Below are 56453 nucleotides of genomic sequence, written 5' to 3'. Positions count from 1 at the left end.
CTGGCGGATTCGCTGCTGACCCGCTACCACGCCGACCACGGCGAGTGGCCGCGGTCGGTGGGGCTCTCGGTGTGGGGCACGTCGGCGATGCGCACCTCCGGCGACGACATCGCCGAGGTGTTCGCGCTGCTGGGCGTCCGGCCGGTGTGGGACGACGCGTCGCGGCGCGTCGTCGACCTCGAGGCCATGTCGCTCGACGAACTCGGCAGGCCCCGCATCGACGTGACGGTGCGGATCTCCGGCTTCTTCCGCGACGCCTTCCCGCACGTCGTCGCGATGCTCGACGACGCGGTGCGCCTGGTGTCGCGGCTCGAGGAGGCCGACGAGGACAACTACGTGCGTGCGCACACCCGCGTCGACCTCGCCGAGCACGGTGACGAACGCCGCGCCACCACCCGCATCTTCGGGTCCAAGCCCGGCACGTACGGCGCCGGGCTACTGCAGCTGATCGACAGCCGCAACTGGCGCGACGACCAGGACCTCGCCGAGGTGTACACCGCGTGGGGCGGGTTCGCCTACGGCCGCGGCCTCGACGGCGCACCGGCGACCGCCGACATGAACACGGCCTACCGGCGGATCGCGGTGGCGGCCAAGAACACCGACACCCGCGAGCACGACATCGCCGACTCCGACGACTACTTCCAGTACCACGGCGGCATGATCGCGACCGTCCGCGCGCTCACCGGCCGCGACCCCGCCGCCTACATCGGCGACAACACCCGGCCGGAGTCGGTGCGCACCCGCTCGCTGTCCGAGGAGACCAACCGGGTGTTCCGCGCCCGCGTGGTCAACCCGCGGTGGATGAACGCGATGCGCAGGCACGGCTACAAGGGCGCGTTCGAGATGGCCGCGACCGTGGACTACCTGTTCGGCTACGACGCCACCGCGGGGGTCATGGCCGACTGGATGTACGAGCGGCTCGCCGGGGAGTACGTCCTCGACGAGGAGAACCGCAAGTTCATGAACGAGTCCAACCCGTGGGCGCTGCACGGGATGGCCGAGCGGCTGCTCGAGGCGGCCGGCCGCGGCATGTGGGATCAGCCGGAGCCCTCGACGCTGGCCGACCTGCGGCAGGTGCTGCTCGAGACAGAGGGTGACCTCGAGGGCTGAGCGGTTTCGTCGAGACTGCGCCGGCGGTCGTGATCTCTGCGGAAGCACGACCGTGGGCGCAGTCTCGGCGCCATTGAGTAGGTTGATCACATGCCCGTGACCTTCGCCGACGTCGCCAAGTCGGAGTACATCCTGCTCACCACGTTCACGAAGGACGGCAGGCCGAAGCCGACCGCCATCTGGGCCGCGCCGGCCGGCGACGCCCTGATCGCGATCACCCAGGAGAAGTCCTGGAAGGTCAAGCGCATCCGCAACACCTCGCGCGTGACCATCGCCGAGTGCGACCGCGGCGGCAAGCCGAAGGGTGAGGCCGTCGAGGCGTCGGCGACCATCCTGCCGAAGTCGGCGAACGCCAAGACCTACGACGCGATCGGCAAGCGGTACGGCGTGGTCGGCAAGGTGTTCAACGTCTTCTCGAAGCTGCGCGGCGGCATGACGAAGAACGTGACGATCGAGCTAACGCCGGCCCAGGCGGGTTGAGATGGCGCCGCAGTTCAAGGACGTCTACGGCGAGAAGTACCTGCTGCTGACCACGTTCACCAAGGACGGGCGGCCCAAGCCCACGCCGGTATGGGGGGTGCCCGACGGCGACCGGCTGGTGATCAGCACCGACGACGGGTCCTGGAAGACCAAGCGCATCAACAACACTCCGCGCGTCACCATCCAGAAGTGCGGCGTGCTCGGCAAGGTCAAGGGCGAGCCGGTCGAGGCGGTGGCCCGCAACCTGCCGAAGTCGGAGACCCGGCGGGTGTTCGACATGGTCACCAGGCGCTACTGGTGGCATGCCTGGTGGTGGATCCCGCAGGCGCGCCTGCGCGGCGGTGTCGACAAGGTGCACGCGGCGATCGAGGTGCGGGCGGCGGACCCGGCGGGCAGGAGCGAGGCGACCGGGGGATCGAACCCGGGCGATAAGCCGTCCGGAACCTGACCGGCCGTCGGAACGTTCTCACGACATGGCAATGCGGCTCTTTCTGGTCTACGTCCTCGCCGAACTGGCAGTGGTCGTCGGACTCGCGTCGACGATCGGCTTCGGCTGGACGTTCCTGATCCTGGTGGGCACGTTCGCCCTGGGGTTGGCCGTCGCCGGATCGCAGATCAAGCGGCAGGTCCGTCGGCTGCAGTCCGGTCTGACGTCTCCCCAGGGGGCCGTCACCGACGGAGCGCTGGTCGCGCTCGGCGTCGTCCTGACGGTGCTCCCCGGCCTCGTCACGTCCGTGCTCGGCCTGCTGCTGCTCGCCCCGCCCACCCGGGCGCTCGCGCGTCCGGCGGTGGCGGCGCTCGCGGCCCGCGGTCTGGGCCGGATGCCGCTGATCGTGACCACCGCCGGCACCGCACCGCGTGGGCCGCGGCGCGGGGAGTACATCGACGGCGAGGTCGTCGACGTCACGGACACCGAACAGCCCGGCCTGCCGCCGACCTTCGGTCGACCACCTGCGCCGTGACGTGACCACACTGCTGCTCAACGGGCGGATCCACAGTCCGGCGATGCCGGATGCGACGGCGATGGCCGTCGGCGACGGCCCGGACGCCACCGTGCGGTGGCTGGGTTCCGACGACGTGGGCCGGCTGCAGTTCCCCGACGCCGAGGTCGTCGACCTGGCCGGCGCCTTCGTGGCTCCGGCGTTCGTCGACGGTCACGTCCACCTGACCTCCACGGGACTCAACGTCGACGGCCTCGACCTGCACGAGGCGACGTCGCTCGAGCATCTGTTGCGTCTGGTCGGCGACCACGCGCGGCGCACCCCCGACGGCCCGATCTGGGGACACGGCTGGGACGAGTCGGCGTGGCCACGGCCCGTGGCCCCGACGACCGCCGACCTCGACGCGGCGGTAGGGGACCGACCGGCCTATCTCGCGCGCGTCGACGTGCACTCGGCGGTCGCGTCCACCGCGCTGCGCGCCCTGGTGCCCGAGGTCGTCGCGGCGCCGGGCTGGAGCCCGCAGGCGCCGCTGACCGCCGACGCCCATCACCTGGTCAGGGCCGCCGCGCGCGGCCTGCTGACGGGCGAGCAGCTGACGGCGGCGCGGATCGCCGCACTGGACCTCGCCGCGAGCCACGGCGTCGTCGCGGTCCACGAGTGCGCGGGACCGGCGATCGGCGGCCTGGAGGACTGGCTGGCCGTCCGCGACCTCGCCCACGGCGTCGACGTCGTCGGGTACTGGGGTGAGGCGGTCACCACCGCCGCCGACGCCCGTGACCTGATGGACGCCACCGGCGCGGCCGGCCTGGCGGGTGACCTGTTCGTCGACGGCGCCCTCGGCTCGCGCACCGCCTGGCTGCACGACCCCTACGCCGACGCCGACACCCGCGGCAACGCCTACCTCGACGTCGACGCCGTGGCGGCACACTTCCGCGCCTGCACCGAGGCGGGCATCACCGCCGGATTCCACGTCATCGGTGACGCGGCCACGGCGGCGGTGGTCGAGGCGTTCGGCCGCGTCGTCGACCAGTTCGGGGCACCCGCGGTGGCGCGCTGCGGCCACCGCCTCGAGCACCTCGAGATGGTGTCCGACGAGCAGGCCGCCCGGCTCGGCGCATGGGGCGTCATCGCCAGCGTGCAGCCGCACTTCGACGCCGTCTGGGGCGGCCCCGACGGAATGTACGCGTCCCGGCTCGGGCCCGATCGGGCCGCCGGGCTCAACCGGTTCGCACTGTTAGCATCCTCAGGCGTGCCACTCGCCTTCGGTTCCGATTCCCCCGTGACCAGCATCGATCCGTGGTCGACCGTGCGTGCCGCGGTCCACCACCGCACCCCGGGCAGCGGGGTGTCGGCGCGGGCGGCGTTCGCCGCGGCCACCCGCGGGGCGTGGCGGGCCGCCGGGGTCCGCGACGGCATCACCGGCACGCTGGTGCCTGGTGCGCCCGCGTCCTACGCCGTCTGGGAGCTGCCCGGCGGTTCGGAGTCGCTCCAGGTGACCGCGCCCGCCGATCAGGTGCAGCGGTGGTCCACCGAACCGAACTCGCGGGTGCCCGCACTGCCCGACCTCGACCCGGGACGTCCCCTGCCGCGGTGCCGCACGACCGTGCACCGGGGGGTCGTCCTCCATGGCTGAGCCCGAGTCGGCGACCTCGCCCGCCATCGACGCCGAGCCCACGGACGACGACAGCGCACCCGGGTTGGCGGCGCATCTGCGCACGCGGACCTGGCAGGTGCTGTCCCCGCGGCTGATCCGGCTGAGCGCGTCGATCGCCGGCGGCCTCGCGCTGTGCCTGGCGTTCCCGCCGTTCGGCTGGTGGTTCCTCGCGTTGCCCGCCGTGGCGCTGCTGGCCTGGGTGCTGCTGGAACCGGCGACGACCCTGCGCGGTGGCCTCGGCTACGGCGTCGTGTTCGGTCTGGCGTTCTACCTGCCGCTGCTGCCGTGGATCAGCGGCCTGGTGGGCGCCTTCCCCTGGGTGATGCTCTCGGCGCTGGAGGCGCTGTTCGTCGGCGTGTTCGGGTTCCTGGCGGTCGTGGTGCGCCGGCTGCCGGGGTGGCCGCTCTGGTTCGCCGGCGTGTGGATGGTGGCCGAGTGGCTGAAGTCGGTGGTCCCGTTCGGAGGCTTCCCCTGGGGTGCGGTGGCGTTCAGTCAGACCGACAGCCCGCTGCTGACCGTGGCCCGCCTCGGTGGAGCCCCGCTGGTGTCGTTCGTCACCGTGCTGGTCGCGTTCAGCCTCGTGGCGCTGGTGCTCGAGGCGGTGCGGTGGTGGCGGACCGACCATCACCTCGCGCGGATCTCGGTGCCCGCCGTCGTCGTACCGGGCGTCTGCCTGGTGGTGATCCTGCTGCTGATCGCGCTCGCGGGGCCCGCGGTCCGCAAGGCGGGCGTGGGAGCGGGTGACGACGAGTCGGTCGTCGTCGCGGCGATCCAGGGCAACGTGCCGCGTCTGGGCCTGGACTTCAACGCCCAGCGCCGGGCGGTGCTCGACAACCACGTCCGCGAGACCAAGCGGCTGGCCGAGGACGTCCGGGCCGGGCGGGCGCCGCAGCCGGCGATCGTCGTGTGGCCGGAGAACTCGTCGGACATCGACCCGATCGCCAACCCCGACGCCGCCGAGCAGATCACGGCCGCCGCCGACGCGATCCGCGCACCCATCCTGGTGGGCGCCGTCGTGAAGGCGCCCGGTTACAGCCCCGACAACCCCGTCGCCCACAACACGGTGATCGTCTGGAATGGCTCCGCGGGCGATGCGCCGGGTCCCGGCGAGCGGCACGACAAGAAGATCGTGCAGCCCTTCGGTGAGTACCTGCCGTGGCGGAGCTTCTTCAGCATGCTGTCGTCCTACGCCGACCGGGCGGGCTACTTCGTCCCCGGCGAGGGCAACGGCGTGGTGACCGCCGCCGGGATCCCGGTGGGCGTCACCACCTGCTGGGAGGTCATCTTCGACCGCGCGGCCCGGGAGTCGGTGCTCAGCGGCGCCCGGCTGCTGACCGTGCCGACCAACAATGCGACGTTCGACGAGTCGATGAGCGCCCAGCAGCTGGCGTTCGCGCGTCTGCGTGCCGTCGAGCACGACCGGTACGTCGTGGTCGCGGGCACCACCGGCATCAGCGCCACGATCGCACCCGACGGCCGCGAGCTGGCGCGCACCGCGTTCTTCGAGCCCGCCTACCTGGACATGCAGGTGCGGTTGAAGTCGGACCTCACGCCCGCGACGCGCTGGGGACCGATCGTGCAGGGGCTCCTGGTCATGATCGGGGTGTGTTCCGTGGTCGCCGCGATGCTGCACAATGGAGCTTTCGTGCGTCGCCGGAGGGCGTCCGCACCCGACGACGGAGGAGTGGCATGACCGACCAGCGAGGAGCCTTGCGGTCGCGCATGACGTCGGAGCTGGACCGCTCGTGAGCGACATCGGTGGCGATCGCCCCAGTCAGCGCACGCTGGTCATCATCCCGACCTACAACGAGCGCGAGAACCTGCCCCTGATCGCATCGCGCGTACACGCCGCGGTGCCGCACTGCCACGTCCTGATCGTTGACGACGGCAGCCCCGACGGCACCGGCGAGCTGGCCGACGAGCTGGCGCTGGCCGATCCGGACCGGGTGCACGTCATGCACCGGGTCAGCAAGGACGGCTTGGGCGCCGCCTACCTCGCAGGGTTCGCGTGGGGCCTGGGCCGCGGCTACTCGGTGCTGGTGGAGATGGACGCCGACGGGTCGCACGCGCCCGAGGAACTGCACCGCCTGCTCGACGCGGTGGACGCGGGCGCCGACCTCGCGATCGGCTCGCGCTACGTCGACGGGGGCGAGGTGCGGAACTGGCCGCGCCGGCGAATGATCTTGTCGCGCACGGCGAACGGCTACTCGCGGATCTCGCTCGGGGTCGACGTCAACGACATCACCGCGGGCTACCGGGCCTACCGGCGCGAGGTGCTCGAGAAGATCGACCTCGGGGCCGTCGACTCGAAGGGCTACTGCTTCCAGGTCGACCTGACGTGGCGCACGATCAGTGCGGGCTTCGTGGTGGTCGAGGTGCCGATCACGTTCACCGAACGCGAGCTGGGCAAGTCCAAGATGAGCGGCTCGAACATCCGCGAGGCGATCGTGCGGATCGCTCAGTGGGGAATCCGCGGGCGCATCGATCGCGCCCGCGGCGTCGTCCGCTAGGGGTCAGTTGCCGCGGCGGCGGGTCTTGATCAGGTCGAGGCGCTCCTTGAGCAGCTCGTCGAGTTCCTCCACCGAGCGGCGCTCGAGCAGCATGTCCCAGTGCGTGCGCGGCGGCTTGACCTTCTTCTGCTCCGGCGCCTCGCCGTCGATCAGCGTCCCCTCCATGCCGTTGCGGCACGGCCAGGTGCCGGGGATCTCGGCGTCGTCGGCGAACGGGACCTCGAACTCCTCGCCGTTGTCGGTGCGGTAGCGGGCCACCTGACGCGGCGCCAGGTCGTGATTGCGGTCGGTCTCGTAGCTCACGGCTCCGAGCCGGCTACCCCTCAACACACGGTCAGCCATGGTCACCACTCCTTCTGAAGATTTCGTCCGGGTACGTCAACGCGTTGCGGCGCCGAGAAGTTCCCGACCCAACGATCCATGATACCGGGATACCCACGATCGGCCGTTTAGAGTCTGATGTCGTGGAGACCGCGACCCGCAGACGCGCCAAGTCCCAGCCCTGCCGCTGGTGTGGCCGCGACGTCGCCGACGCGGGCATCGGCAGGCGCAGGCAGTACTGCAGGCAGTCGTGCCGGCAGCGCGCCTACGAGCAGCGGGCACAGGTGAAGGGGACGTCGGTGCCCGTCGACGCGGTGGTCCTGACCGCCGACGAGGCGGCGCAGCTCGCCGATCGCGTGTACCAGGTGCGGTGCGCCGCCGAGGACGTCGCGACCGCCGTCGACGAGGGTGCCGACGCCACCGAGCTGCGCGACCTGTGCGAGGCGCTGATGCAGGCGGCGAAGGCCGCGGACGGCTGGCGCTAGGTTTCTCCCTCCGCCCCGCGGGTAGCTGCACGCCCGTGGCCACGAACGACGGGCGCGCCGACCAGTTGCGCAGCGCCGCAAGGGAAGTGTTCGGCTTCGACGAGCTGCACCCGGAGCAGCTGGAGGCGATGACGGCGCTGATGGCGGGCCGCGACGTGCTCGCGGTGCTTCCGACCGGCTCGGGCAAGTCGGCCATCTATCAGGTGCCCGCGGTGCTCCTCGACGGCGTCACCCTGGTGGTGTCACCGCTGATCGCGTTGCAGCAGGACCAGATCGCCGGACTCGCCGACACGGGAGCGCGGAGGGCGGTGGCCATCCACTCCGGCCAGGGCGTCCACCAGACCGAGGACACCTGGTCGGCGGTTGATGGGCACGACGCCGAGTACGTCTTCCTCTCACCCGAGCAGCTGGCCAACGACGGCGTCGTGGCGCGCCTGGCCCGGACCGGGGTGTCGCTGATCGTCGTCGACGAGGCGCACTGCGTGTCGGCGTGGGGACACGACTTCCGCCCCGACTACCTGCGGCTGGCGGACGCCTTCGCGGTCGTCGCCCCGTCCGCGCCGCTGGTCGCCCTCACCGCGACCGCGTCGACGGTGGTGCGCGACGAGATCGTCGAGCGGTTGCGGCTGCAGGACCCGCGCATCGTGGTCGGCGGCTTCGACCGGCCCAACCTCCGGCTGGAGTCGCGGCAGTTCGTGCAGGACGCGGACAAGCGCGCTGCCGTCGTGGAGACCGTCGCCGGCCTGGTCGGCCCTGGTCTGCTGTACACCGCGACCCGCCGTGACGCCGAGCGCTACGCCGCCGACCTGACCGAGCGCAACATGCGTGCGGCGGTGTACCACGCGGGCCTGTCGGTGGGTGAGCGCAATGCCGTGCACGAGGGGTTCCGCGGCGGCCACCGCGCCGAGGAGTTCGACGTGGTGGTCGCCACGTCGGCGTTCGGGATGGGCATCGACAAGCCGAACGTCCGGTTCGTGGTGCACGCCTCGGTTCCCGACTCGCTCGACTCCTACTACCAGCAGATCGGCCGGGCGGGCCGCGACGGGGAGGATGCGCTCGCGCTGCTGTGCTACCGCGCCGAGGACCTCGGTCTCGCCACGTTCTTCACCGTGCACCGCCCCGACGAGGAGCTGCTGGCGGCGGTCTACGGCGCACTCGACGTCGAGCGGCCCACGCGGCTCAAGCAGCTGCGCGCCGACCTCGACGTACGCGGGCGCACGCTGACCAACGCCGTCAACCTGCTGGAGCAGGCCGGTGCTATCACCCAGACGCGCAAGGGCTTCGTCTCGAGCGGCCGGGGCGCCGACGACGCGGTGCGCGCGGCGGGCGAGGTGGTCCGGACGCGGGAGCGCATCGACCGCAGTCGCGTCGAGATGATGCGCGGGTACGCCGAGACGCGCGACTGCAGGCGGCAGTTCCTCCTCGGCTACTTCGGCGAGACGCTGCCCGGTCCGTGCGGCAACTGCGACCGGTGCGCGGAGCGGGCCGCCGCCGCCGGGGTGGCGCCGCCCGCGATCCCGGTCGACACCCCCGTGTCCCACCGGGAATGGGGACGCGGCGTGGTCATCGGGGGCGATCCGGAGCGCATCACCGTGCTGTTCGACGACTACGGCTACCGCACGCTCGCCATGGCGCTCGTCGAGGAACGGAACCTGCTGAGCGCCGGGTGACCTCGCGCGAGGCACCCCGTCGCAGGGTCCGGCGTCGTACGATGAGGCCTCCGACCGCCGAGATGGGTAGCCGTGTCCTCGTCCCCGCCCCCTGCCGCCCCGGCCACCCCGGGTGACGGCGTCCGACGCGTCTGGACGTTCGACGACTTCACCCTCGACGTCGCGCGCTACGAACTCCGGCAGCGCGGCACCGTGATCCGCGTGGAGCCGCAGGTGTTCGACGTGCTGGTGCTGCTGGTCCGCAACCACGACCGGTTCGTCGCCAAGGAGGAGCTGTTCGACTCCGTGTGGGGCGGGCGCTTCGTCGGTGAGGCCGCACTGACCAGTCGCATCAAGGCGGCCCGTCGGGCGCTCGGGGACGACGGCGAGTCGCAGCGCTTCATCCGGACGGTGCGCGGCCGGGGATACCAGTTCGTCGCCACCATCGATTCCGGCGCGGCCGCGGTCGCGCCCGCGCCGCGTCAGCACATCGCGTTCTGCCGCGCCTCGGACGGCGTCCGGTTGGCGTACGGCGTCGCGGGGGAGGGCCCTCCCCTGGTGCGGGCCGCGAACTGGATGACCCACCTGGGCTACGACATCGAGAGCCCGGTGTGGCGGCACTGGGTGCGCGATCTCGCCGCACACCACACGTTCATCAGGTACGACGAGCGCGGCTGCGGGCTGTCCGACTGGGAGGCGGCGGACTTCACCTTCGACGACTGGGTGGACGATCTGGAGACCGTGGTGGAAGCGCTTGGGCTGGAACGCTTCCCGCTGCTTGGCGTGTCGCAGGGCGGTGCGGTGGCCGTCGCCTACGCGGCACGGCATCCCGACCGCGTCACGCACCTCGTCCTGTGCGGCGCCTACGCGCGCGGACGAGCCGTGCGAGCCACCAGCGACGAGGAGAGTCGCGCCGCCGCACTCGATCTCGACCTCGCCCGCGTCGGCTGGGGCCGCGACGACCCCGCCTTCCGGCAGGTCTTCGCCGCGCAGTTCGTGCCCGACGGCACCCGCGCGGACTGGGAGGCGTTCGACCATCTGCAGCGCCGGACCACGTCGCCGGAGAACGCGGTCCGCTTCCTCGAGGAGTTCTCGCGCATCGACGTCCGCGACCACGCCCGGGCGGTGGCGTGCCCCACGCTGATCCTGCACTCGCGCGACGATCGCCGGGTGCCGATGCGCTACGGCGAGGAGCTGGCGGCCCTCATCCCCGACACCCGGCTGGTGGCGCTGGCCAGCAACAACCACCTGCTCGTGGAGACCGAGCCCGCGTGGCGGGTGTTCTGCGACGAGGTCGAGAGCTTCCTCGCGACCTGACCGCGGGGATCTCCACGCAATCTCCACGCAATCTTCATGTACCGCCTCGACCTGCGATCCATCATGATCACATGAGAAAACAACTCCGCACCCTGCTGGTGGGTCTCAGCGCGATGATCGCCCTGGGGACGCTGTCCGCCTGTTCCGGTGGGTCGTCGAGCGAGTCGTCGTCCACGGCGTCGCCGTCGACCACCTCCGCCTCGAGTCCCGCGCCGTTCCCCGCCTCGGCCCGCTACATGGCCGACGCGGAGGCCGACGGCAAGAAGATGACCATCGGCATCTCCGTCGACGGCGACAGCGTGACCGCCTACGCCTGCAACGGCGTCGACGACGAGGCCTGGTTCTTCGGCAACCAGACCGACGGGAACATCGACATCACATCGAAGTTGCGCGACACCCTCGACGCGTCGTTCGACGGCAGCGACCTCAAGGGCGACCTGACGATGAACGGCGTCACCTACGACTTCACCGCCGCCGCGGTGTCCGCACCCGCCGGCATGTACACCGCCGACCTCGACGGCGCCCGCGCCTCGTGGATCGTCCGACCCGACGGCTCGGTGATCGGCGTGCAGTTCAACGGCGGCATCACCGGCCGCGACTTCGAACAGGCCGAACTGCAACAGCTCAACGCCGCGCAGTTCCAGTCGCAGGTGCGCAACAAGCGGATCCTGCAGCAGGCCGACCAGACCGTGACGTTGCGGAACGGATCCCTGACGTCGAAGATCAACGGCCGCGACGTGACCGCCCAACTCGTCGTGGGCACCACCAGATTCGCCTGACCCAGCCCGTCACGGCCCCGACGGCGACCGGATACCCGGTCCCCGGCGGGGCCGTTCCCTTTTCGTCACGGGGAACGGAATCCTTCCGCCCACCGGCGGCTCCCTCGTAGCGTCACCGCATCGTGACCACCTCGTTCATCGACCCCGCCTCGACGTCGGCGCCGTCCCCCCGGAAGGCGCCGCGTCCCCACCGCCGGTGGGCCGTCATCCGGCTGGCCTCACCCGTGGCACTCCTCGCGCTGTGGCAGCTGGCCAGTGCGGTGGGCGTCCTGCCGCAGGACGTGCTGCCCGCCCCGTCGCTGATCCTCGAGGCCGGCATCGACCTGATCCGCAACGGTCAACTCGCCGACGCACTGCGGGTGTCGGGCGTCCGCGTCGTCGAGGGACTGGTCCTCGGCGGCGTGATCGGCGTCGCGCTCGGTACCGCGGTGGGACTGTCCCGGTGGGCCGAGGCGACAGTCGACCCGCCCATGCAGATGCTCCGGGCGCTGCCGCACCTCGGCCTCATCCCGCTGTTCATCCTGTGGTTCGGCATCGGCGAGCTGCCCAAGGTGCTGCTGGTGGCGCTGGGAGTGAGCTTCCCGCTGTACCTGAACACGTTCTCCGCGATCCGCCAGGTCGATCCCAAGCTCTTCGAAACCGCTGCCGTGCTGGGTTTCTCGTTCCGCAGGCGCTTCCTGGACATCATCGTCCCGAGCGCCGCGCCGCAGGTCCTCGTCGGCTTCCGGCAGTCGCTCGCGATCGCGTGGCTCACGCTGATCGTCGCCGAGCAGATCAACGCCGACAAGGGAATCGGCTTCCTGATCAACAACGCTCGCGATTTCCTGCGCATCGACGTCATCATCTTCGGCCTGATCGTCTACGCCCTACTGGGCATCGGCACCGATGCCGGAGTCCGCGCCCTCGAGCGCCGAGCACTGAGGTATCGCCAATGACCATCCTGTCCGAACCCCAGACCACCACCGCCGCAGCGGTCCTGCGCCACGTCGACAAGTGGTACGGGCAGCACCACGTGCTCGCCGACGTCTCCCTGCGCGTCGGCGTCGGCGAGATCGTCGCGCTGATCGGCCGCAGCGGGTCCGGGAAGTCGACGGTGCTGCGCGTGCTCGCCGGCCTGTCCGACGACCACACCGGCGAGCGCATCGTCGCCGGTGCACCCGCGTTCGCGTTCCAGGAGCCCCGCCTGTTCCCGTGGCGCGACGTGCGAACCAACGTGGCCTACGGCCTGACCCGCACCAGGGTGTCCACGAAGGAGGCGGCCGCCCGGGCGGAGGCCGCGCTCGCCGACGTGGGGCTCGCCGACCGCGCCGGCGCGTGGCCCCTCACGCTGTCCGGCGGTCAGGCGCAACGCGTCTCGCTGGCCCGCGCCCTCGTCGCGGAGCCGACGCTGCTGCTCCTCGACGAACCGTTCGGGGCCCTCGACGCCCTGACCCGCCTCACGATGCGCGCGCTGCTGCTCGACCTGTGGCGCGAACACCACTTCGGCGTCCTGCTCGTCACCCACGACGTCGACGAGGCCATCGCCCTCGCCGACCGCGTCGTCGTCCTCGACGAGGGTCGGGTCACCCACGTCCTCGAGGTGACCGCACCCCGTCGCCCGCCGGGCGACCCGGCACCGGACACCGAACGCCACCGCGCCGAGCTGCTCGACCAGCTCGGCGTCCACCTCTGACCATCCGCCACACCCGGAAAGGGGTCACCGTGCCCACGCCCCGACGCACCGTCGCGCTGCGACTCGTCGCAATCCTCGCCACCCTCGGACTCCTCACCGCCTGCGTGTCCCGCGAGGAGGGCACCCGCGCGGCCGCGGCGCCGGCGACGGTGCCCCTGTCCGACCTGTCCGGTCTGGTGCTGCAGGTCGGCGATCAGAAGGGCGGCACCGAGGCGCTGCTGCGATCGGCGGGCCAGCTCGAGGGCCTGCCGTACCGGATCGAGTTCTCGACGTTCACGTCCGGCCCGCCGCAGATCGAGGCGGCCACCGCGGGCCGGATCGACTTCGCGATCACCGGCAACACCCCGCCCATCTTCGGTGCAGCGTCCAACGCCAAGGTGAAGGTGGTCTCCACCTACGACGGTGGGGGAGCGGGCGATCAGATCCTGGTCCGCACCGACGCGCCCATCCGGTCCGTCGGCGATCTGCGCGGCAAGACCGTCGCACTCGCCAAGGGCAGCTCGGCACACGGCCACGTCCTCGCCCAGCTCGACCGCGCGGGGCTGACCCCGTCGGACGTCTCGCTGGTGTTCCTGCAGCCCGCCGACGCACTGACGGCGTTCACCCAGGGCCGCGTCGACGCATGGGCCACCTGGGACCCGTACACCGCCCAGGCCGAACGCCAACTGCCCGTGCGCAGCATCGCCACCGCCGACGGCGTCACCAACGGCGCCGGGTTCGGCATCGCCTCGGACGTCGCGCTCGCAGATCCCCTGCGCCACACCGCCCTGTCGGATCTGCTGGTGCGCTACGCCAAGGCCGTCCGCTGGGCCCGGGACAACCCCGACGAGTGGGCGGCGCGCTACTCGGCGGAGGTCGGCCTCGCCCCCGACGTCGCCGCCCTCGCCCAGGGCCGCAGCCTGCGCCTGCCCGCCGACCTGTCCGACGACCTGGTGGCCTCCGAACAGGAGATGACGGACCTGTTCGCCGAGTCGGGCCAGATCGCGTCCGCGCCGGTGTTCGCCGACTGGGTCGACGAGCGCTACGGCGACGTCCTCGCGCCCTTCTACCTCGATCGCGCCTAGGAGCCACGTGTCCTATCAGTCACCGGCGCCGGCCGCCCCGCCGGCCAAGTTCTTCTGGTTCCTGCCCACCAGCGGCGACAGCCGATCCATCGTCGCGTCGTCGCACGCGTCCTCGCAGCAGGTGGTCCCCGACGGCTACCGCCCGCCCACCCGTCGCTACCTCGCCGAGATCGCCCGGGCCGCCGACCGGCTCGGCTACGAGGGAGTGCTCACGCCCACCGGAACCTGGTGCGAGGACGCCTGGCTGACGACGGCGGCGCTGCTCGCCGAGACCGAGCGGCTCAAGTTCCTGGTCGCCTTCCGGCCCGGCCTGGTCCCGCCCACGCTGGCGGCGCAGCAGACCGCCACGCTGCAACGGTTCTCGGAGGGCCGGGTGCTGCTCAACATCGTCACCGGCGGCGACGACGTCGAGCAGCGCCGGTTCGGCGACTGGCTCGACCACGACCGGCGGTACGCCCGCACCGGGGAGTTCCTGCACGTCGTCAACTCGGTGTGGCGCCAGGAGTCCGTCGACTTCGAGGGCGAGTACTACACCGTCAAGGATGCGCGGGTCTCCGCGCCGCCGAACCCGTTGCCGCAGATCTACTTCGGCGGCTCGTCGCCGGCGGCCATGCCGATCGCCGCCGAGCACGTCGACGTCTACCTGACCTGGGGTGAGCCGCCCCGTGCGGCCGCCGAGAAGATCGCGAAGGTCCGCGAACTCGCCGGCCGGCGCGGCCGCAAGATCCGCTTCGGCATCCGGCTGCACACCATCAGCCGCGACACCTCGGCGGCCGCCTGGGCCGTGGCCGACGCCCTGGTCGCCGAACTGTCGCCCGAGCAGATCGCCAAAGCCACCGAACTGCACGCCAAGTCGGAGTCCGAGGGGCAGCGCCGCATGACCGCCCTGCACGGCGGCCGGCTCGACGGGCTCGAGATCTACCCCAACCTGTGGGCGGGCGTCGGGCTGGTCCGCGGCGGGGCGGGCACCGCGCTGGTCGGCAGCCACGACGAGGTGGCCACCCTCATCGCGGAGTACCACGCGGCGGGCTTCGACGAATTCATCCTCTCCGGGTATCCGCACCTGGAGGAGGCGTACTGGTTCGCCGAGGGCGTGCTGCCCAGACTGCGGCGGCTCGGCATCGCCTGAGGGCCGGTCGAACTCCGGGGTGCCGGCCTGCCTCGCTACGCTCCACCCGTGGACGACTGGTTCGAGCGCAGCCCGTTCGTGGGGTTCGCGCCCTGGATCATCTACTGGGTGGTGGCCGAAGGCCCCAGCACGTGGCTGTTCGGCGCGCTGTGCGCCGTGCTGTCGGCCGTCATCCTGGGCGTCTCCATGGGCTTCGGCGGTCCGCGCCTGCTGGAGATCGTCACCATCGTCTTCTTCTTCGGGGTGACGGCCGTCGCGATGGTGGTCGGCGCCGCGGACCGCGACTGGATGGACACCTACTCGACGACCCTGTCCAGCGGCGTCCTCGCGGTGATGGCCCTCGGGTCGCTCGCCTTCACCCCGTTCACCGAGCAGTACGCCAGGATCTCGCCGCCGCTGGAGGACTGGGAGAAGCCGGCCTTCCGGCAGACCAACCGGGTGCTCACGCTCATGTGGGCGCTGGTGTTCGCCCTGATCTCGGTGCTGGGCTTCTTCGCCACCCAGGTGCCGCAGACCCGCGACTGGACCAACTGGGTGATCCCGATCGTCGTGATCGTCGGCGCGATCGGGATGACGCAGACCTACCCGGCGCGGGTGCGGGAGAAGGCGCGCCCCGCCTGATCGGTCAGCAGGACAGGTGGTCGCCGATGCCCGCCGGCGGCGCGGTACGGCGCAGGCAGCCGAATCCCTCGATCCCGGTGGCGGCGAACTTCACCCCGGTCTGGTGGGCGTAGTCGACGCAGTAGACGTCGGACCGGTCGACGCGGCACCGGTAGTCGCCGAAGGCCAGGGACCGTCCTGCCGGCAGTTCGGCGCCGACGCCGCTGCCGAACCGGCCGGGATCGCCGTGCGACGACCCGATGTCGACGCCCGTGCCCGCGAAGTCCACCCAGCCGCCCTTCCACTGCCCGTAGGTGTCCGGGGCCTCTGCCGGGGGATCGGCGAGGTCGACCAGGCAGGCCAGCGCACCGTCGAACCGGCGGTCGGTCATGCAGTTGGGCGTCCCCGCCGGGCCGGTGAAGGCCACGTCGTCGCCCAGATCGGTGGCGGTGCCGCCGCGCGTCGCCGTGCGGTACGCCGCGGCCTCCGCGGGCGTGCCCGCCTCGATCCACCCGATCAGGTCGCCGATGGGTGCGCCCGCCGCCGGTGGCCGGGTCCCACCCGGAGGCGAGGCCGGTCGTCCCGTGCTGGTGGTCGCCGGGGTGGACGGTGCGGCCGACGGCGACGTCAGGGCGGTCATCGAGCGCGCGGCGGGCTCGTCGGACGCCGACGAACAGCCCGCCAGCAGCGCGGACGCCGCGATCACCATCGTGATCACCGAGGCCATCCGCATGGGGTCGAGGCTAGCGAACCGCCCCTCGGGCGTCCGGGGCACGTCGGTGCAGACCCGTGCGCCGTCGACGGCCATACGGTGACTTCGCTACCGTCTTGTCATGCACGAGAACACCGTCCGCGTCACGATCGACAGCGGCACCATCGAGGGCTTCACCCGCGACGGTGTGCACCGCTGGCGATCCGTCCCGTATGCCCGCCCGCCGATCGGGCCGCTGCGCTACCGCGCGCCGCAGCCCGTACAGCCGTGGCGCGGCGTCCGCTACTGCCACGGCTACGCCTACTGCGCGCCGCAGGACCGCAAGTACACGCTGCTCGGGGTGCGCCGGTACCAGCCGATGAGCGAGGACTGCCTGACGCTGAACGTGGTGGCACCCGAGACGCCCCCGCAGGACGGTCCGCTGCCGGTGATGTTCTTCGTGCACGGCGGCGGCTACATCCTGGGCAGCTCCGCGACCCCGATCTACGACGGCGCCGCGCTGGCGCGCCGCGGCTGCGTCTACGTGTCGGTCAACTACCGGCTCGGGCCGCTGGGATGCCTGGACCTGGCGTCGCTGTCCACCGACGAGAACCCCATCGACGACAACCTCTTCCTGCGCGACCTGCTGCTCGCGCTGCGCTGGGTGCGGGAGAACGCGTCGGTGTTCGGCGGCGATCCGGAGAACGTCACGATCTTCGGCGAGAGCGCCGGCGCGCACGCCGTCGCGACCCTGATGGCGGTGCCGGAGGCCGAGGGGCTCTTCCACCGCGTCATCTCGGAGAGCCCGGCGAGCGGCATGGCGGGCAGCCGGGAGATCGCCGCGGAGTTCGCGAACGACTTCGTGAACCTGCTCGGCGTCGCCCCCGAGGACGGTGCCGCCGCCGTGATGGCCGCGACCCCGCGCACGCTGGTGAAGGCGCTCGACCAGCTGATGATCGACGGCATGAAGGCCATGCGGGGCGCCTTCCCCGTCGGACCGACCTACGGCACCGAGTTGCTGCCCCGCGATCCGGTGGCGGCGATGCGCGACGGCGAGGCGCACCAGGTGCCGCTCATCGTCGGCACCAACGCCGACGAGGGCAGGCTGTTCACCCGGTTCCTGCAGCTGTTGCCGACCAACGAGCCGGCCATCGAGATGCTGCTCGCCGACAGCGACGTCGAGGTGCGCGACAAGATCACCAAGGCCTATCCCGGCTACCCGAGCGCGTCGGCATGCGTGCGGCTCGGCGGTGACTTCGCGTTCGGCACCGCGGCGTGGCAGATCGCGGAGGCGCACGGCAGGCATTCGCCGACCTACGTCTACCGCTATGACTACGCACCGCGGACGTTCCACTGGTCGGGCCTGGGCGCCACGCACGCCACCGAGCTGTTCGCGGTGTTCGACGTCTACCGGACACGCTTCGGCTCACTGATGACGGCCGCCGCCGACCGCCGGTCCGCGCGCCGGGTGAGCAACGAGGTGCAGAACCGCTGGCGCGCGTTCAGCCGCGACGGCGTGCCCGGCGACGGCTGGCCCACGTACTCCCGGGAGGAGCGCGCCGTGCTGGTGTTCGACCGCCACACGCGCCTCGAGCACGACCCGAACCCGGAGCGCCGGCAGGCGTGGGAGGGCTTCTCGCTCACCGGGAACTGACCGGTGACGGTGCGCCGGGAAAGCGCGCGCCGCCGGTCGGGATGTGGTTGCGTGGGCGGGTGAGCCATCCACTCGACCCCCTGTCCGCCGACGAGTTCCGCGCTGCCGCCCGGACGTTGAGCCGCGATCACGGCGTCGGACCGGGGTGGCGCTTCGCGTCGATCGAACTGCTCGAGCCGGGCAAGGCCGAGGTGGCCGCGTTCGAGGACGGCGCGCCCGCACCCGCGCGGCGGGCCGTCGTCGTGTGCTTCGACCGGGCCGCCAACGCGACCTACAAGGCCGTCGTCTCCGTTGCGGACGGCCGCACCGAGTCGTTCGATCACCTCCCCGGGGTGCAGCCCAACTTCACCGTCGACGAGTTCGAGGAGTGCGACCGCGTCCTGCGCAGGCACCCCGACGTCGTCGCGGCACTGGCGCGGCGCGGCATCACCGACCTCGACCTCGTCTTCATGGACACCTGGACCTACGGCGCCGCCGTCATCCCCGACGAGTACCGCGACCGCCGGCTCGGATGGTCCGACACCTGGTGCAAGGACGCGCCGGGGGCCAATCCGTACGCCCACCTCGTCAGCGGCCTGCACTGCGTCATCGATCTCAACAGCATGGAGGTGCTGCGCGTCGACGACGAGGGCCCCTTCGCCGACGGGGCCAACGACCTGCCCGCCGTCATGGGCGAGTACGTGCCCGACCACGTCCCGGAGGCGATCCGGTCGGCGTCGCGCCGGGAACCGCTGACGCCACTGCACATCACCCAACCCGAGGGCCCGTCGTTCACCCTCGACGGCAACCTGCTGCGCTGGCAGAACTGGTCGCTGCGCGTCGGGTTCAACTACCGCGAGGGCATGACGCTGCACACCGTGCGCTACCGCGACGGTGACCGGGACCGGTCGATCGCGCATCGAATGTCGTTCGCGGAGATGGTGGTTCCGTACCGCGATCGCTCCGTCGACCACTACCGCCGGACGGCGTTCGACATCGGCGAGTGGGGGCTTGGATTCATGACCCAGTCGCTCGAACTCGGCTGCGACTGTCTGGGCGAGATCCGCTACCTCGACGCCGTCCTGCACGACAGCACCGGCGAGCCGTACACGATCACGAACGCCATCTGCATCCACGAGGAGGACGACGCCATCCTGTGGAAGCACGTCGACCACGACGCCGGCGCCGAGGTGCGCCGCGCGCGTCGGCTCGTCGTGTCGTTCCACGTGACGGTCGCCAACTACGAGTATCTGGCGTATTGGCGGTTCTACCAGGACGGCAACATCGAGTGCGAGGTGCGTGCCACCGGCATCATGGTGACCACGCCGCTGGTCGCCGGGCATCCGCACCCGAACGGCACGCTCGTCGACGAGCGGACCTACGCACCGTTCCACCAGCACTTCCTGGTGGCGCGCCTCGACCTCGACGTCGACGGGTCCGACAACACCGTGTTCGCGAGCGAGTCCTACGCCGAGCCGATGGGTCCGGACAATCCCCAAGGTCTGTCGGTGGTGGTGCGCAACACGCCGCTGCGCACCGAGTCCGAGGGCAAGCAGGACGTCGACTTCGCGACGCAGCGCGCGTGGAAGGTGGTCAACACCAACGTCGTGAACGGGTTGGGCACCCACCCGTCGTACAAGCTGGTGCCCACCGGTGCGATCCCGCCGATGTTCGACCCGCAGTCGCCGGTGTTCAAGCGCGCCAACGTCATCGGGCACACGCTGTGGGTGACGCCCAACCGTCCCGACGAGCGGTGGCCGGCGGGGGAGTTCGTCAACCAGTCCGCCGAGGACAGCGGTCTGGCGGTGTGGACGGCGGCCGACCGGCCGATCGAGAACACCGACGTGGTGCTCTGGTACGTGTTCGGTCTGCATCACGTCACCCGGCCGGAGGACTGGCCCGTGATGCCGGTCGACGTGGTCTCGTTCTGGCTCAAGCCGTACGGCTTCTTCGACCGCAACCCGAGCCTGGACGTCGCGCCGTCGCCGTCAGACCACTGCGATCCCGCAGGTAGTTGACACCCGTCAAACAGTTGACCGGAAACGCCGTACGCGCCGCCGCGGGTGTCCTAGGTTGAAGCACGTGCAACCCGATACCGCCGCGCCCCTGATCGAACGCCCAGCCGACCTCACCGCCGAGTGGCTGACCGCCGCGCTCGGCCGGGGCACCGTCACCGACTTCACGGTGGACCGCATCGGCACGGGTCAGATGAGCGAGTGCTACCGGGTGGGCCTCACCTGGGCCGACGGGGACGACGGGCCCGCGTCGGTGGTGCTGAAGGTGGCCGCCGCCGACCCGAGCAGCCGCCAGACCGGCCTGGCCATGGGCCTCTACGAGCGCGAGGTGCGGTTCTACTCGGACATCGCGCCGGGGCTGGGAGGACCCGTCGCGCCGTGTCATCACACGGCCTACGACGAGTCGACGGGCGTGTTCGACCTGCTGCTCGACGACGCCGCACCCGCGACGGTCGGCAACGAGATCCGAGGCGCCACAACCGAACAGGCGGTCCTCGCGCTGACGCAGCTGGGTCTGGTGCACGGACCGCTGCTCGGCGACGAGGCGCTGGCGGGAGCGGAGTGGCTCAACCGCGAGTCACCGGTGAACCAGGGTCTGATGTCCGCGCTGTACGCCGGCTTCATCGACCGCTACAGCGACCAGATCGCGCCCGAGTACCGCGACGTCTGCGAGAGGTTCGTCGAGTCCTACGACGCGTACGCCGCCGCGGAGGCGGAGTCCGGCGCGCCGCACGGCCTGGTCCACGGCGACTACCGGCTCGACAACATGCTGTTCGGCGACGACGGCGCCGACCGCCCGCTGACCGTCGTGGACTGGCAGACCGTCACCTGGGGCCCGGCGTTCACGGACGTCGCCTACTTCCTCGGCTGCGCGCTGCCGACCGACCGGCGGCGCGAGCACTACGACGCGCTGCTGCGGGCGTACCACTCGGCGCTCGGGCCGGATGCCGGCGTGACGCTCGAGGAGGTGCGTGACGGCGTCCGCCACCAGACGTTCTTCGGCGTGCTGATGTCGATCGTCTCGCCGATGCTGGTCGCCCGCACCGAGCGCGGCGACGAGATGTTCATGGCGATGATCGAGCGCCACTGCCAGCACGTCATCGACACCGGCGCGCTGGACATCCTGCCCGCACCGTCGGCCCTAGAACCGTTGCAGCCCGGCGTCGAGGACGAGGGCGCGCATCCGCCGACCGACGAGCCGCTGTGGAGCGAGAGTTGGTACTTCGACTTCGTCGACGCGGCGCAGGACGTCGGCGGGTGGATCCGGCTCGGCCTGCTCCCCAACCAGGGGCACGCCTGGATCAACGGGCTGCTGTGCGGGCCCGGCATGCCGACGATCGCGGTACTCGACTTCGAGGCGGCGCTCCCCACCGAGGCCGGACACGTGCGCACCGACGACGTGGACCTCGTGCTCGACGCCGTCGAACCGCTGCGGAGCTACCGGGTGTCGCTGCGCGGGCGGGGTGAGGCGCACGACGATCCGGCGGCGCTGCTGCGCGGCGAGGCGGGTCGGCCGGTGGACGTGACACTCGAACTGGAGTGGACGACGGTCGGCACGCCGTACCAGTACCGGCTCTCGACGCGGTACGAGATCCCGTGCACGGTGTCGGGCAGGGTGGTCGCCGACGGCCGCACCTATGAGCTGGCCGACGTGCCGGGGCAGCGCGACCACTCCTGGGCGGCGCGCGACTGGTGGAGCATGGACTGGGTGTGGAGCGCGCTGCACCTCGACGACGGCACGCACGTGCACGGTCTCGACCTGCGGATCCCGGGTGCGCCGCCGCTGGCCGCCGGCTACGTGCAGCGGGCGGGGGAGCCGCTCGTCGAACTCGCGACCGTGACCGCCCGCGAGACGTTCGGCGCCGGCGACCTGCCGGTGTCGACGGTGCTCGAGTGCGGGCCGGGCGACCTCACGGCGACCGTCGAGGTCCGCGGCCACGCCCCGGTGCTGCTGACCTCACCCGACGGCCGGGTCAGCCGCTTCCCCCGCGCGTGGGCGACCGTCACCACCGCGGACGGCCGCACCGGCGTCGGCTGGCTGGAGTGGAACCGCAACCAGACCTGACGGCACCCGCCCGCGGTTGGCTCGCCGGGGTGCCGCCGGGGTGCCGTGTCTCCTCCTTCCGCGAGCGTGCGTGTCTGCGGGCGACACGCCGGTCGCTGACCCGAGTTCACGCACGCTCGCGGCAGGGTGTCGGGAATGGTGCTCAAGTCGATCGTCCTGTTCGTCGCGGCTGCTCTGCTCGAAATCGGCGGGGCATGGCTGGTGTGGCAGGGCGTTCGCGAGCATCGCGGCTGGCTCTGGATCGGTGCCGGCATCGTCGCGCTCGGCGCCTACGGGTTCGTCGCGGCGTTCCAGCCCGACGCGAACTTCGGCCGGGTGCTCGCGGCCTATGGCGGTGTGTTCATCGCGGGCTCGCTGCTGTGGGGGATGGTCGCGGACGGCTTCCGGCCCGACCGCTGGGACGTCACCGGAGCGGTCATCTGCATCGTCGGCGTCGGGCTGATCATGTACGGCCCGCGGTAGTTCGCCGGCGAGCGTGCGCGAAGTGGGGTTCTGAACCGGCGTGTCGCCCGCAGACACGCACGCTCGCCGAAGGAGGCTCAACCCTAGGACAGGTGGGGGTCGTCGTCGGCGAGGTCGTCGCGGGTGAGGCCCATCGGCGTGGCGGCGGGGATGTCGCCCGCGGCGATCACGGCGCGGGTGATCGGGCCCAGCGTCCGGAACAGCGCGGCGAGGTCGCCGTCGTCGAGCGCGTCGAACGCCGACAGGGCCAGCGCGTCGGTCGCGTCCTCGACACGCTGCTTCAGGGCACGACCGGCGTCACTCAGCGTGCCCGCGGCGTCGACCAGCCCGCGACTCACCAGGCGCGAGACGCACGCGTGCCACTCCGCGTCGTCGTATTGCCTGCTGACGGTGATGAACTCGCGCGGCACCCGGTCGGCCAGCGCGTGCAGCACGTTGCAGTCGCGGCCGCCGATCCCGTGGGCGACCAGCACCGCCACGTGCCCGTCGCCGCGGTGCTCGCGCAGCAGCGTGGCCGCGTGCCACAGCCGGGCCACCGGCTCGTCGGGCCAGGGCAGCGCGAGGTTCGCGGCGAACAGCGGGCGGCCGGTCCAGTCCGCGCCGCGGGCCGCCGCCTCGAGCAGCGCCGCCGCGGTCCGCACGGATTCGGTGTCGGTGACGCCGCACCGGCCCAGCGCCGCGACGGCCGACTCCCGTCGGGCCTGCAGCGCCGCCGGGGGCGGCGCGTAGGTCCACGCCGACGGCAGCGCGCGCGACACGTGGTCGGCGGCGAAGTTGTAGAACACCGCGGACACCACCTCGGGTGCCACCTCGCCGAGTGGCGCCGACCGGCCCGCGAAGTAGCCCATCCAGAAGCCGCGGTAGCCCGCTGCGTCGAAGGCGGCCTTGGCTTCCGGGGCGAAGTAGGTCAGGGCGTGGATCGGTTCGAAGCGGTCGAACAGCCTTCGGGCGGTCAGCGGCGATCTGGTCACTTCGGCAGTCAACCACCGCCGGCGGTTGTTAGGGTCCGGTCGACCCAGTGGAGGTGCCGTCGTGCGTCGTGTCGCCGCGATCATTGCGTTGGCGATGCTCGGCGCGGGCTGCGGCGCGAACACCGACGCGGACGCCGGCGGCGACGAGTCGCCCGCGGTGTCCAAGGAGTCGCTGCAGGCCGACATCGCCGACCGCCTGGCCGAGTCGGGTGAATCGGCGCGGTCGGTGACCTGCCGGAACGACCTGGTCGGCGAGATCGGCCGCACCGCGCGATGCGACGTGGTGATCAGCGATACCAACGGCTTTCAACCCATCGTCACGGTTACGAAGGTGGACGGTTCCGCGGTCGACTACGCGCTGACCCCCGCGCTGTCGCAGGCCCAGCTGGAGGACGCCGTCGCCCGCCTGGTCGCCGAGAACACCGGCGCACCCGCCGATTCGGTGGCGTGCGAGTCCGGCCTGGTGGGCGAGGTCGATGGGATCGCGCACTGCGACGTCGACGCCGGAGGCGAGCGCCACCGGCGGGGGGTTCAGGTCACCGACGTGACCGGGCTGACGATGACTTACGCGCTCACGTCGGGCTGACGCCGCTGACCGCCTCGTCGATGATCGCCCGCATCGCACGTTCCGCGGCGTCCTCATCTCGCAGCCGGATCGCCCGGGCCACCTCGTCGTGCAGTGCGATCGCGGCGGGTTCGGGGGTCTCGGGCATGAAGCCGTGCACGGTGCGCCCGGTGAGGACCTCGGCGACGACCCCGTTGAGCGCGCGGAACATCTCGTTGCCGCTGGCCTCCAGCAGGGTCTGGTGAAAGACCTTGTCGGCGAGCAGGTACGAGTCCAAGTCACCGGATCTGCCGTGCATCACCATGTCGGACACGGCGGCCGCCATGATGCGGCAATGGTGCGGGTTGGCGCGGCGAGCGGCGAGCGCCGCCGCGGCGGGCTCGAAGCCGCGCCGCAGTTCCGACAGCGACACCAGCTGGGCGGCCCGGTCGCCGGACACGATGCGCCATCGGATGACCCTGGGGTCGAACACGTTCCACTGTTCGGCGGGCTGGATGGTGATGCCCACCCGGCGCCGTGAGGCGACCATGCCCATGGACTCGAGGACGCGGACGGCTTCGCGGGCGACGCTGCGGGACACGCCGTGCTTGGCGCTCACGCCCTCCAGGGTGATCACCTGGCCGGCAGGGAGTTCGCCGGACACGATGTCCGACCCGATCGCGGTCAGCAAACTGTCGTGCAGGGCACTGACGTTTTGCACGACCACGTTTACATCGTGTCATAGTCGCAGCCAAGCAAACATAAAACCCATCTTTTCGTCACCTCCTTGCAATAATCAGATCATTGCGGCATTCTATGTGACGTGAGCCACGAAGAGGCAGGGGATGTGTCGTGAGCGGATCAATTCGACCGGTGGTTGTCATGGGGGTGTCGGGTTCGGGCAAGTCGACCGTCGGCGCGGCACTCGCGCAGCGACTTCGGGTGCCCTTCGCCGACGCCGACGACTTCCACCCCGACGCCAACATCGCGAAGATGTCGGCCGGGGAAGCCCTGAACGACGACGATCGCCTCCCGTGGCTGGACTCGATCGGCCGGTGGCTGGCCGACCACTCGAGCGGCGGCGTGATGAGCTGTTCGGCCCTCAAGCGCGCCTACCGCGACCAGCTGAGAGATCACTGCGCAGACGTCGAGTTCCTGCACCTTTCGGGGACTCCCGACGTGATCGGCCGTCGGCAGGCCAGCAGGCCCGGCCACTTCATGCCCGCCTCGCTGCTCAAGTCGCAGTTTGACACGCTCGAGCCGCTCGCAGCCGATGAACGCGGTGTCGCCATCGACGTCGCCCAGAACATCGATTCGATCATCGACAACTACGTATCGCAGACAGGACTGGAGAGCTGATGAACGTCGTCACGACATGGCTGGCCGACGCGCCGGAACTCGCCGAGCCGGTGGCCTCCACGGGTCGGCTCGGGCTGGCGTTCCTCGCCGGCATCGCGGTGATCGTGCTGCTGATCACCGTCGTCAAGCTGCACCCCTTCCTCGGCCTCATCTTCGGCGCCGTCACGGTCGGCGTGGTCGCGGGGGAGAACTTCACCACCGTCCTCGCCTCGTTCTCCGACGGTTTCGGCAAGACCGCCGCCAGCGTGGGCATCCTCATCGCCCTCGGCGCGATGTTCGCCAAACTGCTGGCCGACTCCGGCGGTGCGGACGAGATCGTCGACACCATCGTCGGGCACGCGTCGCCGCGCATGCTGCCGTGGGCGATGGCGCTGGTCGGCGCGATCATCGGTCTGCCGATGTTCTTCGAAATCGGCCTGGTGTTGCTCATGCCGGTCATCTACCTCGTCGCGCGTCGCTCGCAGCAGTCGCTGATCACGATCGGAATCCCGGCGCTGGCAGGCCTTTCGGCGATGCACGGCTTCGTCCCGCCGCACCCCGGCCCGCTCGCGGCCATCGGCTACCTCGGCGCGGACCTCGGTCTCACCCTCGCTCTCGGTGTCGCGGTCGCGATCCCGACGATCATCGTCGCGGGCCCGCTGTTCGGGAAGCTCGCCGGCAAGTGGGTCGTCGTGCCCGCACCCGACACGTTCGACGCGGACCCGGTCCCCGAGGGCGAGCAGCGGACGCGCCCCTCGTTCGGCATCACCCTGTTCTCGGTTCTGCTGCCGGTCGTCCTGATGCTGGGCAAGGCGCTCGTCGACATCTTCATCGCGGACGAGGAGCAGTGGTTCCGTCAGATCTTCGACACGCTCGGCACGCCGATGATCGCCCTGCTGATCGCCGTCATCGTCGGCATGGTCACCCTCGGCCGCGGTGCGGGCATGGGGCGCAACGAGATCACCAAGACCGTCGAGTCGGGACTACCCCCGGTGGCCGGCATCATCCTGATCGTCGCCGCGGGCGGCGGTTTCAAGGAGGTGCTCGTCGACACTGGCATCGGCACGGCGCTGAAGAACCTCGCCGAGGGCGCGAACGTCTCGGTGCTGCTGCTCGCCTGGGGTCTTGCGGTCGCGATCCGCCTGGCGACCGGTTCGGCCACCGTCGCCACCATCACCGCGTCGTCGCTGATGATCGGATTGATCGAGGGCATGAGTTCGGGCGAGGTCTCGCTGGTCGTGCTCGCCGTGGGTGCGGGTTCGCTGTTCTTCTCCCACGTCAACGACGCCGGCTTCTGGCTGGTGAAGGAGTTCTTCCGACTCTCGGTCGGTCAGACCATCAAGACGTGGTCGATCATGGAGACGGTGCTCTCGGTCAGCGGCCTGATCGTGGTCCTGCTGCTGGACCTGGTCATCTGACCGGACGTCCGTTGAGGTAGACGCAGGTCCTCAGTTCTCGAGGACCTGCGTGCCCTCTGCGAGTTCGTCGTGCTTGCCCTGCTTGGTGGCGCTCCCGCTGATGGTCACGGCGATCGCGACGATGGCGACGAACCCCAGCAGACCACCCACGTACGGCACGACCGGCAGCAGCGTGAACGCGTTGCGGATCGCCGACTCCTTGAGGTCCGGCTTCGGCATCCCGCGGCCACCCCGAACGTGCAGGCCCAACACCTTCTTGCCCGGCGTCCACCCCTGCGTCACCTCGAACAGCACGAAGTAGCCGAACATCAGGACGCCGGTGAACAATCCGGTCACCAGGATGTTGGACAGGGTGTCCGTGGTGAAGGCGAGGAAGAACCCGACGACGCCCACGACCATCCCGTCGATCACCCGGGCGAAGAATCGCCGCAGGAGACCGCCGGGTCGCGCGCCGTAACCGGGTGTCTGGCCGCCGTGGGGGGCCGAGTACGGATCGGGGTGGGGCTCGCCATACGTCATGCGGGCCAATCTACGCCGGGAGGGCTCAGACGAGACCCTGCTTCTTCGCCTGCTTCTTGGCCTGCTTGAGCTGCTTGCGGGTCAGGTCGGCGTACTCCGAGCCGCGGTCGCTCGCCAGCTCGGCGAGTTCGGCGCTGCGCTCGCGGGCCCGCTCGGCGAACTCGGCGCTGCGGTCGCGGGCGAGGGCGGCGAGTTCCGGTCCGCGCTTCTGCGCCTTCGCGGCCAGCTTTTCGCTGCGCTTCTGCGCCTTGGCAGCGAGCTTCTCGCCACGCTTGGAGGCGACCTCGGCGAACTCACCGCTGCGCTTCTGTGCGACGTCCGCGAACTCCGAGCCACGCTTGGACGCGACCTCGGCGAGTTCGGCGCCGCGCTTCTGGGCGACCTCGGCCAGCTCGGCGCCACGCTTCTGCGCGACCTCGGCCAGCGGCGCGACGCGCTTGGAGGCGACGTCGGCGAATTCGGCGCCACGCTCGCGCGCGACGTGCAGACCGCTCTGGACGTTGTGGCCGACCCGGTCGACGAGTTCGCTGTCGATCAGCGCGGAGTTGGAGCCGACGCTGGGCAGTGCGTTGCTCACCGACTCGGACACCTTGCGGGCGGCGCGGCGTCCACGCCAGCCGAGCGAGGGCCGGCCCTCGGTGTCGACGGCGGCGATGATCAGTCCGCCGATGAGGCTGACGTCGGCGAGGAAGGCTCGGCGCTCGCCGGCCTTGCGCTCCGGGTCGCTCTCGTTCCAGAACGCATGCGCGCCAAGGCTTCCGGGGACGACGCTGACGGCCAGGGCGGCGGACGCCACGCGGGGCAGCTTGCCCGTCGCCAGCAGCAGGCCCGCACCGATCTGCACGCCTGCGGTCACCTTCGCGACCGTCTCGGCGTTGGTCGGGACGTAGGGGCTGACCGGCTCGGGCAGCTTGCTGAGTCCGTCCAGGGTGGGCTGTGCGGCTTCGATGGCCGGTTTCGGGTTGCGCAGGGAATCCACACCGCGGGAAATGAAGGTGGTAGCCAGCATGGGACGTGCGACACGACGAATCAACATGCGGCATAGGTTCCCCGAAGATCAATCTCACAAACAATCTCGTCGGGGCTCGACTAGAACCCTCGAAATTGCAGGTGGGACGGGTGGGCGTCGCCACCGTCGTGCCGCGGCCGGGTAACTTCGGTGACAACGAACAAGAAGGAGATCGCGGTGGCACTCGTCGCGGGAATCGACTCGTCGACCCAGTCCTGCAAGGTCGTCGTCTGTGACGCCGACACCGGAGAGATCCGCCGGTCCGGAACGGCGGCCCATCCCGCCGGTACCGAGGTGGACCCGGTGGTGTGGTGGACGGCGCTGGGTGAGGCGGCCGAGGCGGCGGGCGGGCTCGACGACGTCGCCGCGGTCTCGGTCGGCGCCCAGCAGCACGGCATGGTGTGCCTGGACTCCGCGGGACAGGTCGTGCGTCCCGCCCTGCTGTGGAACGACACCCGCTCGGGTGACGCCGCGGCGGCGCTCGTCGACGAACTCGGCGGCCCCGCGGCGTGGGCCGATCGGATCGGTGTGGTGCCGGTCGCCTCGATCACCGCCGCGAAGCTGCGATGGCTCGCCGACGCGGAACCCCGCAACGCCGACGCCACCGCCGCGGTGTGCCTGCCGCACGACTGGCTGACCTGGCGGCTGTCGGGTTCTGACAGCGTGGCCGACCTGCGCACCGACCGCAGCGACGCGAGTGGGACGGGCTACTTCTCCGCCGAGGACGGCGACTACGACCTCGACCTCCTCGCGATGGCGATGCGCGGCCGCCGGCCCTCGGTCCCGACCGTGGTGGACCCGGCCGGGTCCGCGGGCCGGACCACCACGGGTGCGGTCCTCGGCGCCGGTGCGGGCGACAACGCCGCCGCGGCGCTCGGGATCGGCGCCGGGCCGGGTGACTGCGTGGTCTCGCTGGGGACGTCGGGTGTCGTCAGCGCGGTGGGCGACGCCGCGTCGCACGACGCGTCGGGCCTGGTGGCGGGGTTCGCGGACGCGACGGGTCGCCAGCTGCCGCTGGTCTGCACGCTCAACGGCGCACCGGTGCTGGCCGCGGTCGCCAAGATGCTCGGCGTGGACTTCGACGAACTCGACCGGCTGGCCTTGTCCGCCCCGATCGGCGCGGAGGGGTTGTCACTGGTGCCCTACTTCGACGGCGAACGCTCGCCGAACCTGCCCGAGGCGCAGGGTGCGCTGCAGGGCGTCACCACGCGAAACCTGTCGCCGGCGAACGTCGCCCGCGCGGCGGTGGAGGGGCTGCTGGCCTCCATCGCGTTCTGCCTGGACCGCATCGCGGGTGAGGGTGTCGAGGTCCGACGCGTGCTGCTCGTCGGCGGCGGTGCGCGCTCGGAGGCGGTCCGGCGGATCGCCCCCGCGATCCTCGGCAAGCCCGTCGACGTGCCGACCCCGGCGGAGTACGTGGCGCTCGGCGCCGCGCGGCAGGCGGCGTGGACGGTGGCGGGCGGCGACGAGCCGCCGTCCTGGTCGTTCGGCGTCACCGCGACCTACGAGGCGGATCCGACGCCCGAGGTGGTCGAGCGCTACCAGCTGGCGCAGCGCCTGACGTTCGGGCAGTAGGTCACGGCCGCGCCGTCGGCCGGGGCCAGGCACTTCGCGGCAGGGTCGCCTCGTCCGGGGTCAGCCGGTCGAGCACCGCACGCAGCGGCGGCCACGTCGCCCGCCCCGCCCGTGTCACGGCGTAGGCGGTGAGGATCACCGGCGGGTCGGTCAGCGGCAGCACCGTGACGCCGGCGCCGGCCGGTCGGTCCAAGGGCAGCAGGCCGATGCCGTAGCCCGCGGCGATCAGTTCCTCGACGAGGTCCAGGCTGTCGATCTGGTGGGCGATGCGCGGCGTGAACCCGGCCAGCGCCCCGAGCGTGCGCACGGCGTCCTCGTCGGCGGTGTTGCGGGAGTTGACGATCCACGTCTGGTCGGCGCGGGCGGCCAGATCCGCCGGTCCTCGGGCGTCGTCCTCCGGCACGCCGAGGCCCCAGGCGGTCGACCACATCGGGACGGGATCCAGCGCGGGGCCCGGTGACGCCGGGGCGAGGTTGTAGTCGTATGTCAGCGCCAGGTCGAGGTCGTCGTCGGCGAGCAGGGCGAAGGCCTCGATCGGCTCGTACTCGTGGATCAGGACGTCGATGCCCGGGTGCCGGGCGGTGAGGTCGGCGAGAATCGGCAGCAGGGACACCCGGATGCCGGTGGCGAAGCCGCCGACGCGCAGCGTGCCCGCGGGGTCGGCATCGGGATCCAGGTCGAGGCGCGCCGCGTCGACCGCGGCGAGGATCTCGACGGCGTGGTCGGCCAGGCGGCGCCCCGCAGGCGTGAGCCGTACCCGCCGCCCCTCCGGTTCGATCAACTGGGCGCCGGTCTCCTTGGCCAGTGCGGCGATCTGCTGGGACACCGTCGAGGTGGTCAGGTGGTGGGTATCGGCCACCGCTCGCATCGAGCCGAGCCGGGAGAGGGCCAGCAGCAGTTGGAGTCGGCGGGTGTCCACCCGCACCATCGTCCACGTTTCGCGATCGCTGCGTGGGTCATCGATCGACGATGTGCGACGATGCCGGGATGACCGCCCGCCCGGCCCACTTCGTGCAGACGTCCGACGACACGTACGAGCCGACCACCTACGCGCAGAGCCACTGGGGCGACGATCACCTCAACGGTCCGGCCGTGGTGGGGCTCGCGGCAGCGGTGCTGGACGCGGCGCACGGCGACCCGGAGTTCACCCCGGCCCGGTTGACGGTCGACCTGTTCAAGGCGGCTCGGGGCGTGCCGACCACCGCCGTGCTGCGCGTGCTCCGCGACGGCAGGCGCGTACGCAACGTCGAGTGCGAACTGATGCAGGACGGTGCCGCGGTCGCCCGGGCCATCCTGGTGCAGTACCGCACGGCCGAGGCGCCGCGCGGCGAGGAGTGGTCGGGCGCAACCGGGTTCACGCCACCCGACGACGTCGACGACGACCGGAACATCTACGTGGGCTGCGACGAGATGGGGTGGACGCACGCGATCGCCGAGCACCAGAACGCCGCGCGTAAGCGCTGCCTCAACCGGTCGATCGACGCCGTCGCAGGCCGCGCGAACTCACCGCTGACCAACGCCGCCGCCGCGGCGGAGGGCACCAGCCTGGTCACCAATCTCGGCACGGCGGGCGTCGGCTACATCAACGGCGATCTGACGGTGGCACTGTCGCGCCTGCCGCGGTCGCACTGGATCGGCGTGCAGGCCGACTCGCACTGGACCTCGGACGGCATCTCGGTGGGCACCGCGACGCTGTTCGACGCCGTCGGCCCGTTCGGCACCGGAATGGTCACCGCCGTCAGCAACCCGGCCGCCCAGATCGACTTCAGCGCCGACCCCTTCCCGGACCGAACCCGCTGACCCGTGCCCCCGTACCGGCCCGGACCCGGCACGTAGGGTTGGCGCCGTGGACCTGCTGCTCGGCATCGACATGGGGACGGGGAGCACCAAGGGCGTGCTCGTCGACGCCGTCGGCACCGTGCTCGCGACCGAGACCATCACCCACTCGATCGACCTGCCCCGTCCCGGGTGGGCCGAGGTGGACGCCGAGAAACTGTGGTGGCGCGAGGTCTGCGAGGTCAGCAGCAAGCTGATGGCGGGGATGCCCGACGGTGGCGTCCTGTCGGCGATGTGCGTCAGCGGGGTCGGCCCGTGCCTGGTGCTCTGCGACGCCGATCTCCGGCCGCTGCGGCCGGCGATCCTGTACGGCATCGACACCCGGGCCACTGCCGAGATCGACTCGCTGACGGCCGAATTCGGTGCGGACGCCATCCTCGATCGTGCCGGCACGCTGCTGTCCAGTCAGGCCGTCGGCCCCAAGCTCGAATGGGTGCACCGGCACGAACCCGAGGTCTTCGCCGCGGCCGCCGGCTGGTACGGCTCCAACTCCTACGTCGCCGCGAAGCTCACCGGCGAGTACGTCATCGACCACCACACGGCGAGCCAGTGCGATCCGCTCTACGAGACGCGACTCTTCGACTGGAACCGGCCGTGGGCGGAACGCATCTGCCGGCACCTGCCGCTGCCCCGGCTGGTGTGGCCGAGCGAGGTCGTCGGGACGGTGCGGCCCGAGGCGGCCGAGGCCACCGGCGTCCCCGTCGGGACCCCGGTCGTGGCGGGGGCGGTCGACGCCTATTCCGAGGCGTTCTCGGTCGGCGTCCGCGAACCCGGCGACCAGATGCTGATGTACGGCTCGACGATGTTCCTGGTGCAGATCATCGACGCGTACTACAGCGACCCCACCCTGTGGACGACGGTTGGCGTCGAGCACGGCACGCTCGCGCTGGCGGCGGGGACGTCGACGGCGGGCAGCCTGATCGGCTGGCTGCAGACCGTCACCGGTGCGGCGCCGATCGACGAGCTGATGGCCGAGGCCGCCGCCGTGCCGCCGGGCAGTGAGGGCCTGCTCGTCCTGCCCTACTTCGCGGGTGAGCGGACGCCGGTCTTCGATCCCCGGGCGAGGGGCGTCGTGGCGGGCCTGACCCTGCGGCACGGCCGCGGCCACCTGTTTCGCGCTGCGTACGAAGGCATCTCGTTCGGCATCCGGCAGATCCTCGAGCGCTTCGACGACGCGCACACCGGCACCAGGACCGTCGCGGTGGGCGGCGGTCTGCGCAGCCCGGTGTGGGCGCAGGCGGTCAGCGACGTCACCGGTCGCGCGCAACTGGTCCCGGAGCAGGCCATCGGCGCCAGTTACGGGGATGCGCTGCTGGCGGCCATCGGGGTGGGTCTGGTGCCGCGGGACACCGACTGGGCGCGGATCGAGCGCGAGATCGAACCGAATCCGTTGACGCGCAACCTCTACGACGATCTCTACGAGACCTGGCGCGAGCTGTATCCGGCGACGCGCGAGCAGGTGCACCGCCTCGCCGACCCCCGCGGGCACTGAGGCGGGATCAGGACTCGGGCGGTGCCGCGTCGAGCAGGGCCTGTGCGGTCGCCGGGTCGGTGACGAGCCGGTTGAAGTAGCCGCCGCGGGCGCCCGCGGCGATGGAGACCAGCTTCTCGGCGCCGACGGCCACGGCGATGGTGACCGGGATCCGCTGCAGCGCATCGAGTTCGAGCGCGATCAGGCGGTCGCTGCCCTCGAAGTCGACCTCGTCGCCCACGCGGTCGTAGAACCGGGAGCAGACGTCGCCGACGGCCGCGCGCAGCGACGTCGAGCCGGTCGGCACGAACCGGGGGATGTCGGACCGGGTCAGCGGGGGAGCGCCGACGCCCATCAGCGCGCACCGGGCGGCGGGCCACTGGTGCAGGACCCGCTGGATGGTGGGGTCGTTGAGCAGCGACTGGTACAGCTCGGGCCCGGGCAGGGCCGGCGCGAACAGGTAGTTCGCCCGCCCGCCAACGCGATTGGCGACCAGCCGGGTGATCTCGTTGGTCTGGTACCAGTCCTCGGGTTGGTCGTTGCCGCCGACCGTGGGCGCGATCACCACGCCGGGCAGCGGGGTCAGGTCGTGCTGGGCGAGTTCGTAGACGGTGCGGCCCGACGACACCAGCAGCACGTCGCCGGGGAGCAGGCCCGCCTCGGCGAGTGCGCGGCCGGTCGCGGGTGCGAGCGTGCGGCCCATGACGTCGACGACGCCGCGGCCGGGCCCCGGCGTGGGTAGCGGTGCGCTGAGGTAGACGCGTTCCAGTCCCATCGCGCGGGCCACCTGGTCGGCCAGGTCGCCGGGACGCGACTCCGCCGGCGGGACCACCTCGATGCGGACGATGCCCTGGCGTTTCGCCTCGGCGAGGAGCCTGCTGACGGTCGCCCGGCTGGTGCCGAGCTGATCGGCGACCTCGGCCTGGGTGGCCTCGTCCTCGTAGTAGAGACGAGCTGCCGTGTAGAGCAGTGCGGACGGGAAGTGGCTGGTCTCGCCGTCGGAGGACACGGTCCCGGGGTGGCCGTCGACGGTCGCCGTCGCGGGGTTCTGCGGGGCCGGCCGGGGCATGCTCGAAGTATGCCCCAGAACATCTGTTCTGGGCAGATTTTTGCTGAACATCGGTTCTGGACAAATGTGCACCGTCCTGGTTAATGTGAGCGCGACCACACATGCGAGATGCGCCATGAAGGGCTGGAACCGATGAGCGAACAGATCCCCGAGAAGATGCAGGCCGTCGTTTGTCACGGCCCCCGCGACTACCGGCTCGAGGAGATCGCCGTCCCGCAGCGCAAGGCGGGCGAGGCCCTGATCAAGGTCGAGGCCGTCGGCATCTGCGCCAGCGACCTGAAGTGCTACCACGGTGCCGCGAAGTTCTGGGGCGACGAGAACCGTCCGGCCTGGACCGAGACCATGGTGATCCCGGGACACGAATTCGTCGGGCGCGTGGTCGAACTCGACGACGAGGCGGCGTCCCGGTGGGGGATCGCGGTCGGTGACCGGGTCACCTCGGAGCAGATCGTGCCGTGCTGGGAGTGCCGGTTCTGCAAGCGGGGTCAGTACCACATGTGTCAGCCGCACGACCTCTACGGATTCAAGCGCCGCACGCCCGGGGCGATGGCCTCCTACATGACCTACCCGGTCGAGGCGCTGGTGCACAAGATCTCCGGCGACCTGCCGCCCGCGCACGCCGCGTTCGTCGAGCCGCTGTCGTGCTCGCTGCACGCCGTGGAGCGCGCGCAGATCACCTTCGAGGACACCGTGGTGGTCGCGGGCTGCGGGCCGATCGGCCTCGGCATGATCGCCGGCGCGAAGTCCAAGAACCCCATGCGCGTCATCGCACTCGACATGGCGCCCGAGAAACTGGCACTCGCCACGAAGTGCGGCGCCGACCTGGTGATCAACATCGCCGAGGAGGACGCCGAGACGATCGTCAAGGAGCTCACCGAGGGCTACGGGGCCGACGTCTACCTGGAGGGCACCGGTCATCCGTCCGCGGTGCCGCAGGGTCTGAACCTGCTGCGCAAGCTCGGCCGCTACGTCGAGTACGGCGTCTTCGGCAGCGACGTCTCCGTCGACTGGAGCATCATCAGCGACGACAAGGAACTCGACGTCCTCGGCGCCCACCTCGGGCCGTACTGCTGGCCCGCCGCCATCAAGATGATCGAGTCCGGCGTGCTGCCGATGGACGAGATCTGCACCCACCAACTGCCGTTGACCGAATTCCAGCAGGGCCTCGACCTCGTGGCCAGTGGCAAGGAATCCGTCAAGGTCTCACTCATCCCCGCCTGAGAGGCGTCCCCCGATCATGAATCGAAGGCAACCATGACCCCCGATCACGGGCACCGTCCCCGCGGGCCGCAGATGTCGCGGCGCAACATGCTGGCCGCCATGGGCATGGCCGGCGCCGCCGCGGCCAGCCTCCCACTGCTGTCGGCGTGCGGCGTCGGCGGCGGGACCAGCCTGCCGAACGGTGCGGGCGAGGTCACCGGCGGCTTCGACTGGCGCAAGGCCGCCGGTTCGACGCTCAACATCCTGCAGACCCCGCACCCCTACCAGCTGTCGTATCAGCCGCTGCTCAAGGAGTTCACCGAACTCACCGGCATCACCGTCAACATCGACCTGGTGCCCGAGGCGGACTACTTCACCAAGCTGAACACCGAACTCGCCGGCGGGTCCGGCAAGCACGACGCGTTCATGCTGGGGGCGTACTTCATCTGGCAGTACGGTCCGCCGGGATGGGTGGAGGACCTCGGTCCCTGGCTGCAGAACACCTCGGCGACCAGTGCGGAGTACGACTTCGACGACATCTTCGAGGGTCTGCGCACGTCCACCCGCTGGGACTTCACCCTCGGCAACCCGCTGGGCACCGGTGGGCAGTGGGCGATCCCGTGGGGCTTCGAGAACAACGTCGTCGCCTACAACAAGCGGATCTTCGACGAGAAGGGCATCTCGAAGCTGCCCGACAACCTCGACGACTTCATGCAGCTGGCGATCGACCTCACCGACCGGTCGGAGAACCGGTACGGCCTGTCGACCCGCGGCTCGAAGTCGTGGGCCACCATCCACCCCGGCTTCATGACGCAGTACACCCGCCAGGGCGCGGTCGACTACACGTGGAACGGCTCCGAACTGGTCGCCGAGATGGACAGCGACCAGGCGATCGACTTCACCCGCAAGTGGATCGACCTGCAGCACCAGGCCGGCCCGACGTCGTGGACCACCTACGACTACCCCAATGCCACCGGCGATCTCGGCGACGGCAAGGCGATGATGGTGTTCGACGCCGACAGCGCCACGTACCCGAAGAACAAGCCGGGCGCGAGCAAGGAAGCCGGCAACATCGCCTGGTATCCCGGACCCGCAGGACCGGACGGCAACTACAAGACCAACCTGTGGACGTGGAGCTGGGCCATGAGCGCGAACTCGCGCAACAAGCTGCCCGCGTGGCTGTTCATCCAGTGGGCGACCGGCAAGGACTCGATGAACAAGGCCGTCGAGGGCGGCACGTACGCCGACCCGGTACGGAAGTCGGTGTTCGACACCACCTTCAAGCGGGTCGCGGCCGATCAGTTCGGCTACCTCGAGACGTTCGAGACCGTCATCGGCGAGTCGAAGATCCAGTTCACCCCGCAGAAGAAGTTCTTCGACACCACCCAGAACTGGGCCGTCGCGCTCCAGGACATCTACGGCGGTGACGACGCGGCGTCGCGGCTCCGCAGCCTGGCGAAGACAAACACGTCCAAGGTCAACCTCTAACAACCGTGTTCATTTCACAGAGCGGCTAACCCATGACGACTCAGACCCCGAAGGCGCCGGCCACCTCGCCGGAACAGCCCGCCGCCGCGTCGCGGCGCAATCTGCCCGAGGTGCCGAGCTGGCGCCGCAAGGCGCGGCCCTACCTGCTGTCGATCCCCGCCGTGGTGATCGTCATCGGCATCCTCTACCCGTTCGCGGTCGGCGCCTACTACGCCTTCCTCAATTACGCTGCGGTGAACCCGGATCCGCACTTCGTGTGGTTCCAGAACTTCGGTTCGGTCCTCGGTGACCAGGTGTTCTGGAAGAGCGTCCAGGTCACCGTCACGTTCGCCCTGGTGGCGACCGCGGTCGAGACGGCGCTCGGCGTCGGGCTCGCGCTGCTGCTCAACCGGTCGTCGATCATCGGCAAGATCTTCGAGAAGGTCCTGATCCTGCCGCTGATGATCGCCCCCGTCATCGCGGGCGTGATCTGGAAGCTGATGTTCAACCCGCAGTTCGGCATCCTCAATCACATGCTGGGACTGGGCAACACGTTCGACTGGCTGTCGGCGGGCACCGCGCTGTGGTCGGTGATCCTGGTCGACGTCTGGATCTTCACCCCGTTCGTCGCGATCCTGGTGCTCGCGGGCATCCGGTCGCTGCCCAAGGAGCCGTTCGAGGCGTCCGAGGTCGACGGCGCGTCGGGCATCTACATGTTCCGCAAGCTGATGCTGCCCATGCTGTGGCCCTACATCCTGGTGGCCGTCATCTTCCGGTTCATGGACAACCTCAAGGTGTTCGACCACATCTACGTGCTGACCGCCGGCGGCCCCGGCGTCGCCACCCGCACGTTGCAGATCGGCGCCTTCGAGGACTCGATCATCAACCTCGACTACTCCCGCGGCAGCACCTACATGCTGCTGCTCTGGATCATCGTGTTCATCACGGCGCGCTACCTGGTCAGCGTGCTCGGCAAGGCGCAGCGTCGTGCTGCGGGAGCGGAGTCCTAGACCATGGCCGCGAAGTCGTTGTTCAGCAGGGCCGAACTCCTGCCGGGCCAGAAGCGTCTCTCGATCGGGTCGGTGGCAGCCGACGTCGGTCTCGTCTTCTGGTTCCTCTTCTCGCTGTTCCCGATCTTCTGGATGCTGATGCTGGCGCTGAAGAACGCCGAGCAGCAGACCAGTACCTACTTCACCTTCAGTCCGACGTGGTCGAACTTCGCCACGGTGCTCTCGGACAAGGGCACCCAGATGACCAGCGTCGACTTCAAGGCGTCGCTGCTGACCAGCCTGCTGAACTGCGGTGGTGCGGTGGTGGTCTCGCTGGTGATCGGCATCCCCGCCGCCTACGCCGCCGGACGCTGGCAGTACCGGGGGTCGAACGACCTCATGTTCCAGATGCTGTCGTTCCGGTTCGCGCCCGAGCTGATGGTCATCGTGCCGCTGTTCGTCATCTACAACCAGATCGGCCTGTTCGACACCAAGGTAGGCATGATCTGGGTGCTGCAGCTGGTCACGATGCCGCTCGTCGTGTGGATCCTGCGGTCCTACTTCCAGGACCTCCCGGAGGACCTCGAGCAGGCCGCGCTGCTCGACGGCTACACCCGCCGGCGCGCATTCCTGATGGTGGCACTGCCCATCGTGCGACCCGGCATCGCGGCCGCCGCGCTGCTCGCGTTCATCTTCGCGTGGAACAACTACGTGTTCCCGCTGATCCTCGCCGACAGCAATGCCGGCACCGTCACGGTGGCGATCACCAAGTACCTCGGCGGCGGCGGGCAGGCGTACTACAACCTGACCGCGGCGGCGGCGCTGATCGCCGCGCTGCCACCACTCATACTCGCGCTCACGATCCAGCGTTACCTGGTGCGTGGCCTGTCATTCGGGGCGGTGAAGGCCTGATGGCTTCCGTATCTCTCAAGAATCTCTCGAAGACCTTCGGGAAGACGCACGCGGTCCGCGACCTCACGGTCGACATCGCCGACGGTGAGTTCTTCGTCATCCTCGGCCCCAGCGGTGCGGGCAAGACGACGACGCTCAAGTCGATCGCCGGTCTCGTCGACATCGACGGGGGCACGGTGGCCATCGACGGCACCGACGTCACCCGGGTCGAGCCCTACCACCGCAACGTGGCCATGGCGTTCGAGAGCTACGCCCTGTATCCGCAGAAGACGGTCAGCGAGAACCTCGCCTCGCCGCTGAAGTCCGGGCGCACGGGCAAGTACACGGCCGCCCAGCAGACCGAGCGCATCGACCAGGTGACCACGACGCTGGGAATCAACCACCTGCTCAAGCGCTTTCCGCGTGAGCTGTCCAACGGTCAGCGTCAGCGCGTCGCGCTGGGCCGGGTGCTGGTGCGGCCCGCCGACGTCTATCTGCTCGACGAACCGCTGAGCCACCTCGACGCGAAGCTGCGTGCCTCGATGCGGGCCGAACTCAAGCAGCTCGGCGCGATGTCGAACACCACCACCGTGTACGTCACGCACGACTACCAGGAGGCGCTCGCGCTCGGCGACCGCATCGCGGTGCTGCGCGAGGGCGCACTGGTGCAGATCGGCACGCCGGAGGAGATCTGGCGGCGTCCGGCCGACACCTTCGTCGCGCGTGCGCTCGGCCAGCCCGAGATCAACGTGTTTGACGGCGTCGTCGACGGTGGCCGGATCCGGCTCGGGGACGGCACCTTCGACGTGCCGGTGCCTGCGGACGTCACGGCGTCCTCCGGGGACCGGGTGCGCGTCGGGTTGCGTCCCTGCGACGTCCACGTCGCGGAGACGGGCTCGCTGAAGGGGTCGGTGCAGCTGGCCGAGCGTCTCGGCCGCAACGTCGAACTCACCGTCCAGATCGGCGGCGAGCAGCTCATCGTCCTGGCGTCCGGCAGGGAGGGCGTCGGCGAGGGATCGCCGGTGTCGATGTCGATCGCCGACAAGGACGTTCACGTCTTCGAAGCGGGCGAGGGTGACACCACCCGCCTCGGTGCGCGCACCGACGAACTGGAGGCAGCACTGTGACGACCACCGAACGTCCGAAGAGCACCACCACCACGGCCCAGAGCCTGACGCTGACCGACCTGGTCAAGACCTACGTGGCCCGCGGCCGCGAGAGCTTCGCCGCGGTCAAGGGCATCAACCTCGACATCGCGCCCGGTGAACTCGTCGCACTGCTCGGCCCCTCGGGCTGTGGCAAGACGACGACGCTGCGCATGATCGCCGGGCTGGAGACCGTGACCAGCGGATCCATCAAGATCGGTGACCGCGAGGTCTCGCAGCTGCCCGCCGCCAAGCGCGGCATCGGCGTCGGCTTCGAGAGCTACGCGCTCTACCCGCCGATGTCGGTGCGCGACAACCTGCTCTACGGCCTCAAGGCGCGCAAGGTCAAGGGCGCCGAGCAGATGGTCGATTCGATCAGTGCGCGGCTCGAGATGGACGAGCTGCTCGGTCTGCGGCCCGCCGGCCTGTCCAGCGGCCAGAAGCAGCGCGTGGCACTCGCCCGCGCGCTGGTCCGCAACCCACCGGTGCTGCTGCTCGACGAGCCGCTCAGCCACCTCGACGCCTCGGCGCGCCAGCGGGTGCGCCGCGAGTTGAAGGTACTTCAGCGCGAATTCGGCTACACCACCATCGTGGTCACCCACGATCAGGTCGAGGCGCTGTCACTGGCCGACCGGCTAGCCGTGATGGACGCCGGGGTGGTGCAGCAGTTCGGCACGCCCGACGAGGTGTTCGACGATCCGGCGAACCTCTTCGTCGCCCAGTTCGTCGGCGAGCCGGCGATCAACGTCGTCGAGGGCGTGGTCCGCGTCGCAGACGGTCGTACCCGCGTCGAGATCGGTTCGCGGGCAGGGTATCTCGACACCGACGCAAGTTCGGTGCCGGACGGCACCCGGGTGAAGGTCGGCGTGCGCCCGCAGGACTGCTCGCTGAGCGAGTCGGGCGACGGCGTCACCGTGACCGTCGCCTACTTCGAGCACCTCCTCGAATTCGGCCTCGCCACGACCACGGTCTCGGGCATGGAGGAGGGCATCGTCGTGCAGACCCCGGCGGCCGAGGAGTACCGGCTCGAGCAGACCGCGGTCGTCTCGGCGCCCGCCGAGCGCGTGTACCTCTTCGACGCGGAGACGGGGGAGCGGCTGCGATGACCAAGCTGTTCAACGACCCGGCCCGCTTCACCGAGGACATGCTGGCCGGGTTCCTCGACGCCAACGCCCGATACGTCGTCGGCGTCCCCGGCGGCGTGGTTCGGGCACACGACACCCGGCCGGGCAAGGTCGCCGTCGTGATCGGCGGCGGCTCCGGTCACTACCCGGCCTTCTGCGGGACGGTGGGTCCCGGCTTCGCCGACGGCGCCGTGGTCGGCAACATCTTCACCTCGCCGTCGGCGGAGGACGCGGCGTCGGTCGCGCGCGCCGCGCACGGTGACGCCGGCGTGCTGCTCACCACGGGCAACTACGCGGGCGACGTCATGAACTTCACCCTCGCGGTCACCCAGTTGCGCAGCGAGGGCATCGACGCCGAGTACTTCGCGGTCACCGACGACGTGGCCAGCGCGCCTAAGGGCGAGGAGGCCAAGCGCCGCGGCATCGCCGGCGACTTCACGGTCTTCAAGTGCGCCAGCGCCGCCGCCGAGGACGGACTCGACCTGGCCGGCGTGGTGCGGGTGGCCCGGGCCGCCAACGCCGCCACCCGCACGCTGGGCGTGGCGTTCGACGGGTGCACGCTGCCCGGCGCGGACCACCCCCTGTTCACGGTGCCCGAGGGGCACATGGGTCTCGGGCTCGGCATCCACGGCGAGCCCGGCGTCGCCGACGAGGTGATGCCCACCGCCGACGAGCTGGCGCACACCCTCGTCGACGGCGTGCTGGCCGACTACACAGACTCGGACTCGACGCGCATCGCCGTCATCCTCAACGGTCTCGGCCGCACCAAGTACGAGGAGTTGTTCGTCGTGTGGGGCACGGCGTCCCGGCTGCTGCGCGAGCGCGGCTACCAGGTGGTCGACCCGGAGGTCGGGGAACTGGTGACCAGCCTCGACATGTCCGGTTGCTCGCTGACGGTGATGTGGCTCGACGACGAACTCGAGAAGTACTGGACCGCAGCGGCCGACAGCCCGGCCTACCGCAAGGGCGCCGCACGGCAGGACCAGTCCGCCGTCCGCACCGACGCCGCTGCCGACGCGGCGGCACCCACGGTCGACCTCGCCGCGCTCGCCGACGACGACGGCAGGGAGTGCGGCCGCAGCGTCGCCGCCGCGCTCGACGCGCTGGCGACGATGCTCGCCGGTGCCGAGGACGAACTCGGTCGCATCGACGCCGTCGCAGGCGACGGCGACCACGGCCGCGGCATGGTCAAGGGATCGTCGGCGGCCCGCGAGGCCGCGGCCCGAGCCGTGCAGGACGGCGCCGGTCAGGGATCGGTGCTGGCCGCCGCCGGCAAGGAGTGGGCCGCGAAGGCAGGCGGCACGTCGGGTGTGCTGTGGGGTGCGCTGTTGACCGCGGTCGGCGCGCGACTGGGCGACACCGGCCGGCCGGACGACGCGACCGTCGCCGCGGGAATGCGCGACGGCTACGACGCGCTGATCACCCTGGGCGGCGCGGCACCGGGCGACAAGACGATGCTGGACGCGATGCTGCCGTTCGTCACCGAACTCGAACGCGGGGTCTCCGGTGGCGCGTCGTGGCTGGACGCGTGGGCCGGGGCCGCGGACGTCGCGACCACCGCGGCGACCGCGACGGCGGACCTGCGGCCGAAGGTCGGCCGCGCCCGGCCGCTCGCCGAGCGCAGCATCGGCACGCCCGACGCGGGCGCCACGTCACTGGCGATGTGCGCACACACGGTCGCGGAGAGCTTCGCGACCACCACGAGGAAAGACGGGACATGACCGAACGAACACTTCGCATCGTCGTCGGCTCCGACGACGCGGGCTTCGAGTACAAGGAAGCCCTCAAGGGTGACCTGAACGCAGACCCGCGCGTCTCCGAGGTCATCGACGTCGGCGTCGGAACCGACGAGAACACCGCGTACCCGCACGTCGCCGTCGCGGCGGCCCGGCTGGTCGCCGAGGGCAAGGCCGACCGGGCGCTGCTGGTGTGCGGCACCGGTCTCGGCGTCGCGATCAGCGCCAACAAGGTGCCCGGCATCCGTGCGGTCACCGCGCACGACGGGTTCTCGGTCGAGCGGTCGGTGCTGTCGAACGACGCGCAGGTGCTGTGCTTCGGCCAGCGCGTCATCGGGTTGGAGCTGGCGCGGCGACTGGCCCGCGAGTGGCTCGGCTACGAGTTCGACCCCAACGGCCGGTCGGCGGACAAGGTCCAGGCGATCTGCTCGTACGAACCCGACGCGCAGCCGGCCGCCCGCTAGCGCCGGCTCAGGCCCTGTCGTCGGGGCGCGTCATCGTGAACTTGGTCTCCGGACCGATCTCGGCGTAGTCCGCCGGACCGCCCGCGCGCAGGATGGGCCGGGCGCCGTAGGTGTCGTAGACGCCGTCGATCAGGTGTTCGCGGTCGATGTGCACGGCGACCACCTGCCCCAGGACGAGCCAGGTGTCGACGTCGGCACCGTCGACGTCGGTGAGCCGGATCAGCTGCGTCAGGCGGCATTCGAAGTTGACCGGGCTCTCCAGCACCCGCGGCGCCGCGATCAGACGCGACGGCACCGGGGTCAGACCGCTGCGCGTGAACTCGTCCTCGTCGGCCGGTACCGCCGCCGAGGTCTCGTTCATCGGATCGGCGAGCGCCCGGGTGGCGAGGTTCCACACGAAGTCGCCGGTCGCGGAGACGTTCGCGACCGAGTCCTTCCAGCCGATGGACGAGAACCCGACGATCGCCGGCCGGTAGTTGAACCCGTTGAAGAAGCTGTAGGGAGCCAGGTTCCGCGCTCCGTCGGCGCCGAGGGACGAGATCCACCCGATGGGCCGCGGACCCACGATCGCGTTGAACGGGTCGTGCGGCAGGCCGGTGCCCTCGGCGGTGTCGTAGAAGTGGGCATCGTCTCGAGCCATGGCTGGCTCCCTCCTGGGGTATGGCGAACCGTTCGAAGATCGTGAACGGTATGTCCGGATAAATCACGTGGACGCGAACGGTCATGCACACGTTGAATGGCCTGGTGACATCCAATCAGGCCCGCGTCGGCGCCTTCATGGCGACCGGATCGATGCTGAGCGTCCAGGTCGGCCTCGCGCTGTCGCTGGGCCTGGTGGACCGCATCGGCGTCGAGGGCGCGGCGTGGTTGCGCCTCGCCTGGGCGGGCGTGCTGCTCCTGGTGCTGGTGCGGCCGCGGCCGTCGGCGTTCACCCGGCAGTCGTTCCTGACGTGCGTGGCGCTGGGCGTCGTCACCGCGGGCGTCACCATGCTGTTCATGGCGGCGATCGCGCGAATCCCGTTGGGAACGGCCAGCGCTCTGGAATTCCTCGGCCCGCTCGGCGTGGCGGTGCTCGTCGGCAGGGGCAGGCAGCGGTTCGTGTGGCCTGGCATCGCCGCCGCGGGAGTGCTGCTGCTGACGCGGCCGTGGGAGGGCACCGTCGATCTGGTCGGCGTCGGCTTCGCGCTGGCCGCCGCCGTCTGCTGGGCGCTGTACATCCTGCTCACCCAGCGCGTCGGCGACGCCGTCGAGGGCATCCAGCCGCTCGCGGTGTCCATGGCCACCGCCGGCCTGTTCGCGACGCTGGTCGTCGGACCCGTGGTGCTGCCGCGCATCACGTGGGACGTCCTGCTGTGGGGCATCGGTCTCGCGCTGCTGCTGCCGGTCGTGCCCTTCACCCTCGAACTGCTCGCATTGCGACGCCTCACCACCGCCGCGTTCGGCACGCTGATGGCAGTCGAGCCCGGCTTCGCGATGCTGGTCGGCTTCGTCGTGCTGCAGCAGGTGCCCGGCGTCGCGGCGCTGATCGGTATCGCACTGGTGGTGCTCGCGGGGATCGGGGCCGCCCGCAGCGGCGCCCGCACGGTGCCGCCCGTGCCCGCCGAGGTGGGCTGAGCGCGGCGGCGCCCGGCCCGGACCCTCAGGTGATCTTCTTGCGGCGGTAGAGCGTACCGACCGCGAGCAGGATCAGGCTGATCACCAGGATCGCCGTCGCCAGCACGTTGATCTGCGGCGGCACCGCGGCCTTCACGGCGGCGTTGACGTAGAGCGGGTAGGTCACCGTGGAGCCGCTGACGAAGTAGGTGACGATGAAGTCGTCGAGCGACAGCGCGAACGAGAGCATCGCCGCGGCAACGATTCCCGGCACGATCAACGGAAGCGTGACCTTGAAGAACGTGCGGGTCGCGTTGGCGCCGAGGTCCATCGACGCGTCCTCGAGCGTCCAGTCGAAGCCGCGGACCCGCGCCCGCACCGTCATCGCGATGAAGCTGACCTGGAACGCGATGTGCGCGATCACGATCGTCGAGTAGCCCGCAGCCCAGCTGAGGTCGAGGAACAGCGTGAGCAGCGACGCGCCCATCACGACCTCGGGTGCCGTCAGCGGCAGGATCAGGAACGAGTCGATGGCGCGGTCGCCCCGGAACCGCTGGCGTACCAGTGCGATCGCGACGAGCGTGCCGAGCACCAGTGCCACCGCCGTCGACACGGCGGCGACGTTCAGGCTGAGCTTCAGCGCCTCGGTCAGCGCCGGGTACTTGAACGGGTCGGCCCAGTTGTCCAGCGTGAAGCCCTGCCAGGTGTAGTTGAACTTGCCCGCCGGCTTGTTGAACGAAAACAGGATGATCACGAAGATCGGCAGGAACAGGTACAGCAGCACCAGTCCGGCGATCACGCGCAACAGGTTGTCGCCCAGATTGATCCGCTGCGCCAGCGAGCGCTTCGGCGTGACGTCGCCGACGGTCTGGTTGGCCTCGCCGATCTCGTCCTGAATCGTCATACCAGGTCCTCGGTTCCGAGCGCTCGCGTGTACAGCAGCACGCCGACCAGGATCAGCGCCATGAGCAGGAAGCTCAGCGCGGCCGCCGCCGGATAGTCCTTGACCACCAGGAACTGTTTCTGGATCACGTTGCCGATCATGGTGGTCTGGGTGCTGCCGAGATAGTCGGCGTTGATGAAGTCGCCGACCGCCGGGATGAAGACGAGCATGCTGCCCGCCAGCACGCCGGGGGTCGACAGCGGCAGGATCACCTTGCCGAAACTCCGTGGCGCAGAGGAGTAGAGGTCCTTCGAGGCCTCGAGCAGACGCGGATCGATCTTCTCCAGGCTGACGTACAGCGGCAGGATCATGAAGATGATCCAGTTGTAGGTCAGGCCGCCGATCACGGCCCAGCCGGTCGAGAGCAGCCGGCCCTCGTCGGGCAGCAGCCCTATCGCGCCGAGCCCCTGCACCACCCAGCCCTCGTCGGCGAGGATCGTCTTCCACGCGAGCGTCCGTATCAGGAACGTCACGAAGAACGGCAGGATCACCAGGCCGAGGATCAGGTTCTTGTATCTGCCTGCCTTGAAGGCGGTCACGTACGCCAGCGGATAGGCGAGCAGGATGCACAGCACCGTGGCCACGGCGGCGTAGGTGAACGACCGGATGATCTGATCCTGATACGTGCTGAACGCATGGCCGAAGTTGCCGAAGTTCCAGTCGAACGTCAGCGTCGGCAGGTACACCGATCCGGCCGAGCTGGACAACGAGGTCCGTGCCAGTGAGAAGAACGGCACCACGAAGAAGATGCCGAGGTACACCAGCGCGGGTAGCACCATCAGGTAGGGGGCGACCTTGCTGCGCTGCCTACCGCTCGCCGCGACTCCCGCCATGCGTCAGCCGCCGGTGACGGCGGCGTACATGGTGCTGTACTCCTGGGTCTGCTCGTCGGTCAGCGGCGCCCACGACTTGAGGTTGGAGTCCATCTCCGACGACGGGTTGATCAACGGGTTCTTCGCGGCGGCCGGGTCGATCTTGGCCAGCTCGTCGGTCATGTCCGACAGCACCGGAACGTACTGCACGAAGGCGACCAGCTTGGCGTAGTTGGCGCGGTCGTAGACGTAGTTGATCCACTCCTCCGCGCCCTTCTGGTTCTGCGTGGTGTAGGGGATCGTCATCGTGTCGATGAACCAGTCGCCACCGGACTCCGGCACGATGAACTGCAGGTCCGGGTTGTCCGCCTGCAGCTGCACGATGTCGCCGGAGTAGGCCTGCGCGATCGCGATGTTTCCCGCGGCGAGGTCGTCGGCGTAGTCGTTGCCCGTGAAGCGACGGATCTGTCCCTTGTCCTTCTGCTCCCGGACGAGGTCGACGGCCTTGGTCACCGAGTCGGTGCTCGGGTCCTCGATCGAGCCCCCCTGAGACTGCATGATCATGCCGAGGCCGTCCTGGACGTCTGAGAACAGGCTGACCCGGCCCTTGTACGCGGGATCCCAGAGGTCGTCGATCGACCGGATGTCGCGTCCGGTGGCGGCCCGGTTGTAGGCGAGGCCCACCATGCCGGTCATGTACGGCGCGGTCACCTTGCGGCCGGGGTCGACCTTCGAGTCGAGCAGGTCCTGGCGGAGGTTCTTCTTGTTGGGCACGCCCTCCTCGCTGATCTCGTTGAGCCAGCCGAGACCCTTGATGCGGGCCGCCATGAACTCGGTGGGCACGACGAGGTCGGCGCCGATGTCCTGCTTGCGCGACAGCGGTTCCTTGACCTTCGCGAACCACTGCTCGTTGTCGTTGAAGTCCTCCTTGTAGTCCACCGTCAGACCCGACGCGGTCTGGAAGGCGGCCACGAAGCCGTCGGCCATGTACAGCGGCCAGTTGGAGATGCGCAGCGTGTTGCTCGACGTCCCCGTGGTGTCGCTGTCGCCGCCACCGGAGGACGAGCTGTCCGACCCGCACGCCGCCAGGAAGGCCGGCCCGAGGACCGCCGCGGCCGCCGCGGCGGCACTACCGCCGATGAAGCGTCGACGGCTGGTCGGGTTGGCGGCCAGTCGGGAGAAGAGGCGGGGGTCGAAGTTGTCGCGGGCCATGGCTGCGGTGCCTTTCGTCAGGTGCGTGGAGGTCTAGTCGAGGAGGTCGATCGGTCAGTCGTCGAGCATCTCCTCGAGATCCTCGGTGGTGGGGATGTCGGCGGCGGGCAGCACGAGCGACGCCTCCGGGTCCCAGCCCACGTGCACCGGATCGCCCGGGTGCAGGGTGGGCAGCCGCTGTTCGGGGCCGACGTGGGCGAGGACCACCGATCCGTCGGATGCTGTGATCGAGACGCGGATGACCGGACCCTGGAAGGTCAGGTCGGCGACCGTGCCCTGGATGGACACGCAGTCGCCGGGTAGCGGATCGACCGAGACGCGCACCCGCTCCGGGCGCACCATCAGCGTGGCGTGGCCGCCGGGTTCGATGGCCGTCAGCCCGGCGCGGGCCCGCAGCGTGGTCCCGAGCACCGACACGTCGGCGACGCCGCCGTCGACGCGGACCTGTCGACCCGGCCACAGGTTGGCCTGGCCGATGAAGTTCGCGACGAACACCGTCGCGGGGACGTCGTAGATGTCGGTGGGCGTGCCGATCTGCTCGACGTTGCCCGCGTTCATGACCGCGATGCGGTCACTCATCGTGAGCGCCTCTTCCTGGTCGTGCGTGACGTAGATGAACGTGATGCCGACCTCGCGCTGGATGCGCTTCAGCTCGAACTGCATCGCGTGGCGCAGCTTGAGGTCCAGCGCGCCGAGGGGCTCGTCCAGCAGCAGGGCACTGGGGTAGTTGACCAGTGCGCGGGCCAGTGCGACGCGCTGCTGCTGACCTCCCGACAGCTGCGCGGGCTTGCGCTTGGCGAAGTCGGTGAGGCGGACGATCTCCAGGATCTCGTCGACGCGGCGCTTCACCTCCGTCTTGTCCTTCTTCATGCTGCGCGGCCCGTACGCCACGTTGTCCCACACGTTCATGTGCGGGAACAGCGCGTAGTGCTGGAACACCGTGTTGACGTTGCGCTTGTGCGGCGGGACCTTCGAGACGTCGACGCCCTCGAGGCGGATGGCCCCGGTGGTGGGCGTCTCGAAGCCCGCGATCATCCGCAGCGTGGTGGTCTTGCCGCAGCCCGACGGCCCCAGCATCGAGAAGAACTCGCCCGAGGCGATCGAGAAGTCGGCGTCGGCGACGGCGACGTAGTCGTCGAACCGCTTGGTGACGTGGTCGATCTCGATGACCGGGCGACCCGACTGCAGGTTCGCCCCGTCCTCTCCTGTCGCGTGGTCGACGGCGGTGATGCCCGAGCCGGTCAGATTCTTCTCCCTCATACCCGCACGTGGCCGTTAGCCGGGGCCATGCCAGCCCTCATCAGCCCGTGCGCCGTGGGTAAACCATCGCTGATCTTGCGTACCTTCGCAACCGTTTCCGCAACGAATTTACATTTCGACAATGGATTCCCTCGTCCAGAATGTTGCCGGGATGCAGATTCCGCGCCGTCGATCCTCGGTGCCGGCAGGCACGTCGACGCAGGTCGCCGGTCCCGGCGGCCCCGCGTGGTCGAATGTGCGCATGGGTAGTGGCTCCACCGGTACGACGAACGCACTCGACGCCGAACCGTTCCGGGGCCGCACGCCCTCGGGTGCGGGTGATCTGCGCGTGGAGACGCACGGCATCGCCCCCGTGCGCGCCGACGCCCGGTACGGCTCGCCGCGGCGGCTGTTCACCGTCTGGTTCGCGCCGCAGGTGAACATGACCGGTGTCTTCACCGGGGCACTCGCCATCGCGCTCGGCCTCGGCTTCTGGCTCGGCATGCTGGCGATGCTCATCGGCACCGTCCTCGGTTCGCTGGTGGTCGGGTACCTCTCGACGTGGGGCCCGCGGACGGGGACCGCGCAACTCCCGACGGGGCGAATGGCCTTCGGCGGCACGGTCGCGCTGCCGGCGGCGCTGCAGTGGCTGTCGTCGATCGCGTGGGACGCGCTGGTGGGGCTGTTCGGGGGCGAGGCCCTGTCCGTCCTGCTCGGCATCCCGTTCTGGGTCGCGGTGCTGATCGTGCTGGGCGTGCAGGGCGTGGTCGGCTTCTTCGGGTACGAGGTGATCCACCGGCTGCAGGCCGTGCTGACCGTCGTGCTGCTGGTGACGTTCGTGGTGTTCGCGGTGAAGCTGGTCGGCGGCCGCGACGTGATCGTGCCGCCGACCGTGACGGGGCCGGACCTGCTCGGGGCCTTCGTGCTGGAGGTGACGATCGCGCTCAGCCTGACCGTGTCGTGGGCGAGCTATGCGTCGGACTTCAGTCGCTACCTGCCCGCCGACTCGGCGCGGTCGCGCGTGTTCGGCTACACGTTCGCCGGGATGGTGGTGGCGTACGCCTTCGTCCAGGGCATCGGGGTGGCCGCCGGCGAGCTGGTCTCCGAGCACACCGTCGACGGGGTCCGGGCCGTGATGGGCGGCGGGGTCGTGGGTGGGCTCGCCCTGCTGGTCATCGCGCTGGCCTCGGTGGGCTCGGGCGTGATGAACGACTACAGCGGCTCGTTGGCCCTGCAGACCCTCGGCGTGCGGGTGCGCAGGCCGGTGTCGTCCGTGATCGTCACCGTGCTGGCGTTCGGGCTGATCCTCTGGCTGCACGGCGCCGACACCGCGACGCGCTTCCAGAACCTCCTGCTGATGATCGGGTATTGGATCCCGGCGTTCGTGGCCGTGGTCGCGGTCGACTGGCGGATCCGCACTCGGGGCCGCGCCACGATCGATCCGGCCGTCGAGCGCACGGGCCGCCGTGACGCCGTGGCGGCGCTCGTCGCGTTCGTCGTCGCCTACCTCGCCGCGGTGCCGTTCATGAACACGTCCCTCGTCCAGGGACCGATCGCGATGGCGTGGCACGGCGCCGACATCGCGTACTTCGTCAACTTCGTTGTGGCACTGCTGATCTACGGTGGTTACCGTCGGTTCGGTGACCGCCGCACCGCCGGTGTGGTGAACTGACGGTCCTCCGGACCCCAACGAAGGGATCGACGATGCGTCCTGCAACTCTCGCGAAGACCGGCGGCGCGGTGCTCGCCACCGCGGTGGTCGGCGGTCTGGCGAGCCGCCCGGCGCAGTCCGCCTGGTACGCGGCGCTGCGCAAGCCCGGCTTCCAGCCGCCGCGTCAGGCGTTCCCGATCGTGTGGCCGATCCTCTACGCCGACATCGCGGTGGTGTCGGCCAACGCGATCGACACGCTGACCGAGCAGGGCCGCCGCGACGAGGCCAAGACCTTCGCCGGCCTGCTCGCCCTGAACCTCGTCCTGAACGGCAGCTGGTCCTGGCTGTTCTTCAGCCGGCGCATGCTCGGCACGTCGGCGGTCGCCGCGGCCGCACTGACCGCGAGCAGTGCCGACCTCACCCGTCGGGCCGCGAGCGTGAACGGCGCCGCGGCGGCGCCGTTGGGTCTGTATCCGCTGTGGTGCGCCTTCGCGACGGCGCTCTCATCGCGGATCTGGATGCTGAACCGCTGACCCGGTGATGGCCAAGTCCGAGGGTGACGGCGAAGAGGAACGCCAGCGCCTCGCCGACCGGGTGCTCGGCTGGGCCGAGGACGCCATCTACTGGGGCATCGCCGTGGTGCTGCTGCTGGGCTCCGTCGCGATCCTGGTGGCACAGTTCGCGAAGCTCCTGCACCTGCGCGACACGCCGACGTCGAGCCTGGCGATCGAGATCCTCGACGGGCTGCTGCTGATCTTCATCTTCGTGGAGTTGCTCTACGCGGTGCGGGTGAGCCTGCGATCCCACGAGATCGTCGTCGAGCCGTTCCTGATCGTCGGAATCCTGGCCGCCATCAAGGAGATAGTGGTACTCAGCGTCGAGGCCGCCGCCTTGCTGAACAAGGGTCCCGAGTTCTCCCGGGCGGCCGTGGAGATCGGCGTACTCGGCGGCGTGGTCCTGGTGCTGTCCCTGTCGGCGTGGGTGATGCGGGTGCGGACGTCGGAGGGCGGGTCGCAGGTCGAGGACTGAGTCAGCGCACGGTCGCGAAGAATGTCCGCACGTCCTCGACGAACGACTCGGGCTGCTCGAACGCCGCGAAGTGACCGCCGCGCGGCATCGTGGTCCAGTGGGTGATGTTGTAATTCTGCTCGCACCACGACCGTGGCGTGGGGCCGATCTCCTTGGGGTACGAGGCGACGCCCGTGGGCAGTTCGACCCGGCCTCCAACACGTCCCCGGTCGCTTCGCTCCTGCCCTCCGGACCCGCCGAACGACGTCTGGCTCTCCCAATACAGCCGCGCCGACGACGCCCCGCTGGCGGTGGCCCAGTAGACCATCACGTCGTCGAGCATCTCGTCGCGGCTGAGCGCGTTCTCGGGATGGCCGTCGCAATCGGTCCACGACCAGAACTTCTCGACGATCCACGCCAGCAGCGCGACGGGGGAGTCGACGAGTCCGTACCCCACCGTCTGCGGCCGGGTGGCCTGCTCCTTGAAGTAGCCGTTGTCCTGGGTGCGGTAGTGGTTCAGCCCGGCGAAGGCGGCCTTGTCCTCGTCGGTCGGGTTGGTCTTCGCCTCCTCGGTGGGGGAGCCGATGGGGAAGTTGGTGTGGATGGCCACGCAGTGCCCGACGTTTCGCCCGATCTGCGCGGTGACGGCACCACCCCAGTCGCCGCCCTGGGCGCCGTAGCGGTCGTAGCCGAGCCTGGTCATCAGCGTCTCCCACGCCGCGGCGACCCGGGCGACGTTCCACCCCGTCGCGTCCGGCTTGCCGGAGAAGCCGTAGCCGGGCAGCGAGGGGCAGACGACGTGGAACGCGTCCTCGGCGCGTCCGCCGTGCGCGGTCGGATCGGTCAGCGGCTCGATGATCTTGGCGAACTCGACGATCGATCCGGGCCAGCCGTGTGTGATCACCAGTGGCATCGCGTCCGCGTGCCGGGAGCGCTGGTGGATGAAGTGGATGGGCAGGCCGTCTATCTCGGTGGTGAACTGCTCGAACCGGTTGAGCGCTGCCTCGCGGGCACGCCAGTCGTAGTCCTCCGCCCAGTACCGGGCGAGTTCGCGGGTGTAGGCCAGCGGGATGCCCTGGGTCCAGTCGAGTTCGGTTCCGCCGCCGACGGTCTCGGCCTCGGGCCAGCGGGTGGCGTCCAGCCGGCGTCGGAGGTCGGTGAGGACGTCGTCGGGAACGGCGATGCGGAACGGTGTCACGTCGGACTTCTCGGTGGAGGTCATGGCTTCCTTCTTAGTCGCGCCGGCTCATCGGTATCAGGCCGGAGTGGTCGGGCCGGAGTGGTCGCGCCGGTCGTGGTCGGGATCCTGCGGACGCCGCACCGAGATGCGGGTGGGTTCGGGACGGCCGCGCAGCAGGATGGGGTCGCGGGTCTCCCAGTGCGTGCGTTCGCCGTCGTCACTGCGGTCGGTCGCGGCGCCGGATGCCAGCGCCCGCCCCGCGATGACCTTGGCCGCGTCGGCGAGCCGGGCGGCTTCGTTCACCGGATCGCCGATGACGGTGTACTCGTAGCGGTTCTCGGCGCCGATGTTCCCCGCGAACACGGGGCCCGCCGACACCCCGATGCCGAAGTCGACGTCGGGCAGCGCGCGCAGGTTGTCCGCCAGGGCGCGCGCCGTGCACAGCGCCGACGTGGCGGCACGGTCGTTGGCCACCGGCGCCCCGAACACCGCCAGCGCCGCGTCGCCCTGGAACTTGTTGATCAGGCCGCCGTGCTCGTCCACCGCGGCCACGACGATGCGGAAGAAGTCGTTCAGCACGTCGGCGACCTCGCGCGGCGACCGGCTCGAGGGCAGCTGGGTCGAACCGGCCAGGTCGATGAACAGGATCGCGACGTCGGGCACCTCGTCGGACGCGTCGACCGTCCGGGACTCGACGGCGAGCCGGGCGACGTCCGGCCCCACGTGGCGGTCGAACAGATCACGTAGCCGGTCGCGTTCGTTGAGGCCGGCGACCATGCGGTTGAAACCGTTCTGCAGCCTGCCGATCTCGGACTGCTCGTACACGTCGACGGTGCGGCCGAGGTTGCCGCGCTCGACTTCGGCCATCGCCGCGACGACGTCGTTGAGCGGATCCGAGATCGACTTGGACACCAGGATGAGCGCCCGCAGGCTCAGCGCCACCGACGCTGCGGAGAGCACAACGACCGGCACGAGCACCGATGCCGACCGCGGGATGAGCCACCCCTTGGCGCCGAACACGACGATCATCGCGATGGTCATGGTGGGTAATGCGCTGTTGACCAACCACATCAGCACCAGGCGGGCCGTCACGCCGGGCGCGGTCTCGCGGCTGACGAACTCCTGGCTCGCCGCGGCGACGACCGGCCGGATGACGCGCTGGGTGAGCAGCATCCCGGTGCTGACGCTCGAGGTGCAGCCGAACGAGACTGCCAGCAGCAGGAGCAGTTCCACGCCGAGACCGGCCCGGGTGTTGGCCGCGAGCATCACCGCGCCACCGACCACCCAGGTGGCGGCCATCAGGACCGATTGGCGCCGGTTGAGGTTGATCGCACTGCGGCGCTGCCCGTCGTCGGGGGTGTCCCGGGCGACGTACCAGCGCAGCGAGGGGGCGACGATGCGGTGGCCCCCGTAGGCGGTCGCTGCGAGGCCGGCCACGATCAACCCGATGGCGAGCACCATGTTGGTCCGCGTCGCGAAGGCGGAGGCGGCCGCGCCCTCGGCCTGCAGCGACAGGGACACGACGACCGCGGCGACCTCGCCGGCGGTCACGAGTTGGGCGAGGGTAAGGCCGATGGCGTACCGGCTGCCCAACCGTCGCACCGACGGCCCGCGGGGCACGCTCGGCTGGTCGGTCGGCACCCGGGTCACGGTGTCACATCATCGCGGTCGCGTGGTGTCGTGGCGTGCAGAACGGGTTTTCCGTGTCGTCGACACGGCCGGGGTGGGGGTGTCATCACCCGAATCGCAGTGTACAGTCGTTCACCGAAGCTCGTATGGGTAGCTCGGTCGACGTCGGCCCGCCCCCGCGGGCCGCGACCCGGAACCGTGAAAGGACCAGTCCTGATGTCGTTTTCGCTCGAGATGTCCGAGGACGTCGTTGAGATCCGTGACTGGGTGCACGAGTTCGCTGCGACCGTGGTCCGACCCGCCGCGGCGGAGTGGGACGAGCGCGAGGAGACGCCCTGGCCGATCATCCAGGAGGCGGCCAAGGTCGGTCTGTACTCGCTGGACCTGTTCGCGACGCAGTCCGCCGAGCCGACCGGGCTGGGCATGCTGACGGTGTTCGAGGAGATGTTCTGGGGTGACGCGGGCATCGCCCTGTCGATCCTGGGCACCGGCTTGGCAGCCGCCTCGTTGGCCGCGACGGGGACGCCCGAGCAGCTCGGGGAGTGGCTGCCGCAGATGTTCGGCACCGTCGACGAGCCGATGCTCGCATCCTTCTGCGCCTCCGAGCCGGGCGCCGGTTCCGACGTGTCGGCCATCATCACGCGGGCGAAGTACGACGAGGCCGCCGACGAGTGGGTCATCAACGGCACCAAGACGTGGGCCACCAACGGTGGCATCGCCAACGTGCACATCGTGGTCGCCTCGGTATACCCGGAGCTGGGCTCGCGCGGGCAGGCGACGTTCATCATCCCGCCGGGCACCAAGGGCTTTAGCCAGGGCCAGAAGTTCAAGAAGCACGGCATCCGCGCATCGCACACCGCCGAGGTGGTGCTCGACGACGTCCGGCTCCCCGGCAACCTGATCATCGGTGGCAAGGAGAAGTTCGACGAGCGCATCGCCCGGGCGCGCGAGGGCCGCAGCTCCGCAGGCCAGGCGGCGATGAAGACCTTCGAGCGCACCCGCCCGACCGTCGGCGCCATGGCGCTCGGCGTCGCGCGCGCCGCCTACGAGTACGCGCTCGAGTACGCGCAGGAGCGCGAGCAGTTCGGCCGCAAGATCGGCGACTTCCAGGGCACCGCGTTCAAGCTCGCCGACATGAAGACCCGCATCGACACCGCCCGCCTGCTGGTGTGGCGCGCGGGTTGGATGGCCCGCAACGACAAGCCGTTCACCAATGCCGAGGGATCGATGGCCAAGCTCGCCGCCAGTGAGACCGCGGTGTACGTGACCGACGAGGCCATCCAGATCCTCGGTGGCAACGGCTACACCCGCGACTACCCCGTCGAGCGGATGCACCGCGACGCGAAGATCTTCACGATCTTCGAGGGCACCAGCGAGATCCAGCGCCTGGTCATGGCCCGCGCCATCACCGGCCTCCCGCTGAAGTAGGCGGTCACCTCCTCCGGCGAGCGTGCGAGTCTGCGGGCGACACGCCGGGCGGAGGCCCGAGATCACGCACGCTCGCGGATCGATGCTCCCGGAAACGGGGCTCCCGCTCAGCGGCACCCGCACTGCCGCAGGACGGTCGCCACCGTGTCGAGCGCGGGCTTCGCGACGTCCTGCATGGTGCCCGTCGACATCAGCGTGAACGTCAGGGCGCGGCCGTCGACGTCGGTGACGAAGCCCGCCAACGCGTTGACGAAGTCGAGCGTGCCGGTCTTGGCCCGCACCCAGCCAGCGCCGGGGGAGGGCACGGCGAACCGGTTGGACAGCGTCCCCGAGCCGCCGCCGACCGCCAGGTCGTCCACCAACGGCCGGAGTGCGGCGGCGTGTTCCCCGGAACCGGTTGCCGCGGTGAGGATGT

55 protein-coding genes (2 of these 55 running past the window's edge) are annotated in these 56453 nt (G+C 70.4%); 39 read left to right on the top strand and 16 right to left on the bottom strand.

Translation table 11 applies throughout. The features are described 5' to 3' along the window. The 7 genes from cobN to AC1MEY_RS10970 form a co-directional block, all read left to right on the top strand. Positions 1 to 1110: the end of a cobaltochelatase subunit CobN gene (gene cobN, locus AC1MEY_RS11000; protein ID WP_480231419.1), read on the top strand. It extends 2466 nt beyond the left edge of the window; 1110 of the gene's 3576 nt are visible here — the last part of the coding sequence; its start codon lies off the left edge, out of view; its stop codon occupies positions 1108 to 1110. Positions 1111 to 1200: 90 nt separating this feature from the next. Further along, on the top strand, positions 1201 to 1590 hold the full coding sequence (locus AC1MEY_RS10995) for a PPOX class F420-dependent oxidoreductase (protein ID WP_480230663.1): 390 nt from the start codon (positions 1201 to 1203) through the stop codon (positions 1588 to 1590). A gap of 1 nt (position 1591) precedes the next feature. Further along, entirely contained in the window at positions 1592 to 2038 is a 447-nt protein-coding gene (locus tag AC1MEY_RS10990; RefSeq protein ID WP_480230662.1) for a PPOX class F420-dependent oxidoreductase, read from the top strand. 25 nt (positions 2039 to 2063) lie between these two features. Beyond that, positions 2064 to 2552, top strand: a complete 489-nt coding sequence (locus AC1MEY_RS10985) for an FxsA family protein (RefSeq protein ID WP_480230661.1) — start codon at positions 2064 to 2066, stop codon at positions 2550 to 2552. 1 nt (position 2553) lies between these two features. Further along, positions 2554 to 4164: an amidohydrolase gene (locus tag AC1MEY_RS10980; RefSeq protein ID WP_480230660.1), complete on the top strand. Its 1611-nt coding sequence runs from the start codon at positions 2554 to 2556 to the stop codon at positions 4162 to 4164. Further along, positions 4157 to 5878: an apolipoprotein N-acyltransferase gene (gene lnt, locus AC1MEY_RS10975; protein WP_480230659.1), complete on the top strand. Its 1722-nt coding sequence runs from the start codon at positions 4157 to 4159 to the stop codon at positions 5876 to 5878. The genes AC1MEY_RS10980 and lnt overlap by 8 nt, the downstream gene beginning before the upstream one ends. Before the next feature lie 52 nt (positions 5879 to 5930). Further along, positions 5931 to 6695, top strand: a complete 765-nt coding sequence (locus tag AC1MEY_RS10970) for a polyprenol monophosphomannose synthase (RefSeq protein WP_480230658.1) — start codon at positions 5931 to 5933, stop codon at positions 6693 to 6695. Positions 6696 to 6698: 3 nt separating this feature from the next. Here the strand turns inward: AC1MEY_RS10970 and AC1MEY_RS10965 are convergent, their stop codons facing one another. Then, entirely contained in the window at positions 6699 to 7037 is a 339-nt protein-coding gene (locus tag AC1MEY_RS10965; protein ID WP_480230657.1) for an RNA polymerase-binding protein RbpA, read from the bottom strand. A gap of 122 nt (positions 7038 to 7159) precedes the next feature. Here AC1MEY_RS10965 and AC1MEY_RS10960 point away from each other — a divergent pair, with 122 nt between their 5' ends. From AC1MEY_RS10960 to AC1MEY_RS10920, 9 genes are all read left to right on the top strand, one after another. Next, positions 7160 to 7501, top strand: coding sequence for a hypothetical protein (locus AC1MEY_RS10960; protein WP_480230656.1), 342 nt, complete (start codon positions 7160 to 7162; stop codon positions 7499 to 7501). A gap of 35 nt (positions 7502 to 7536) precedes the next feature. Next, positions 7537 to 9171 carry a RecQ family ATP-dependent DNA helicase gene (locus tag AC1MEY_RS10955; RefSeq protein ID WP_480230655.1) on the top strand — a complete coding sequence of 545 codons (1635 nt, stop codon included), beginning with the start codon at positions 7537 to 7539 and terminating at the stop codon, positions 9169 to 9171. Between the two features lie 72 nt (positions 9172 to 9243). Then, positions 9244 to 10467 (top strand): alpha/beta hydrolase, encoded by a 1224-nt coding sequence (locus AC1MEY_RS10950; protein WP_480230654.1) that lies wholly within the window; start codon positions 9244 to 9246, stop codon positions 10465 to 10467. A gap of 71 nt (positions 10468 to 10538) precedes the next feature. After that, positions 10539 to 11246 (top strand): hypothetical protein, encoded by a 708-nt coding sequence (locus tag AC1MEY_RS10945; protein WP_480230653.1) that lies wholly within the window; start codon positions 10539 to 10541, stop codon positions 11244 to 11246. A gap of 122 nt (positions 11247 to 11368) precedes the next feature. Next, complete coding sequence (locus AC1MEY_RS10940; RefSeq protein WP_480230652.1) at positions 11369 to 12181, top strand: ABC transporter permease; 813 nt, start codon at positions 11369 to 11371, stop codon at positions 12179 to 12181. Then, positions 12178 to 12918 (top strand): ABC transporter ATP-binding protein, encoded by a 741-nt coding sequence (locus AC1MEY_RS10935; protein ID WP_480230651.1) that lies wholly within the window; start codon positions 12178 to 12180, stop codon positions 12916 to 12918. Before AC1MEY_RS10940 ends, AC1MEY_RS10935 begins: the two co-directional genes overlap by 4 nt. Before the next feature lie 29 nt (positions 12919 to 12947). Continuing rightward, positions 12948 to 13982 (top strand): ABC transporter substrate-binding protein, encoded by a 1035-nt coding sequence (locus AC1MEY_RS10930; RefSeq protein WP_480230650.1) that lies wholly within the window; start codon positions 12948 to 12950, stop codon positions 13980 to 13982. Between the two features lie 7 nt (positions 13983 to 13989). Then, positions 13990 to 15111, top strand: coding sequence for an LLM class flavin-dependent oxidoreductase (locus tag AC1MEY_RS10925; protein ID WP_480230649.1), 1122 nt, complete (start codon positions 13990 to 13992; stop codon positions 15109 to 15111). 48 nt (positions 15112 to 15159) lie between these two features. Continuing rightward, entirely contained in the window at positions 15160 to 15732 is a 573-nt protein-coding gene (locus tag AC1MEY_RS10920; RefSeq protein ID WP_480230648.1) for a hypothetical protein, read from the top strand. Positions 15733 to 15736: 4 nt separating this feature from the next. Here AC1MEY_RS10920 and AC1MEY_RS10915 read toward each other — a convergent pair whose 3' ends face one another. Continuing rightward, positions 15737 to 16444: a hypothetical protein gene (locus tag AC1MEY_RS10915; protein WP_480230647.1), complete on the bottom strand. Its 708-nt coding sequence runs from the start codon at positions 16442 to 16444 to the stop codon at positions 15737 to 15739. Positions 16445 to 16544: 100 nt separating this feature from the next. Here AC1MEY_RS10915 and AC1MEY_RS10910 point away from each other — a divergent pair, with 100 nt between their 5' ends. The 4 genes from AC1MEY_RS10910 to AC1MEY_RS10895 all read left to right on the top strand — a co-directional run bounded on the left by AC1MEY_RS10910 (position 16545) and on the right by AC1MEY_RS10895 (position 22577). Next, positions 16545 to 18056, top strand: coding sequence for a carboxylesterase/lipase family protein (locus tag AC1MEY_RS10910; RefSeq protein WP_480230646.1), 1512 nt, complete (start codon positions 16545 to 16547; stop codon positions 18054 to 18056). A gap of 41 nt (positions 18057 to 18097) precedes the next feature. Continuing rightward, on the top strand, positions 18098 to 20053 hold the full coding sequence (locus AC1MEY_RS10905; protein WP_480231418.1) for a primary-amine oxidase: 1956 nt from the start codon (positions 18098 to 18100) through the stop codon (positions 20051 to 20053). Between the two features lie 64 nt (positions 20054 to 20117). After that, entirely contained in the window at positions 20118 to 22115 is a 1998-nt protein-coding gene (locus AC1MEY_RS10900) for a DUF7064 domain-containing protein (protein ID WP_480230645.1), read from the top strand. 135 nt (positions 22116 to 22250) lie between these two features. Then, the gene (locus tag AC1MEY_RS10895) at positions 22251 to 22577 is read left to right on the top strand and encodes a YnfA family protein (protein ID WP_480230644.1); all 327 of its coding nucleotides are present in this window, start codon (positions 22251 to 22253) and stop codon (positions 22575 to 22577) included. Between the two features lie 83 nt (positions 22578 to 22660). Here the strand turns inward: AC1MEY_RS10895 and AC1MEY_RS10890 are convergent, their stop codons facing one another. Then, positions 22661 to 23548 carry an SCO6745 family protein gene (locus AC1MEY_RS10890; protein ID WP_480230643.1) on the bottom strand — a complete coding sequence of 296 codons (888 nt, stop codon included), beginning with the start codon at positions 23546 to 23548 and terminating at the stop codon, positions 22661 to 22663. A 61-nt stretch (positions 23549 to 23609) separates the two neighbouring features. Between AC1MEY_RS10890 and AC1MEY_RS10885 the strand changes: the two genes are divergently transcribed. Then, positions 23610 to 24134 carry a DUF4333 domain-containing protein gene (locus tag AC1MEY_RS10885; protein WP_480230642.1) on the top strand — a complete coding sequence of 175 codons (525 nt, stop codon included), beginning with the start codon at positions 23610 to 23612 and terminating at the stop codon, positions 24132 to 24134. Here the strand turns inward: AC1MEY_RS10885 and AC1MEY_RS10880 are convergent. Continuing rightward, positions 24121 to 24819 (bottom strand): FadR/GntR family transcriptional regulator, encoded by a 699-nt coding sequence (locus AC1MEY_RS10880; protein WP_480230641.1) that lies wholly within the window; start codon positions 24817 to 24819, stop codon positions 24121 to 24123. The genes AC1MEY_RS10885 and AC1MEY_RS10880 overlap by 14 nt on opposite strands. Positions 24820 to 24974: 155 nt before the next feature. Here AC1MEY_RS10880 and AC1MEY_RS10875 point away from each other — a divergent pair, with 155 nt between their 5' ends. Together AC1MEY_RS10875 and AC1MEY_RS10870 are read left to right on the top strand one after the other, a co-directional pair. Next, a complete protein-coding gene (locus AC1MEY_RS10875) occupies positions 24975 to 25451 on the top strand; it encodes a gluconokinase (RefSeq protein ID WP_480231417.1) in 477 nt (158 codons plus the stop codon). Further along, entirely contained in the window at positions 25451 to 26848 is a 1398-nt protein-coding gene (locus AC1MEY_RS10870; protein ID WP_480230640.1) for a GntP family permease, read from the top strand. The genes AC1MEY_RS10875 and AC1MEY_RS10870 overlap by 1 nt, the downstream gene beginning before the upstream one ends. 30 nt (positions 26849 to 26878) lie before the next feature. Here the strand turns inward: AC1MEY_RS10870 and AC1MEY_RS10865 are convergent, their stop codons facing one another. Both AC1MEY_RS10865 and AC1MEY_RS10860 read right to left on the bottom strand, forming a co-directional pair. Further along, on the bottom strand, positions 26879 to 27367 hold the full coding sequence (locus AC1MEY_RS10865) for an RDD family protein (RefSeq protein ID WP_480230639.1): 489 nt from the start codon (positions 27365 to 27367) through the stop codon (positions 26879 to 26881). A 25-nt stretch (positions 27368 to 27392) separates the two neighbouring features. Continuing rightward, positions 27393 to 28403, bottom strand: a complete 1011-nt coding sequence (locus tag AC1MEY_RS10860) for a DoxX family protein (RefSeq protein WP_480230638.1) — start codon at positions 28401 to 28403, stop codon at positions 27393 to 27395. Between the two features lie 150 nt (positions 28404 to 28553). Between AC1MEY_RS10860 and AC1MEY_RS10855 the strand changes: the two genes are divergently transcribed. Next, positions 28554 to 29951 (top strand): FGGY family carbohydrate kinase, encoded by a 1398-nt coding sequence (locus tag AC1MEY_RS10855; protein ID WP_480231416.1) that lies wholly within the window; start codon positions 28554 to 28556, stop codon positions 29949 to 29951. A 1-nt stretch (position 29952) separates the two neighbouring features. On the opposite strand, the gene AC1MEY_RS10850 is transcribed toward AC1MEY_RS10855, so the two are convergent. Beyond that, positions 29953 to 30870 carry a LysR family transcriptional regulator gene (locus tag AC1MEY_RS10850; RefSeq protein WP_480230637.1) on the bottom strand — a complete coding sequence of 306 codons (918 nt, stop codon included), beginning with the start codon at positions 30868 to 30870 and terminating at the stop codon, positions 29953 to 29955. A 68-nt stretch (positions 30871 to 30938) separates the two neighbouring features. Here AC1MEY_RS10850 and AC1MEY_RS10845 point away from each other — a divergent pair, with 68 nt between their 5' ends. Then, positions 30939 to 31751, top strand: coding sequence for an acyl-CoA thioesterase domain-containing protein (locus AC1MEY_RS10845; RefSeq protein WP_480230636.1), 813 nt, complete (start codon positions 30939 to 30941; stop codon positions 31749 to 31751). A gap of 46 nt (positions 31752 to 31797) precedes the next feature. Next, complete coding sequence (locus AC1MEY_RS10840; protein ID WP_480230635.1) at positions 31798 to 33279, top strand: FGGY-family carbohydrate kinase; 1482 nt, start codon at positions 31798 to 31800, stop codon at positions 33277 to 33279. A gap of 7 nt (positions 33280 to 33286) precedes the next feature. Here AC1MEY_RS10840 and AC1MEY_RS10835 read toward each other — a convergent pair whose 3' ends face one another. Further along, positions 33287 to 34327 carry a sugar-binding transcriptional regulator gene (locus AC1MEY_RS10835; protein WP_480230634.1) on the bottom strand — a complete coding sequence of 347 codons (1041 nt, stop codon included), beginning with the start codon at positions 34325 to 34327 and terminating at the stop codon, positions 33287 to 33289. Positions 34328 to 34459: 132 nt separating this feature from the next. Between AC1MEY_RS10835 and eltD the strand changes: the two genes are divergently transcribed. The 8 genes from eltD to AC1MEY_RS10795 all read left to right on the top strand — a co-directional run bounded on the left by eltD (position 34460) and on the right by AC1MEY_RS10795 (position 43343). Continuing rightward, positions 34460 to 35548, top strand: a complete 1089-nt coding sequence (eltD, locus tag AC1MEY_RS10830) for an erythritol/L-threitol dehyrogenase (protein ID WP_480230633.1) — start codon at positions 34460 to 34462, stop codon at positions 35546 to 35548. Between the two features lie 87 nt (positions 35549 to 35635). Next, the gene (locus AC1MEY_RS10825) at positions 35636 to 37015 is read left to right on the top strand and encodes an extracellular solute-binding protein (RefSeq protein WP_480231415.1); all 1380 of its coding nucleotides are present in this window, start codon (positions 35636 to 35638) and stop codon (positions 37013 to 37015) included. A gap of 32 nt (positions 37016 to 37047) precedes the next feature. After that, positions 37048 to 38004, top strand: coding sequence for a carbohydrate ABC transporter permease (locus tag AC1MEY_RS10820; RefSeq protein ID WP_480230632.1), 957 nt, complete (start codon positions 37048 to 37050; stop codon positions 38002 to 38004). 3 nt (positions 38005 to 38007) lie between these two features. After that, a complete protein-coding gene (locus AC1MEY_RS10815) occupies positions 38008 to 38895 on the top strand; it encodes a carbohydrate ABC transporter permease (RefSeq protein ID WP_480230631.1) in 888 nt (295 codons plus the stop codon). Beyond that, the gene (locus AC1MEY_RS10810) at positions 38895 to 40001 is read left to right on the top strand and encodes an ABC transporter ATP-binding protein (RefSeq protein ID WP_480230630.1); all 1107 of its coding nucleotides are present in this window, start codon (positions 38895 to 38897) and stop codon (positions 39999 to 40001) included. Before AC1MEY_RS10815 ends, AC1MEY_RS10810 begins: the two co-directional genes overlap by 1 nt. Further along, positions 39998 to 41125 carry an ABC transporter ATP-binding protein gene (locus AC1MEY_RS10805; protein ID WP_480230629.1) on the top strand — a complete coding sequence of 376 codons (1128 nt, stop codon included), beginning with the start codon at positions 39998 to 40000 and terminating at the stop codon, positions 41123 to 41125. Before AC1MEY_RS10810 ends, AC1MEY_RS10805 begins: the two co-directional genes overlap by 4 nt. Further along, positions 41122 to 42864 carry a D-erythrulose 4-kinase gene (gene derK / locus AC1MEY_RS10800; protein WP_480230628.1) on the top strand — a complete coding sequence of 581 codons (1743 nt, stop codon included), beginning with the start codon at positions 41122 to 41124 and terminating at the stop codon, positions 42862 to 42864. Before AC1MEY_RS10805 ends, derK begins: the two co-directional genes overlap by 4 nt. After that, positions 42861 to 43343 (top strand): ribose-5-phosphate isomerase, encoded by a 483-nt coding sequence (locus tag AC1MEY_RS10795; protein ID WP_480230627.1) that lies wholly within the window; start codon positions 42861 to 42863, stop codon positions 43341 to 43343. Before derK ends, AC1MEY_RS10795 begins: the two co-directional genes overlap by 4 nt. Before the next feature lie 7 nt (positions 43344 to 43350). On the opposite strand, the gene AC1MEY_RS10790 is transcribed toward AC1MEY_RS10795, so the two are convergent. Then, positions 43351 to 43983 carry a flavin reductase family protein gene (locus AC1MEY_RS10790; protein ID WP_480230626.1) on the bottom strand — a complete coding sequence of 211 codons (633 nt, stop codon included), beginning with the start codon at positions 43981 to 43983 and terminating at the stop codon, positions 43351 to 43353. Positions 43984 to 44087: 104 nt separating this feature from the next. Here AC1MEY_RS10790 and AC1MEY_RS10785 point away from each other — a divergent pair, with 104 nt between their 5' ends. Continuing rightward, positions 44088 to 44957 carry an EamA family transporter gene (locus tag AC1MEY_RS10785; RefSeq protein ID WP_480230625.1) on the top strand — a complete coding sequence of 290 codons (870 nt, stop codon included), beginning with the start codon at positions 44088 to 44090 and terminating at the stop codon, positions 44955 to 44957. Between the two features lie 25 nt (positions 44958 to 44982). Here the strand turns inward: AC1MEY_RS10785 and AC1MEY_RS10780 are convergent, their stop codons facing one another. The 4 genes from AC1MEY_RS10780 to AC1MEY_RS10765 are packed head-to-tail and all read right to left on the bottom strand — an operon-like array spanning position 44983 to position 49163. Continuing rightward, positions 44983 to 45840 carry an ABC transporter permease gene (locus tag AC1MEY_RS10780; protein ID WP_480230624.1) on the bottom strand — a complete coding sequence of 286 codons (858 nt, stop codon included), beginning with the start codon at positions 45838 to 45840 and terminating at the stop codon, positions 44983 to 44985. Continuing rightward, positions 45837 to 46712, bottom strand: a complete 876-nt coding sequence (locus tag AC1MEY_RS10775; protein WP_480230623.1) for an ABC transporter permease — start codon at positions 46710 to 46712, stop codon at positions 45837 to 45839. Before AC1MEY_RS10775 ends, AC1MEY_RS10780 begins: the two co-directional genes overlap by 4 nt. 3 nt (positions 46713 to 46715) lie before the next feature. Next, on the bottom strand, positions 46716 to 47903 hold the full coding sequence (locus AC1MEY_RS10770; RefSeq protein WP_480230622.1) for a polyamine ABC transporter substrate-binding protein: 1188 nt from the start codon (positions 47901 to 47903) through the stop codon (positions 46716 to 46718). 54 nt (positions 47904 to 47957) lie between these two features. Next, the gene (locus AC1MEY_RS10765) at positions 47958 to 49163 is read right to left on the bottom strand and encodes an ABC transporter ATP-binding protein (RefSeq protein ID WP_480230621.1); all 1206 of its coding nucleotides are present in this window, start codon (positions 49161 to 49163) and stop codon (positions 47958 to 47960) included. A gap of 241 nt (positions 49164 to 49404) precedes the next feature. Between AC1MEY_RS10765 and AC1MEY_RS10760 the strand changes: the two genes are divergently transcribed. The 3 genes from AC1MEY_RS10760 to AC1MEY_RS10750 are packed head-to-tail and all read left to right on the top strand — an operon-like array spanning position 49405 to position 51822. Then, entirely contained in the window at positions 49405 to 50814 is a 1410-nt protein-coding gene (locus tag AC1MEY_RS10760; RefSeq protein WP_480231414.1) for a purine-cytosine permease family protein, read from the top strand. 32 nt (positions 50815 to 50846) lie between these two features. Beyond that, a complete protein-coding gene (locus AC1MEY_RS10755) occupies positions 50847 to 51326 on the top strand; it encodes a TspO/MBR family protein (protein ID WP_480230620.1) in 480 nt (159 codons plus the stop codon). A gap of 7 nt (positions 51327 to 51333) precedes the next feature. Next, complete coding sequence (locus AC1MEY_RS10750; RefSeq protein ID WP_480230619.1) at positions 51334 to 51822, top strand: phosphate-starvation-inducible PsiE family protein; 489 nt, start codon at positions 51334 to 51336, stop codon at positions 51820 to 51822. 1 nt (position 51823) lies between these two features. On the opposite strand, the gene AC1MEY_RS10745 is transcribed toward AC1MEY_RS10750, so the two are convergent. Then, on the bottom strand, positions 51824 to 52999 hold the full coding sequence (locus AC1MEY_RS10745) for an epoxide hydrolase family protein (RefSeq protein ID WP_480231413.1): 1176 nt from the start codon (positions 52997 to 52999) through the stop codon (positions 51824 to 51826). Positions 53000 to 53056: 57 nt separating this feature from the next. Further along, positions 53057 to 54622, bottom strand: a complete 1566-nt coding sequence (locus tag AC1MEY_RS10740; RefSeq protein ID WP_480230618.1) for an adenylate/guanylate cyclase domain-containing protein — start codon at positions 54620 to 54622, stop codon at positions 53057 to 53059. Positions 54623 to 54826: 204 nt separating this feature from the next. Between AC1MEY_RS10740 and AC1MEY_RS10735 the strand changes: the two genes are divergently transcribed. Beyond that, positions 54827 to 56038, top strand: a complete 1212-nt coding sequence (locus AC1MEY_RS10735) for an acyl-CoA dehydrogenase family protein (protein WP_480230617.1) — start codon at positions 54827 to 54829, stop codon at positions 56036 to 56038. A gap of 107 nt (positions 56039 to 56145) precedes the next feature. Here the strand turns inward: AC1MEY_RS10735 and dacB are convergent, their stop codons facing one another. Further along, on the bottom strand, positions 56146 to 56453 hold the 3' end of the coding sequence (gene dacB / locus AC1MEY_RS10730; protein ID WP_480231412.1) for a D-alanyl-D-alanine carboxypeptidase/D-alanyl-D-alanine endopeptidase. 1042 nt of this gene lie beyond the right edge of the window; only the last 308 of its 1350 coding nucleotides appear in the window; the start codon falls outside the window, past its right edge; it ends in the stop codon at positions 56146 to 56148.

The sequence above is a fragment of the Mycobacterium sp. PTI7 genome (genome assembly GCF_056679845.1).
Note: the sequence above shows the minus strand (reverse complement) of the source record. Positions and strands in the feature narration are given on the sequence as shown.

What these genes read in the sequence shown, in the direction of transcription:
- AC1MEY_RS10750 (WP_480230619.1), top strand. Translation starts at nt 51,334, where the DNA reads ATGGCCAAGTCCGAGGGTGACGGCGAAGAGGAACGCCAGCGCCTCGCC.
- AC1MEY_RS10795 (WP_480230627.1), top strand. Translation starts at nt 42,861, where the DNA reads ATGACCGAACGAACACTTCGCATCGTCGTCGGCTCCGACGACGCGGGC.
- AC1MEY_RS10760 (WP_480231414.1), top strand. Translation starts at nt 49,405, where the DNA reads ATGGGTAGTGGCTCCACCGGTACGACGAACGCACTCGACGCCGAACCG.
- derK (WP_480230628.1), top strand. Translation starts at nt 41,122, where the DNA reads ATGACCAAGCTGTTCAACGACCCGGCCCGCTTCACCGAGGACATGCTG.
- AC1MEY_RS10965 (WP_480230657.1), bottom strand. Translation starts at nt 7,037, where the DNA reads ATGGCTGACCGTGTGTTGAGGGGTAGCCGGCTCGGAGCCGTGAGCTAC.
- AC1MEY_RS10995 (WP_480230663.1), top strand. Translation starts at nt 1,201, where the DNA reads ATGCCCGTGACCTTCGCCGACGTCGCCAAGTCGGAGTACATCCTGCTC.
- AC1MEY_RS10765 (WP_480230621.1), bottom strand. Translation starts at nt 49,163, where the DNA reads ATGAGGGAGAAGAATCTGACCGGCTCGGGCATCACCGCCGTCGACCAC.
- AC1MEY_RS10820 (WP_480230632.1), top strand. Translation starts at nt 37,048, where the DNA reads ATGACGACTCAGACCCCGAAGGCGCCGGCCACCTCGCCGGAACAGCCC.
- AC1MEY_RS10775 (WP_480230623.1), bottom strand. Translation starts at nt 46,712, where the DNA reads ATGGCGGGAGTCGCGGCGAGCGGTAGGCAGCGCAGCAAGGTCGCCCCC.
- AC1MEY_RS10780 (WP_480230624.1), bottom strand. Translation starts at nt 45,840, where the DNA reads ATGACGATTCAGGACGAGATCGGCGAGGCCAACCAGACCGTCGGCGAC.
- AC1MEY_RS10755 (WP_480230620.1), top strand. Translation starts at nt 50,847, where the DNA reads ATGCGTCCTGCAACTCTCGCGAAGACCGGCGGCGCGGTGCTCGCCACC.
- lnt (WP_480230659.1), top strand. Translation starts at nt 4,157, where the DNA reads ATGGCTGAGCCCGAGTCGGCGACCTCGCCCGCCATCGACGCCGAGCCC.
- AC1MEY_RS10905 (WP_480231418.1), top strand. Translation starts at nt 18,098, where the DNA reads ATGTGGTTGCGTGGGCGGGTGAGCCATCCACTCGACCCCCTGTCCGCC.
- AC1MEY_RS10815 (WP_480230631.1), top strand. Translation starts at nt 38,008, where the DNA reads ATGGCCGCGAAGTCGTTGTTCAGCAGGGCCGAACTCCTGCCGGGCCAG.
- AC1MEY_RS10990 (WP_480230662.1), top strand. Translation starts at nt 1,592, where the DNA reads ATGGCGCCGCAGTTCAAGGACGTCTACGGCGAGAAGTACCTGCTGCTG.
- AC1MEY_RS10810 (WP_480230630.1), top strand. Translation starts at nt 38,895, where the DNA reads ATGGCTTCCGTATCTCTCAAGAATCTCTCGAAGACCTTCGGGAAGACG.
- AC1MEY_RS10870 (WP_480230640.1), top strand. Translation starts at nt 25,451, where the DNA reads ATGAACGTCGTCACGACATGGCTGGCCGACGCGCCGGAACTCGCCGAG.
- AC1MEY_RS10895 (WP_480230644.1), top strand. Translation starts at nt 22,251, where the DNA reads ATGGTGCTCAAGTCGATCGTCCTGTTCGTCGCGGCTGCTCTGCTCGAA.
- AC1MEY_RS10825 (WP_480231415.1), top strand. Translation starts at nt 35,636, where the DNA reads ATGCTGGCCGCCATGGGCATGGCCGGCGCCGCCGCGGCCAGCCTCCCA.
- AC1MEY_RS10945 (WP_480230653.1), top strand. Translation starts at nt 10,539, where the DNA reads ATGAGAAAACAACTCCGCACCCTGCTGGTGGGTCTCAGCGCGATGATC.
- AC1MEY_RS10910 (WP_480230646.1), top strand. Translation starts at nt 16,545, where the DNA reads ATGCACGAGAACACCGTCCGCGTCACGATCGACAGCGGCACCATCGAG.
- AC1MEY_RS10985 (WP_480230661.1), top strand. Translation starts at nt 2,064, where the DNA reads ATGGCAATGCGGCTCTTTCTGGTCTACGTCCTCGCCGAACTGGCAGTG.
- AC1MEY_RS10860 (WP_480230638.1), bottom strand. Translation starts at nt 28,403, where the DNA reads ATGTTGATTCGTCGTGTCGCACGTCCCATGCTGGCTACCACCTTCATT.
- AC1MEY_RS10865 (WP_480230639.1), bottom strand. Translation starts at nt 27,367, where the DNA reads ATGACGTATGGCGAGCCCCACCCCGATCCGTACTCGGCCCCCCACGGC.
- AC1MEY_RS10735 (WP_480230617.1), top strand. Translation starts at nt 54,827, where the DNA reads ATGTCGTTTTCGCTCGAGATGTCCGAGGACGTCGTTGAGATCCGTGAC.
- AC1MEY_RS10770 (WP_480230622.1), bottom strand. Translation starts at nt 47,903, where the DNA reads ATGGCCCGCGACAACTTCGACCCCCGCCTCTTCTCCCGACTGGCCGCC.
- AC1MEY_RS10935 (WP_480230651.1), top strand. Translation starts at nt 12,178, where the DNA reads ATGACCATCCTGTCCGAACCCCAGACCACCACCGCCGCAGCGGTCCTG.
- eltD (WP_480230633.1), top strand. Translation starts at nt 34,460, where the DNA reads ATGAGCGAACAGATCCCCGAGAAGATGCAGGCCGTCGTTTGTCACGGC.
- AC1MEY_RS10835 (WP_480230634.1), bottom strand. Translation starts at nt 34,327, where the DNA reads ATGCCCCGGCCGGCCCCGCAGAACCCCGCGACGGCGACCGTCGACGGC.
- AC1MEY_RS10875 (WP_480231417.1), top strand. Translation starts at nt 24,975, where the DNA reads ATGGGGGTGTCGGGTTCGGGCAAGTCGACCGTCGGCGCGGCACTCGCG.
- AC1MEY_RS10790 (WP_480230626.1), bottom strand. Translation starts at nt 43,983, where the DNA reads ATGGCTCGAGACGATGCCCACTTCTACGACACCGCCGAGGGCACCGGC.
- AC1MEY_RS10845 (WP_480230636.1), top strand. Translation starts at nt 30,939, where the DNA reads ATGACCGCCCGCCCGGCCCACTTCGTGCAGACGTCCGACGACACGTAC.
- AC1MEY_RS10915 (WP_480230647.1), bottom strand. Translation starts at nt 16,444, where the DNA reads ATGCGGATGGCCTCGGTGATCACGATGGTGATCGCGGCGTCCGCGCTG.